Here is a 56687-nt window from a genome sequence, read left to right on the forward strand (position 1 = left end):
TTTCCGTCAACACCCTTTTTCAGGGAAATTTTCGGTCGCGGTGAACGCTCTTGCGAGCGACCGCTGCGATGTGCGGGCCGCGAATCTTACGCCCTCGGGCAGGGGATGGGAAGGGGTTCATGCAAACTTTTTCGCACGGCGGTCGCGCTACACTCGAAGCACGCCTTTCAGATCCGCACGGGAACACGCTTCACATGATTCGACGCTACCTACTACCTGCGCTGCTGGCGCTTCTGGCCGGCGCATGCGTCGCCGCACCGACCCAACCGGCGACGCATACGCTGACGCTGCACGGCCACGTCTTCCACGTGGAACTGGCGACCACCGACGCGCAACGCGACCTCGGCCTGATGCATCGCACGCACATGGCGACCGATCACGGCATGCTGTTCGCGTTCGCTTACAGCGGGGTACAGACCTTCTGGATGAAGAACACGCTGATCCCGCTAGACATGCTGTTTTTCGACAAGGATCGCAAGCTGGTGTCGATGCAGTTGAACGTGCCGCCCTGCACCGCGGACCCGTGTCCGCTGTATCCCAGCGGCAAGCCGGCGATGTACGTGCTCGAACTTGCCGCCGGGACAGCCGCTCAGCTGGACATCCAGACCGGCGACACCTTTTCGCTGGAAGGGCGCATCGGCCCGGTGCATTGAACGCGTGCTTCGTCGGCAGGGCCGCAAGGCAGACCAACCTGGTAGGGCACCAGCGGCCCGGGCATCATCTCGGGATGATCGAGCCAGGCGTCGTCAAAGGGAATGAACTGTTTCATGGGCTGCCTCCGTAAAGCGTTCGGCGGAATTGCAGCTTCATGAAAGCGCGGCGAACGGCCGCGCGGCGGGCCGATTCGGGCAATTGTCTGACCGGATCGGCGCATGCTGAGACGGATCAGTCGATCTCGATCATCTCGAAATCGTCCTTGGTCACGCCGCAGTCGGGACAGGTCCAGGTGTCGGGAATGTCTTCCCAGCGCGTGCCCGGCTCGATGCCCTCCTCGGGCAGGCCCTCGGCCTCGTCGTAGATGAAACCGCACACCACGCACATCCATTTACGGGCAGCTACTGCCTCGGAACCGGTGACACTCATCGCAGGAACCATGACCATGCAAGGAAAGAAGGAACCGCCATTGTCGCAGCTTCGCGCACCGCAGGTACAGCCGATGCCGTCGAGGCGCTGCGCATGAGCACGAAGCGCCTGCCCCACGGCGGCCTCTACGCCATCGCCAACGGAGCGCGCGCGGATCTCGTCGACCGCGCCGTCGCCGCCATGCAGGGCGGCGCACGCATGCTGCAATATCGCGACCTGCACTCGGACGAACGCACGCGCCTCGCCACGGCACGCGCCCTGGTCGCCGCGGCGCAGCCGTTCGGCGTGCCCGTGCTGGTCGATCACGACATCGCGCTGATGCACGCCAGCGGCGCCGCCGGCGTACATCTGGGATCGATGGACGACGATCCCGCCGCCGTGCGCGCCGCGCTCGGCGAACATGCCGTGATCGGCGTGTCCTGCTACGGCGATCTGGAGCGCGCCCGCGAAATGGCGCGCAAGGACGTCGACTATCTGTCCTTCGGCGCGTTTCATCCGTCGCCGAGCAAGCCGCAGGCGCGGCAGGTCCCGATCGACCTGCTGCGCGAGGCCGCGACGCTGGGGCCGGCCGTGGTGGCAATCGGCGGCATCACCCCGGACAATGGCGCTCCACTGATCGCCGCGGGCGCGGATTTCCTGGCCTCGATTTCCGGCGTGTTCGACGCCGACGACACACGCGCCGCCGCGCAGCGCTTCTCCACCCTGTTCGACGCAACACGAGCCGCATCTTCATGACCAGCAACCACGAACTGTTCCAACGCGCGCAACCGCTCATGCCCGGCGGCGTGAATTCGCCCGTGCGCGCCTTCAACTCCGTCGGCGGCGAGCCGTTCTTCACGCAGCGCGCCGAGGGCGCCTACCTGTGGGACGTGGAAGGCAAGCGCTACATCGATTATGTCGGCTCCTGGGGACCGATGATCGCCGGCCACAACCATCCGCATGTACGCGAGGCCGTGGAGCGCGCGGTGCGCGACGGCCTGTCCTTCGGCACGCCGTGCGCAGCGGAAGTGACGATGGCCGAGACGATCCAGGCCATGGTGCCGTCGATGGAAATGCTGCGCATGGTCAATTCGGGCACCGAGGCGACCATGTCGGCCATCCGCCTGGCGCGCGGCGCGACCGGACGCGGCAAGATCGTGAAATTCGAGGGCTGCTATCACGGCCACGGCGACAGCTTCCTGGTCAAGGCCGGCTCCGGCGCGCTGACCTTCGGCGTGCCGACTTCGCCGGGCGTACCCAAGGCCAGCGCCGATCTGACCCTGACCCTGCCCTACAACGACCCCGACGCCGCCAGGGCACTGTTCGCCGAGCAGGGCGCGGACATCGCCGGACTCATCATCGAGCCGGTGGCCGGCAACATGAACTGCGTGCCACCCGAAGCCGGCTACCTGGAAGGCCTGCGCGAGCTGTGCACGCAGCACGGCGCGGTGCTGATCTTCGACGAAGTGATGACCGGCTTCCGCGTCGCCGCCGGCGGTGCCCAGGCGTACTACGGCGTGACGCCGGACCTGAGCACCTTCGGCAAGGTCATCGGCGGCGGCATGCCGGTCGGCGCCTACGGCGGCAAGCGCGAGCTGATGCAGCAGATCGCGCCGACCGGACCGATCTACCAGGCCGGCACGCTGAGCGGCAATCCGGTGGCGATGGCGGCGGGTCTGGCGATGCTGGAACTGGTGCGCGAACCGGGCTTCCACCGCGCACTGGAGGACAAGGGCGCGATGCTGGTGAACGGCATGCAGCAGCTGGCCGACAAACACGGCATCGCGTTCAGCACGCATCTGGTGGGCGGCATGTTCGGCCTGTTCTTCGGTCCCGGCCCCGTGACCCGCTTCGAGCAGGTCACCGCCTGCGACATCGACGCCTTCAAGCGCTTCTTCCACGGCATGCTCGAACGCGGCGTGTACCTGGCGCCGAGCGCGTTCGAGGCCGGTTTCATGTCCTCGGCGCACAGCGACGCCGACATCGAACAGACGCTGGCCGCCGCCGACGAGGCGATGGCGGCACTGCACGCCTGAGGAAACCCGCCTTGTCCCGCCGCGCGCCACGCCAACACTTCGCACCGCACGCCCCGGCCGGCGGCGCGGCATGGCGCGCGCGCTGGTTCCACGTGATCTTCGGCCATCAGGATCGCGCCGGGCGCGGGTTCGACGTGATCCTGATCGTGGCGATCGTGGCCAGCATCCTGGTCACGATGCTGGACTCGGTGCAAAGCCTGCATGCGCGCTACGGCACCGAGTTCTATCTGGCCGAATGGGCCTTCACTCTGGCCTTCACCACGGAATACCTGGTACGACTGTGGGTGGTCGAACGGCCATGGCGCTACGCACGCAGCTTTTTCGGTGTGGTCGATCTGCTGTCGGTGCTGCCGACCTACATCAGCCTCGCGCTGGCTGGCAGCCAGTACCTGCTGGTGATCCGCGCACTGCGCATCCTGCGCATCTTCCGCGTGCTGAAGCTGACCCGCTACGTGGGCGAGGCCGACCTGCTGTGGACGGCGCTGATCCGCAGCCGGCGCAAGGTACTGGTGTTCGTCAGCACCTTCCTGACCCTGGTGCTGATCTTCGGTGCGCTGATGTACCTGATCGAAGGGCCGCGCCACGGCTTCACCTCGATCCCGCAGTCGATGTACTGGGCGGTCATCACCATGACCACGGTCGGTTTCGGCGACATCACCCCGTCGACGCCGCTGGGCCAGTTGCTGACCTCGTTCATCATCCTGATCGGCTACAGCATCATCGTGGTGCCGACCGGCATCTTCACCGCCGAACTGGCGTCCGGTCTGCGCACGGCGCAGGCGCAGCGGCGATGCGATCAGTGCGACCTCAACGGGCATGAAGTCGACGCGCGCTACTGCCGCCGCTGCGGTGCGCTGCTGACCGACAGCGACGCATCCGAAGCGGCTTCCTGAGCAGCGCGAAAAGTTGCTACGTGCCGGTTGTCGCGGCTTCGCCCGTACCTTCGGTCAAGCGTCCGCTGCCGCCAGAAAATCGTCCAGCGCGGCGGAGAGTCGTTGCAGACCCTCGGCCACGTCGGCATCGTCGATGTTGAGCGCGGGCACCAGCCGCAGCACATCGGGACCGGCCTGCAGGATCAGCAGACCATGCCGCGCGGCGTGGTCGAGTATCTCGCCCGCACGCCCCGCGAAGTCTTCCTTCAGCACCGCGCCCAGCATCAGCCCGCGGCCGCGGACTTCGCGGAACAGGCGTTGCCCGCCCATCCGCATCAGCGCCTCGCGCAGCACGGCGGACTGCCGCTCGACGTTGGCGCGCAGGGTGTCCGAATCCAGTTCGCGCAACGCTGCGCAGGCCACGGCCGCCGCCAGCGGATTGCCGCCGAAGGTGGTGCCGTGCGCGCCGAAGCCCATGACCTCGGCAACCTTGGGGCCGGCCAGCATCGCGCCGATCGGCACGCCGCAGCCCAGCGCCTTGGCCAGGGTGACGATGTCCGGCGTCACCCCGTCCTGCGCATGCGCGAACAGCGTGCCGGTGCGGCTCATGCCGCATTGGATCTCGTCCAGCACCAGCAAGGCGTCGTGCGCGTCGCACAGTTCGCGCAGACGCTTCAGGAATCCGGGCGCGGCCGGCACCACGCCGCCCTCGCCCTGTACCGGCTCGACCAGGATGGCGGCGACGTCGCCCGCCTGCATCGCCGTTTCCACCGCCGCCGCATCGTTGAACGGCAGATAGCGGAAGCCGCCCGGCAGCGGTTCGTAACCCGCCTGGTACTTCGGCTGCGCGGTGGCGGTGACGGTCGCCAGCGTGCGTCCGTGAAAAGAACCCTGGAACGTGAGGATCACGCGACGCTCGGGTCCGCGCCCCTGCGCGGCGGCCCACTTGCGCACCAGCTTGATCGCGGCCTCGTTGGCCTCGGCGCCGGAATTGCACAGGAACACGCGCTCGGCGAAGTCCGCCGCCTCGACCAGCGCCTCGGCCAACCGCAGCGGCGGCTCGGTGTAGAACACGTTGCTGACGTGCCACAGCTTCTGCGCCTGCTCGGTCAGCGCCGCGAGCAGCGCCGGATGGCGATGACCCAGCGCGTTGACCGCGATGCCGCCGCCAAAATCGATGTAGTCGCGCCCCTCGACGTCCCACACGCGCGATCCCTCGCCGCGGTCGAGCACCAATTCGCGCGGACGGTAGACCGGCAGGTAGTAACGCTGACCGAGGGCGGTCAGCGTCGCGGTGGACGCGTGTCCTTCTGGGGAGTCGTGCATGGGGACGTTCCGTTACGTGCGGCGCAAACGCTTAAATCAAAACGGCGTGCCTTGATGTATCCGCCTTGAGCGCAAGGCAAGATTACATGCCTCCGATAACCTCAACCAGCTTTCCCTTGGCATCAAAGGCATAAGAAGGTCCTCCGGAGGCGTTCATGTGCTTGCCATGAAAAAGTGCATAGGGAGCCACGGCTACATGCCACTTCCCATCGACGAAAAGAGCGTCGTAGTCGCAACCAGCGGAGACAGGCGGCTTGCACAAAGACGTAGACAAGCGCTTTGCCGCGTTGATGACAATCTGTTTCGCGACACGCTGTCCAGATCGGTTTGGCTTTGGCTGGTGTCGCAGTGGTTCCGACGCACCACCTGTAATGCACGCCAGAGTCATACATAGGACTGCGAAAGCATTGTGCATGTGATCCGTCTGCATGATGCATGTCTGCCGCAGGCGCTACGGTCACCAGCTGCCGGTGTTCTCCATCGACGCCCACGGCTCGGCCGGCGCCAGTGGCTCGCCCTTTTGCAGCAGTTCGATGGAAATCAGGTCCGGCGAACGCACGAAGGCCATGTGGCCGTCGCGCGGCGGGCGGTTGATGACCACGCCCATGTCCTGCAGGTGGGCGCACAGCGCGTAGATGTCGTCGACGGCGAACGCCAGGTGACCGAAGTTGCGCGCCGAGCCGTAGTCCTCGTTCGAGTCCCAGTTGTGGGTCAGCTCGACCTCGACCTCGGACTGCCCGGGCGCGGCCAGATAGACCAGCGTGAATTTGCCCTGCGGATAATCCTTGCGCCGTGTCTCGACCAGACCCAGGCCGTCGCGGAAGAAACGCAGCGAGGCGTCGAGATCGCGCACGCGCACCATGCTGTGCAGGAATTTCATCGGTTGCATCCTCTTCAAAGAAACCGTTTGCGTGAACCCACGCCGCTGTCCGGCAACACGCACGATGCGCGCACCCGCCGCCCGGACTAGACCGTCTGCAGGCGCGCCTCGGCCGCACGGCAGAGCCGCCTGGCTAACCGGCCGACCGACGCGGCTGTGACAGCTGTTGCATCAGCGTAACACCCGCCGCAAGCCGGGCCGCAGCCAACGTTTGCCGTCGATTCATCGCCCGCGGTCGCCGCCACAGGTGTTGCTCGCATGCAACAGGCTTGTTGTCACGGCAGCGTCACGATGGAGCGAAAGCGCGCTGCGCCAAGGGTTGTCGCCGGCTGGCACCGAACTTGCGAGTTGGGGGAGGTCACCAGCACGGAGCGCGACATGCACATTCGACCGCAGCGATTCTTCCCCCATCGCCCGCACTACGCGATGCGCGCATCGATGGCGGCGAGCCTGCTGTTCGCACTCGCATCGCCCATTCATGCCGGCGATGCGCACAAGGCGGTGAAGGCCCAGCACGGCGAGATGGTGCTGCTGCGCGACGTACCGGCGCGTCACGCCACGCGCTCGCAACCGCCCGGCATGGCGCTGATCGTCGACCCGCGTCCGAACCGCGAACTGGCGGGCGCACTGGGCACCGGTGGCGAGCTCGACGACAGCCAGATCGCCTCGCTGAGCGCCAGCCCCGCGGCCGCCGCCGGTCAAACGACCGGCGCCCGCATGACGCAACTGCTGAGCGTGTCCACCCGCAACAGCACGAGTTCCTCGCGGGTCTCGCACGACAACGCACCGCCCGGCACCAACCCGATGAGCACCGTCGGCAGCGCCACGCGCGGCATCGGTTCGCAAGTGCAACACGCGCTGAGCGCCCTGCCGCTGCCCACGCAACCGGGTCAGCGCTGAGGACGATGCCGATGCCTGCCCTCCGCCGCGTTCTCCTGCTGCTCACGCCGCTGACGCTGTTCGCCGCGCTCCCGGCGCACGCCGAGGACGACAGCTACCAGCAGATGCTGCAGTACCTGACGCACACGCGCATGGACGGCCAGACACTGAACAATGCCTCGGGCGTGGTCGGCGTGAACATGGCCTCCGGCGACTTCAACCAGCAGACCAACGTGCGCGCCCTGGCCGTGGGCGATCACGCGGCGATCCAGGTCCGCACGCGCCAGTCGCGCACGACCAACGTCGCCACCGACCCCGACGTCGCCAGCGCCAGCATCGGCGGCCAGGCCATGCAGGGCGCGCAGGGCGTCTTCTCGATCAACCAGGCCAGCGGCAACGGCAACGCGGAACGCAACGTGGTGACCGCGGCGCTGGCCAGACAGGGCATACGCGAAGCCGGCGACACATGGTTTGCCGCCGCTTCCGCGTCCGCAGGGGGAACCGTTTCCCCCGCTCCGTCGGCAGCCGCCGGCAAGGAGCGCGCCGTCGCCGTCGAATCGACTGCCATGCAGGAGGTTCGCGGCGTCGTGCAACTCAATCAGGTCGCCGGATCGGCCAATGCAGCGTCCAACCAGCTGCATCTGTCGATCTCGCAGCCCGTGCAATAGCAACAGCCATTCGCAGAACAACCATGGACCAGAGAGAGGGAAACACCATGAACAAGACCATGAAACGCACCGTGCTCGCCATCGCCGTCACCGCGCTGTTCGGCGGTTCCGCGTATGCGCAGAGCGTCGATCCGCACCAGGGCAACAACGACAGCGTCAGCTTCGAGAAGGACGTGTCGCTGAATTCGGACGTGACCCTGCGCGGCCGCGTGCAGGTGGACGGCATGATCAACGTCGATTCGGCCGCCATCTCCATCGTCAACAACCGTCAGACCAACGGCGCCAACTACGCCGAGAACCAGATGGTCACCAATGACGCGGACGTCGACGGCAACGCCGGTCGCGAGACCTCCGGCAACATCGGCGCCAACGTCGCCGCCGGCGACAACAACCAGCAGGACAACGCTGCCGCGCTGTCCGCGGCCGACGCCAGCTTCACCTTCGGTATGGCCGACTCGGAAGTCTTCGTCGATCAGCAGGGTTCGTTCAACCAGACGCTGAACATGGCCACCACCAACCAGGCCACGATCGGCAACAGCGCCTTCCGCGACGCGTCCGGCAACATCGGCGTCAACGTGACCTCGGGCAACAACAACCAGCAGAAGAATGCGATGGCCGCCTCGGTGGCGACCAGCAGCTTCGCGCAGGCGACGGTGTCCTCCGACCAGGCCTCCGGTCACAACGAGACCATCAACGCGCTGTACGAAGACGTCTACATGACGTCGGTGCAGGTCTCGCTGAGCGGCAGCGGCAGCGGCAGCTACAGCGGCAGCGGCCAGGGCAGCGCCGACCTCGGCCTGAGCGGTGCGGTCGACCAGATCGGCGACGTCTATCCGGACACCTGGACCGGCGACGCGCATCCGGCAGGTTCGCAGACCGGTCACATCGATCTCGACACGGCCACGCAGGGCGGTTCGGACCTGAACGGCGACGGCGGCGCGCTGGCCTTCGGCTTCACGGATGACTCGTCCGCGTCGGGCGGCCTGGGCTTCGAGGAGTCGGGTGACGTGGCGCTGGACAACATCAACCTGTCCGGCACGGTGAACTACCTGCAGATCTCGTATCTGCCGACCACCAACACCGCCTCGCTGGGCGGCAACGCCTTCCGCGGCGCGTCCGGCAACATCGGCATCAACGTCTCGGCCGGCACCGGCAATCAGCAGGCCAACAGCCTGGCGATGGCCGTCGCGCAGCCAAGCACCGGCGGCGGCAACGGCGGCGGTGGCGAATAACGCCTGAAGCTCTCCCATCGCACGCTCGCGTGCGATCCGTTCCCCGGCCGCTCCTCCCGCGGCCGGGGAACACCTTCTCCACCGAGGACAGGATTCCGATCATGCGTCTGCTCTGCGCCCTTCTCGCACTGCTCTGCGCCCTGACCGCGACCGCACCGGCCCGCGGCGGCGACGTCCAATTCGCCGGCGTGCTGCCCAACGGCGCACTGTACGCGCGCAACGTCGAAAGCATGCAGGAAGCGCGCTATCGCTACATCGTGCGCCAGCAGACCGATTACAGCTGCGGCGCGGCGGCGCTGGCCACCATCCTGCGCTACGGCTACGGCATGAACGTCGACGAGCGCCTGGTGATCCAGGGCCTGATGGGCGTGTCCGATCCGGAGCAAGTCGCCAAGCGCGGCTTCTCGCTGCTCGACATCAAGCGCTACGTGCAGGAACTGGGTCTGCGCGGGCGCGGCTACCGCGTGTCGGTCGAACGCCTGCACACGCTGCGCGTGCCAACCATCGTGCTGATGGACGTCAACGGCTTCAGCCATTTCGTGGTGCTCAAGCAGGTGCAAGGAGACACCGTCGAGATCGCCGACCCGATGCTCGGCAACCGCTCGCTGCCGCTCAAGGACTTCCTGCGCGAGTGGCCGTCGCGAGCGCTGTTCGTCGTCATCGGCAGCGGCTTCGATCGCCAGACCGCCCTGCTCAAACCCATGCAAAAACCCAGCGCACGCGCCCTCTACGCGCGGCGCGGCCCCATTTCCGACGCCGAACTGCTGGACTTCGGCTTCACCAACGCCGACCTGTTCTGACGGCCGGCGTGCAGGAGCACACCATGAAGACTTCGCTTTCCCTGATCACCGTCGCTCTCGGTCTCGTCGGCGTCTCGACGCAGGCGCAGGCCATCGAACACGCTGCACCGGCCGGCAATGGCCTCAGCGAGATCGGCGACGAGGAACTCTCGCAGATGCGCGGACGCTGGACACCCGGCGACGGCAGCGCCACCGTGGCCTACTTCGGCGTCACCATGAGCAGCAACTGGACCACCAGCGGCGGTCAGCAGCTGCAGAGCGCGATGACCGTCGGCATGCGCTTCGACGACCAGAACACGCCCACGGTGACCTTCCAGCCGACGGTGACCATCGTCAGCACCCAACCGATACCCGCTGCCGGCAGCGCGGCCGCCAGCGGCGCGACATCGACCCAGCGTTCGGTGGACAGCTCGGGCCTGAACAACGTGTCCGGCCTGGTGCAGGGCGTGCAATTGGCCGGCGACGGCAACCAGGCCGACAACGTCACCGCGATCACGGTGCGCAACGAAAACGACGCGGACGCGCCGGCCCTGGCGCAGCAAACGGGCACCGCCTTCAACGGTCAGCCGCAGCAGCAATCGGTGCAGAACGGCGACGCCTCGGCCAGCGCCAGCATCGACGGCAGCGGCGCGCGCGTGTCGCTGAGCGTTGCCGGCCAGGGTCAGGTGCAGCAGTGGATCCGCAGCGGCAGCCTCGGCCAGGTCATCGCACTGGGCGCCGACAGCCAGCTCGTCAGCAACCGCATGCAGATCAATCTGGTGCAGCGCTCGCTGGCCAGCAATGTCAGCCTCACCCGCGACTTCGCGCAATCGGTCAGTCAGGTACGCGGCATCGGCTTGAGCTACTGAACAGGGGATTTTTCATGCTTCGCGATCGCAACACGGATTGGCTCGGCCGCACGCTGCTGGGCGTCGCAATCTCGCTGGCCCTCGCGGCCGGCGCACAGGCGCAGAACACCGCGCCAGTCAACGGCATGTCGACATCGGAGAAGGACCAGGCCGAAGTGCGCACGCTGCTCGCGCAACTGCAGGCGCTGAAGACCGGCTACGCCGACCAGGTGCGCCGCCTGCGCGATCTGGATGCCCAGGTGCAGGCGCTCGAATCGCGCCTGGCCGGTCGCACGCTGGACAACCGCACGCTGCCGGCGCCGCCCGCGACCAGCCAGCCGCAGGTTGCGCAGAGCGGCGGCGAACCGGGCTCGCAGCCGATCCGCAATGCCCAGGGCAGCACCGGCGAGGACGCGCGGCCGTCGCGCAGCGTGGAAGACGTGCTGCAGCAGGAACACGCGCTGTTCGATCGCAAGTTCACCATCGAGAACGGCCTGACCTACGCCCGCTACGACCGCAAGCAGCTCACCCTCAACGGCTTCCTCGCGTTGGACGCGATCTTCCTCGGCAACATCGCGGTGGAGAACGTCGAGTCCGACACCCTGACCTACAACTTCGCCGCGCGCTACGGCCTCAGCCCGCGCTGGACGTTGAACCTCGACGTGCCCTACCTGGCCCGTCGCACCACATACCAGAAGGGCGGCGCCGGCGGCTCGGCCGCCGCCACGGCAGAGCAGATCGTGTCCGGCAGCCACATCGGCGACAGCACGCTGAGCGTCAACTACCGCATGCTGCCGGAAACCGCGACGCGCCCCGACACCGTACTCACCTTCGGCATCACCGCGCCGACCGGACGCCATCCCTACGGCATCGACTGGCGCGTGCTGGAACGCGACAACGACCAGTTCGTGCGCTTCGCCGTGCCCAGCCAGCAACCCACCGGCAACGGCATGTGGACGGCCAACCTGGGACTGTCGATGGTCAAGACGCTGGACCCGGCGATCCTGTTCGGCAACATCGGCGTCGCCCACAGCATGGCGCGCGACTTCAGCGACCTCGACAACAACCCGGACACCATGAATCCAGGCCGCGTGCAGCTCGGCAACGTCTACAGCTTCGGCGGCGGCGTGGCCTTCGCCTTCAACGAACGCACCAGTCTGAGCCTGTCGTTCAACGACCGCATCAACGCCAAAGCGCGCGTGCAGCCGCGCGGCGGCGAATGGGATTCGGTGATCGGCAGCGACGGCCATGCCGCGACCTTCAACATGGGCGTGACCTATGCGCTGAACCAGCACACCACGCTGGTCAGCCTGCTCGGCATCGGCCTGACCCCGGACGCGCCGGACGTCACGCTGAGCGTGAAGATCCCCTATACCTTCTGAAGTCCCGCACGCCGCTGACGGCGAGGTGCACGCACGCGCTCAATGCGTGGTGGTGTTGAGCCTGACGCTGTACTTCTTGCACAGGCGATACACCGTCACCCGCGAAACCTGCAGCCGCCGCGCGCATTCGCTAACGTTGAAGCGACTGGCGCGCAGACAGGCGATGATGGCTTCGCGCTCGGCATGCGCGCGGGCCAGATCCAGCGTCGGTGCGTGTGCGCCGACCGGCGCGGCCGCCGGCCGCGCCGCCAGATCGAGATCGGCCGCACCGATCAGCGGCGACTCCGCCACCACCGCCGCGCGGCGCACGCGGTTCATCAGTTCGCGCACGTTACCGGGCCACGCGAACGTGCACAGCGCGGTCTCGGCCTCCGGACCGAAGTCGCGCACGTGCGTGCCGGCCGCATGCTCGCGGCGGAAAGCGTCGAGGAAATGCCGCGCCAGACGCAGGATGTCCGCGCCGCGATCGCGCAGCGGCGGCACCGGCAGACGCAGCACGTTGAGCCGGTAGTACAGATCCTCGCGGAAACGGCCATCGGCGACCGCTTTCTCCAGATCCACGTGGGTCGCCGCGATCACGCGCACATCCAGGCGGATCGACACGCAGCTGCCGACGCGCTCGATGGTGCCTTCCTGCAGGAAGCGCAGCAGGTTGGTCTGCGCATCGAGCGGCAGGTCGCCGATCTCGTCGAGGAACACCACGCCGCCGTCGGCGGCCTCGATGCGGCCGATCTTGCGCGAACCGGCGCCGGTGAACGCGCCGCGCTCGTGACCGAACAGTTCCGACTGCACCAGATTGGCCGGCAAGGCGCCGCAGTTGATCGCCACGAACGGTCCATCGCGACGGACCGAGCGACGATGCAGCGCGCGCGCGGCGACTTCCTTGCCGGTGCCGGTCTCGCCGGTGATCAGCACAGGCACGTCGACCGGCGCGAACTTGGTGATGCGCGCCGCCAGCTTGCGCATCGGCGGACTGCAGCCGTACATGCCCTCGAACACGCAGTCGTTTTCGACCGTGCGATCGGCGGCGTTCAACCGCGCCATGCCCCAGGCGTGACCCAACGCGTCGAACAGACGATCCGCGTGCACCGGCGCCGTGACATAGTCGAAGCAAGCGGCGCGCACCAGCGTCGCCACGCGTCGATCCGCCAACGCCTGCGAACACACCAGCGCCACCCAGCGCTTCTCCGGATGCGCCGCCAACAGAGCCTCCAGACGCGTCAGGCGCCGATCGTCCCGTTCGCGCAGATCGATGACGCCGACCGTCGCCGCGCTGCGCGCCAGCAGGGCCTCGACGTCGCCTTGCAGCGGCAAGTCCAGCACGTCCCATCCCGCCTGGTCCAGCGCCGCGTCTTGTTCTGTTTCGATCTGGCCAAGCCAGACCACCTTGCGCCTGAATCGCGCCGGTTCAGTCATGGAATCCGTCCCCATCGATGGATGCGTGAAGCGCTGCAAGCCAAGTGCAGCGTGACGTCCCATCAGCTTCGCGCAGCCGCGCGCGGGCGGCCATTCCACGACCGTCGTATGCCTTTCAGTGGAACGCGCCGAATCAGCCCAGGAACAGGTCCGGCAGCAGCGGCTGACCGGGTTCGACGGCATAGCCGCTGAAATCGCTCACGCCCGCTTCGCGCAGCACGTCCTCGTCGATGGAGAATCGGCCGTTGCAGTCCCGCGCCGGCTTGCACAGCAGCGCATGCGCGGCATCGGCGACGATCTCCGGCGTGCGGCAAAAGCGCGGCTGCACCGTATCGCCGAGCATCGCCAGCGCCGCGGTCGCGATCACCGTGCGCGGCCACAGCGCGTGCACGCCGATGCCCTGGGAGCCGAGTTCGGCGGCCAGACCGAGCGTGACGAAGCTCATGCCCATCTTGGCCAGCGTGTAGCCGGTGTGCGGTCCCCACCACTTCGGATCCAGATTCGGCGGCGGCGCCAGGCTCAGGATGTGCGGATTGGCGGCCTTGCGCAGATACGGCAGCGCCGCCTGCGCGCACACGAAGCTGCCGCGCGCGTTGACCTGCTGCATCAGGTCGAAGCGCTTCATCGGCGTCTTCTCGATGCCGGCCAGCCAGATCGCGCTGGCGTTGTTGACCAGAATGTCGATGCCGCCGAAGCGCTCCGCCGCCTGCGCCATCGCTGCGGCGACCGCCTGCTCGTCGCGGATGTCGAGCTTGATCGGCAGCGCCGCGCCGCCCGCGGCTTCGACGGCCTCGGCCGCCGAGTGGATGGTGCCGGGCAGCTTGGGGTTGGGCACGCCGCTCTTGGCCGCGATCACCACGTTGGCGCCGTCGCGCGCGGCGCGCAGACCGATCGCCAGACCGATGCCGCGCGAGGCGCCGGTGATGAACAGGGTTTTCCCGGAAAGTCCGCTCATGCGCATGTCCTGCTGCGTGCCGAAAGCCGTCAGTGTACGCCCGCCATCGCGCTACTCGCGTTGGAAGCGCGGCAGCACGTCGCGCAGTTCGGCCAGACGCGCGACCGGATCGCGCAGTTCCAGCAGCATCTGCCGCTCGGCCACGTCCAGCGGCAGCAGTTCGGCCAGACGGTATCCGACCCACGACGCCTCGTCGTAGCTGGACTTCGGCGCGTCGCGCCAATGCGGCGCGGCCTGCTCGATCAGTCGCTGCAGCACCTCGCCCAGCAGCACGAATTCGGCGGGCAGCTCCTGTTCGGCCTCGGCTTCCCAGCAACGCACGTCACCGCGCAGTTGGCCGTTGTCGCGCATGTGCACGCGCTCGACGCGGAAGCGCTCTTGTCCCTGCGCGCGGATGCCGAGAATGCCGCCGGCATCGGTGAAGAAATCGGTGATCCGCGCCAGCGTGCCGACTGCGGCGGGAACCGCCGGCGCGCCGACTTCCTGGCCTTCCAGAATCAGGCACACGCCGAACGGTGCGTCGCTGCGCGTGCATTCGCGCACCATGTCCAGATAGCGCAGCTCGAACACGCGCAGGCGCAGCTGGCCGCCGGGGAACAGTACCGTGGACAGTGGAAACAGCGGCAGATCGGTGAGGGTCGAGACGGTCGAAGCCATGCCCCGAGTGTATCGACCGTCGCGCGTAACGTCAGGGATACGCTGAACACGCCTACGCAGAGGTCTCCGTTCTGCCTGCGCGCAGACGCGGTGCGGCGGCGCGGCGCGGCGGCGCGGCGCGGCGGTGAAGGCGGGACGGCCAGTGGCGGCGGCGCGGCGGGCGGAAGATCGCCCCGGGCGCTTGGCAACAACAGATCGGGAGGGATGTCCAGAAGACCGCGTCGGCCCTCATGCGCGACTTGTCCTGGCAATCAGCCTGCGTGGCACCACGTGCACCATCCGCCGAGCCTTCCGGACCTCATGCCGCCTGCGCAGGCGGCTTCAGAGCATCCCTAAGGGGCGTCGCCACCCATGGGCGGATGCGCGCGCAGCATCTGCGCGAAGCGACGCGGCGCGTTCTCGAAACCGCCGTTGGACATGAACACCACCCGGTCGCCGCGACGCACGCCGAAGCGCAGCGCCTCCAGCAGTGCATCGACGCTGGGCGCGACATGCCCGCGCCCCTGCAGGGCGGAGGTCACCTTGACCGCGTCCCACGGCAGGTTGGGCCTTTGCAGGAACACCACCTGGTCGGCGTCGGCCAGCGACGGCGCCAGCGCTTCGGCGTGCGCGCCCTGCCGCATCGAGTTCGAGCGCGGCTCCAGCGCGACCACGATGCGCGCATCGCCGACCTTGGCGCGCAGTCCGGCGAGCGTGGTGGCGATGGCCGTCGGGTGATGCGCAAAATCGTCGTAGACGTGCACGCCGTCGATCTCGGCAATCGTCTCCATGCGCCGCTTGACGTTGGCGAACGCGGAAAACGCCGGCAGCAGCGCGACCGGATCGCAGCCCTGCGCCGTGGCGGCGGCCAGCGCGGCCAGCGCGTTCATCACGTTGTGACGGCCCAGCAACGGCCAGTCGATCGCGCCCAGCACGGCGTCGCCGCGGCGGACCTCGAAGCGGCTGCCGTCGTCGGTCAGCAGGCGTGCGCGCCAGTGGCCGGCGTCGATGCCGAAGGTCTCCACCGGCGTCCAGCAGCCCATGTCCAGCACCTCGGCCAGCCGCGCGTCCTCGGCGTTGACGATCAGTCGTCCGTTGCCCGGCACGATGCGCACCAGATGATGGAACTGGCGCTGGATCGCGGCCACGTCGGGAAAGATGTCGGCGTGGTCGTATTCGAGATTGTTGAGGATCGCGATGCGCGGCCGGTAATGCACGAACTTCGAGCGCTTGTCGAAGAACGCGGTGTCGTACTCGTCGGCTTCGATCACGAACGGCGCCTCGGCGGCGCGCGCGGGTTCGGGGCCGCCCAGCCGCGCCGACCCCTCGAAATTGCCGGGCACGCCGCCGATCAGGAACCCCGGCTGCAGACCGGCCTGCTCCAGCAGATGCGCGAGCAGGCTCGAGGTGGTGGTCTTGCCGTGGGTGCCGGCGACGATCAGCGTGTCGCGCGCGGCCAGCACGTTCTCGCCCAGCCACTGCGGACCGGAGATGTACGGCAGCCGTTCGTCGAGCAGGTACTCGATGACGGGCAGCCCGCGCTTCATGGCGTTGCCGACGATGGTCAGGTCCGGCGCCGGCTGCAGATGCTCGGCGCGGTAGCCCTGACGCAAGGTGATGCCCAGCGCCTCGAGCTGATCGCTCATCGGCGGATAGACGTTGGCGTCGGACCCTTCCACGTCATGGCCCAACTCGCGCGCGAGCGCGGCGGCGCCGCCCATGAAGGTGCCGCAGATACCGAGAAGGTGCAGGCGCATCAGCCGTTGGCAGCGACGCGATCGCCGGGCAGCACGGCCAGGATGCGCTGGAACACCGTGTCCAGCTCGCCCACGCCGTCGACCACCTTCAGCATGCCGTGACGCTGGTACCAGTCGGCGACCGGCGCAGTCTGCTCGGCGTAGACGGTCAGGCGCTTGCGCACGACTTCGGGATTGTCGTCGGCGCGGCCTTCGGCCTTGAAGCGGATTTCGCAGCGACCGACGATCTCCTCGGCCGGCACGTCCAGCTTGACCACGGCGTCCAGCGGCTGCTTCAGGCGCTGCAGCAGGCCGTCCAGCGCCTCGACCTGGGCCAGGTTGCGCGGGTAGCCGTCGAGGATGAAGCCGTTGCGTGCATCGGACTGCGACAGGCGCTCTTCCAGCATGCCCAGCATGATGTCGTCGGACACCAGCTGACCGGCGTCCATCACCGCCTTGGCCTTGCGGCCCAGCGGCGTGCCGGCGGCCACCGCCGCGCGCAGCAGGTCGCCCGTGGAAATGTGCGGAACGTCCAGTTCCTTCTTCAACCGCGAGGCCTGGGTCCCCTTGCCCGAGCCGGGTGCACCGAGTAGCACGAGTCGCATGATCGCTCCAATGAAGTGCCTCGCGCGCCCTCTTCCGACGACGCGCTGGACTCTGGAAAAAATGGAGTTCAAGGTAGCCTTTGCGCCCAGGACAGTCAAACCCGCGGTCGGCGCGCCGCGCCCCGTCTCACCGCAGGAATCGGAACGCCATGACTCAGGGAAAACTGCTCTACGCCCAGTCCGGCGGCGTCACCGCCGTCATCAACGCCACCGCCGCCGCCGTCATCGAGACCGCGCGCAGCCACGGCGTGAAGGTCTACGCCGCGCGCAACGGCATTTTGGGCGTGCTGCGCGAGGACCTGATCGACACCTCGCGCGAGAGCACATCGGCCGTCGCCGCCCTGCACCACACGCCCGGCGGCGCGTTCGGTTCGTGCCGCTACAAGTTGAAGTCGCCGCAGACCGACGACGCCGAATACGTGCGTCTGATGGAGGTCATGAAGGCGCACGACATCCGCTGGTTCCTCTACAACGGCGGCAACGACTCGGCCGACACCGCGCTCAAGCTCTCGCGCCTGGGCCGCGCCTACGGCCACGAAATCCACTGCATCGGCGTGCCCAAGACCGTCGACAACGATCTGACGGTCACCGACTGCTGCCCCGGTTTCGGCTCGGTGGCGCGCTACACGGCGCTGTCGGTGCGCGAGGCCAGCCTCGACGTGGCCTCGATGAGCGAGACCTCGACCAAGGTGTTCATCCTCGAGGTGATGGGCCGCAATGCCGGCTGGATCGCCGCCTCGGCGGGCCTGGCCGGCGAGGATGCGGACGCGCCGCCGCACGTGATCCTGTTCCCCGAGCGCCACTTCGACGCCAAGGCCTTCCTGGCCAAGGTGAAAGCCACCGTCCAGCGCGTCGGCTACTGCACCGTGGTCGCCTCCGAGGGCATCCGCGATGCCGACGGCACGCTGCTGTCGGACACCGGCAGCCGGGATGCCTTCGGCCATGCCCAGCTCGGCGGCGTCGCGCCGCTGCTGGCGCAACTGGTCAACGAGAAGCTGGGCATGAAGGTGCACTGGGCGGTGCCGGACTACCTGCAGCGTTCGGCGCGGCACGCGGCTTCGGCCACCGACCTGATGCAGGCACAGGCCGTCGGCAAGGCCGCGGTCGAGTACGCGCTGGCGGGCATGAACGCGGTGATGCCGGTGATCCTGCGCGAACGCGACACGCCGTACCGCTGGAAGATCGCGCCGGCGCCGCTGGCGCGCATCGCCAACCGCGAGAAGAAGATGCCCAAGAGCTTCCTGACCCGCGATGGCTTCGGCATCACCGCCGCCGCACGGCGCTACCTGGCGCCGCTGATCCGCGGCGAGGCGGCCACGCCCTGCGGCAAGGATGGCCTGCCGCTGCACGCCACCCTCAAGCGCGTCGCCGTGGCGAAGAAACTCGTTCCCTGGAAGGAGCGCTAGGCCGCGCGCGCTCAGGGCGCGAGCAAGCCGTCCTTGCGCAGGGCGGTCGTCAGCCCCTCGCGGTCGAAACCGCGCACTTCGTGACTCGGCGTGAAGATCACCGGCACACCGCGCTCGTGCAATTGCTTGAAGGCCTGCAAGGCCGCATCCGACTTGTCGATCTCGCGATCGACGTAGGCAATGCCGTGTGCCTTGAAATAGGCGCGCGCATCGCGGCAATGCGGACAGGTCGACAGCGAGTACATCACCACGCGCGGCCCGTCCGCCGGCAACTGATGGCGAAAATCGCCGACCTGGACGCGCGGTTTCTCCGGATGCATCCAGCGCGCGACCATCGGTCCGCCGTACCAGCCGGCGCCCAGCCCCAACACCAGAAACGCCACCACGATGGCCATGCTTTTGATATTCACGTCACGAACTCCCGTGCAACGTGCCCTCGCCTAGCGCGAAGACACCGACTGCGCGGCGCGGGCCAGGCCCGCGCCGCGATTCATCCCTGTCGACGCAGGCTCAGCGGCACTGCACCTGGCAATACAGGTACTGCTGTTCCGAGCACAGACCGCCCGGACAGGTCGCCTGCATGCAGGCGGTCACGCATTCGTCGTAACCCGGCGGCGAGACCGGCCCGCTGGCGATGGCCGCGGAGGCCAGTCCCAGCCCGAACACGAAGGCGCACGCACACGCCCATGACAGTTTGATCTTCATCGTTTCCTCCTTGATGCATGAATAGCCCTTGGCGGGCTCGCTCTTTATGCCACCCGGCCGGCACGGCACCCGGGATGTCCATCATGGTTTCGCAAGATGCCGCGCCGCGGCGGCAACCTAGTTGCAGGCTTCGGTCGTGCAGTATTCGGACTGCTCGGCGGAGCAGCCGCTGGGGCCATACGAGCAGGCCTGCAGACAGGCTTGCACGCACTGCATGTAGCCCGGCGGCAGCACGGAAGCGCCCGCGGACGTCACCGAAGCCATGCCGACGCCGAAGGCGAAGGCACACAGACACGCCATCTTGATGCTCACGTTCATTCGATCACTCCTTAATCGGTTTTCCTGACAAGCCCCGAAGGGCACCTGCATGTATGCCACGAACCGGCTGCCGCAGGAACTGCCAACGCGAGAAATCGATTTATTGCATTGCACAAAGGGTCCGCGCCGAACTGCCCCCTATACTCGCGGGACCGTCATGTGACGGCAACGTTCTGGGGAGGTCTAGATGTTGCACGACTACGGTTTATGGATCGCGCTGGCATGCGCCATCGTCGCGATCCTGTACGGCGCCTTCTCTGTGCGCTGGGTCCTGGCCCAATCGGCCGGCAACGAACGCATGCAGGAGATCGCGGGGGCGATTCAGGAAGGGGCACGCGCCTATCTCAATCGACAATACGGCACCATTGCCATCGCTGGCGTGGTGCTTTTTTTATTGATCGGATTCTTTCTCAACTGGCCCACGGCCGTCGGCTTCGCGATCGGCGCGGTGTTGTCGGGCGCAACCGGCTACATCGGCATGAATGTCTCGGTGCGGGCCAACGTGCGCACCGCCGAGGCCGCGCGCAACGGCATCAGCCCGGCCATGAACGTCGCCTTCCGCGGCGGCGCGATCACCGGCATGCTGGTGGTCGGTCTGGCGCTGCTGGGCGTGGCGGGCTATTTCTTCCTGCTGCCGCACTTCGGCCTGACCGGCGAACGCGCCCTGCATGCCCTGGTCGGCCTGGCCTTCGGCAGTTCGCTGATCTCGATCTTCGCGCGACTGGGCGGCGGCATCTTCACCAAGGGCGCGGACGTCGGCGCGGATCTGGTCGGCAAGGTCGAAGCCGGCATTCCCGAGGACGACCCGCGCAACCCGGCGGTGATTGCCGACAACGTGGGCGACAACGTCGGCGACTGCGCCGGCATGGCCGCCGACCTGTTCGAGACCTACGCCGTCACCGTGATCGCCACCATGCTGCTCGGCGGCCTGGCCTTCGCCGGCAACGCCGACGCGGTGCTGTACCCGCTGGTGCTTGGCGCGGCCTCGATCCTGGCCTCGATCATCGGCACCTTCTTCGTGCGGGTGAAGGAAGGCGGCTCGATCATGGGTGCGCTGTACAAGGGCGTGATCGTCTCAGCCGTGCTGTCGGCCATCGCCTTCTGGTTCATCACCCACAGCCTGTTCCCGAGCGGCCTGACCCCGAGCGACGGCGGCGCGACGATCTCGTCGACGAGCATCTTCTACTGCTCCGTCATCGGCCTAGTGCTGACCGGCCTGATCGTGTGGATCACCGAGTACTACACCGGCACCGACTACAAACCGGTGCGCCACATCGCGCAGGCCTCGACCACCGGCCACGGCACCAACATCATCGCCGGCCTCGGCGTGTCGATGAAGGCCACCGCGTGGCCGGTGCTCGCCGTGTGTCTGGCGATCTGGGGCGCGTTCCACTTCGGCGGCCTGTACGGCATCGCCATCGCCGCGACGGCCATGCTGTCGATGGCCGGCATGGTGGTGGCGCTGGACGCCTACGGCCCGATCACCGACAACGCCGGCGGCATCGCCGAGATGGCCGAACTGCCGGCCGAAGTGCGCGGCGTGACCGACCCGCTGGACGCGGTCGGCAACACCACCAAGGCGGTGACCAAGGGCTACGCCATCGGCTCGGCCGCGCTGGCCGCACTGGTGCTGTTCGCCGATTACACGCACAACCTCACGGCCGAGACCGGCCACGCCTTCACCTTCGATCTGTCCGATCACATGGTGATCATCGGTCTGCTGATCGGCGGCCTGATCCCGTACCTGTTCGGCGCTCTGGCCATGGAAGCCGTGGGTCGCGCAGCCGGCGCGGTGGTCGAGGAAGTGCGCCGCCAATTCCGCGAGATCCCCGGCATCATGGACGGCACCGGCAAGCCCAAGTACGACCGCGCGGTGGACATGCTGACCAAGTCGGCGATCAAGGAAATGATCGTGCCCTCGCTGCTGCCCGTGGTGGTGCCGGTGCTGGTCGGTCTGCTGCTGGGACCGAAGGCGCTCGGCGGCGTGCTGATCGGCACCATCGTCACCGGCCTGTTCGTGGCCATCTCGATGACCACCGGCGGCGGCGCCTGGGACAACGCCAAGAAGTACATCGAGGACGGCAACTGCGGCGGCAAGGGTTCCGAGGCGCACAAGGCCGCGGTCACCGGCGACACCGTCGGCGATCCGTACAAGGACACGGCCGGCCCGGCCATCAACCCGCTGATCAAGATCATCAACATCGTCGCGCTGCTGCTGATTCCGCTGCTGTCCATGCACTGAGCGACGCGATCGATTCGATCCCTTCACAGCCCCCGCCGCGCGCGGGGGCTTTTTTGTCCGCAGGTACATGGCTTTGGTCACGTGCAGGCGCATGCCGGCCCGCTCATACTGGTCGGCGACACCACCCAAGGAGGCGACACATGAGGAAGCTCGGTCTGATTCTGCCGCTCGGCATGCTGCTCGGCGGCGCACAGGCGGCGCATGCCACACCACCCGCGCAAGGCAAGTCTGCTGCGGACCCCTACCTCTGGCTGGAACAGACCCACGGCGAACGCGCGACGCAGTGGGTGCAGCGGGAGAACGCCCGCACCGAGAAGCGCTTCGCCGAAGGCGCGCAGTTCGCACGCACGCGCGATCAGATCCTGCAGGTGCTCGACTCGGACGCACGCATCCCCTACGTCTACCGCATGGGCGATTACCTGTACAACTTCTGGAAGGATAAGCAGCATCCGCGCGGCGTGTGGCGCCGCACCACGCTGGCCGAATACCGCAAGGCCGATCCGGCATGGCAGACGATTCTCGACGTCGATGCACTCGGCAAGGCCGAGGGCCATGCGCGGGTCTTCAAGGGCGCGGATTGCCTGAAGCCCGACTACACGCGTTGCCTCATCGCACTGTCGCCGGACGGCGGCGACGCGGTGGAAACGCGCGAATTCGACATCCCCAGCCGCAGCTTCGTGAAGCACGGCTTCCGCCTGCCGGTCGCCAAGACCCAGGTCGACTGGATCGATCGCGACCACATCTACGTCGGCACCGACTTCGGTCCCGGCTCGATGACCCGTTCCAGCTATCCGCGCATCGCCAAGGTGTGGACGCGCGGCACGCCGCTGAAGGACGCCAGGACCGTCTACGCCGGCAAGCCCAATGACCTGGCCGTGTCCGCCTCGCACCATCGCACGCCCGGCTTCGAGCGCGACTTCGTCACCGTTGCCCACGACTTCTTCCACAGCACCACCTACCAGCTCAAGCACGGCAAGCTGATCCGCATCGACGTGCCCGGCGACGCCGACGTGCACGTCCATCGCCAGTGGCTGCTGGTGGAGACCAAATCGGCCTGGACCGTCGGCGGCACGACCTGGCCGGCCGGCGCGCTGCTGGCCATCCACTACGACGAGTTCATGGCCGGCAAGCGCGACTTCACGGCCTTGTTCACGCCGGACGAGCACACCGCGCTGTCGTCCTTCGACTGGACCCGTCACCACCTGATCCTGGACACCCTCAAGGACGTGCAGAGTCGACTGGAGGTGCTGACGCCGCAGGCCGACGGCTCGTGGACGCGCAAGCCGCTGGCCGGCGCGCCTGCGCTGAGCACGGTGAGCGTGGTGGACACCGACCCCGACCGGGACGACGCCTACTGGCTCGACGTCACCGGCTTCCTGACGCCCGCCACGCTCGAGCGCGGCGTGATCGGCGAGACCCAGGCCGAGAAGATCAAGCAGGCCCCGGCCTTCTTCGACGCCTCGAAGTTCACCGTCAGCCAGCACTTCGCGACCTCCAAGGACGGCACCCGCGTGCCCTACTTCGAGATCGACCCGAAGGACATGAAGCTGGACGGCTCCCACCGCACCCTGCTGTACGGCTACGGCGGCTTCGAGGTCTCGCTGCTGCCGCGCTACAACGGCGCCATCGGCCGCGCCTGGCTTGAACGCGGCGGCGTGTATGTGATCGCCAACATCCGCGGCGGCGGCGAATACGGGCCGCGCTGGCACAAGGCCGCGCTGAAGGCCAACCGGCCCAAGGCCTACCAGGACTTCGCGGCGGTTGCGCAGGATCTGATCCGTCGCGGCGTCACCTCGCCGGCCCATCTCGGCGCGGAAGGCGGCAGCAACGGCGGTCTGCTGATGGGCAACATGCTGGTCGGTTACCCGCAGCTGTTCGGCGCCATCGCCTGCGAAGTGCCGCTGCTCGACATGAAGCGCTACATCCACCTGGACGCCGGCGCATCGTGGATCGGCGAGTACGGCAATCCCGACGATCCCAAGCAGTGGGCGTACATCAAGATGTTCTCGCCCTACCAGTTGGTGAAGAAGGGCATGCACTACCCGCCGGTGCTGTTCTACACCACCACCAGCGACGACCGCGTCGGTCCTGCCCAGGCGCGCAAGATGGCCGCGAAAATGCTGGGCATGGGCTACGACAACGTGTGGTTCTACGAGAACACCGAAGGCGGTCACGGCGCCGGCGCGGACAACAAGCAGTCCGCGCACATGCACGCGATGGCCTGGGACTTCCTCTGGGACCAGCTGCAGTAATCGGACGCGATGTCCGCGAACGGCGTCGCATTGCGGCGCCGTTCGTCATTACAATCGGCGGTCATGAGCAAACACGACGAAAGCCTCCGCGACTGGATTCTGACTTCCTCGCGCGCGGGTCACGACATCGAAACCATTCTGCTGATGATGCTGCGGGCCGGCTACGAGTCGCGCCAGGCGCGGCAGATCCTGGCCAAGACGCTCAAGCGCCCGGCCCTGGCCCTGGACGTGGAAGTCAAACGCCCTCCTGGAAAGCGGACCCGGCACCCCGAGCCGCCGGAACAGGTGGCGGAAGGCCACGCCATCGCCATTTCCATGTGCATCGACAAGCCGCCGATCCGCATCCTCGAACATCTGCTGCGGGACGACGAGTGCGACGAACTGATCGAACTGGCCAAGCCGCGTCTGGACCGCTCGCTCACCGTGAGCCAGGACGGCGGCAACCAGGTCGACGAGGCGCGCACCAGCAGCGGCATGTTCTTCAAGCCCGGCGAGACGCCCCTGATCGAGCGCATCGACGCGCGCATCGCCGCGCTCACCGGCCTGCCGACCGATCACGGAGAAGCCCTGCAGGTGCTGCACTATCTGCCCGGCCAGAAGTACGAACCGCACTTCGACTGGTTCGACTCCACCAAGGAAGGCTTCCGGCTGGTCACGCACAAGGGCGGCCAGCGCGTGGCCACCATCATCATGTACCTGAACACGCCGACCGGCGGCGGCGGCACGCATTTCCCCAATGTCGGCGTAACCGTGACCGCGCGACGCGGCTCGGCGCTCTACTTCGCCTATGAGCAGGACGACAAGGAGTCGCTGCACGCTGGGCTGCCGGTCACCGAAGGCGAAAAGTGGATCGCCACCAAATGGATCCGCGAACACCCGTTCAAATGATGCCGCGTGCGCGCTTAGCTAGCTGAAGCAACAAGCCGTTTTTGCGGCGCATAACGGTTTGCCCTATGCTTTCGCGCCCCCGCATTGCATGCACCCAAGGAACTATCTCTCATGAGTCTGGACCTCGTGAACGCCGGCGACGAAGCCTCTGGCGCGTACAACGTCATCATCGAAATTCCCAAGGACGCCGAGCCGGTCAAGTACGAAGTCGACAAGGAAAGCGGCGCGATCTTCGTCGATCGCGTGCTGACCACGCCGATGCGCTATCCGTGCAACTACGGCTACGTGCCGCAGACCCTCGGCGGCGACGGCGATCCGCTCGACGCGCTGGTGATCCTGCCGCTGCCGCTGGTTCCCGGCTCGGTCATCCGCTGCCATCCGGTCGGCATGCTGCAGATGACCGACGAGGCCGGCAGCGACGAGAAGCTGGTGATGGTGCCGACCGCGAAAATCTTCAGCGGCTATGCCCACATCGACAACATCGACAAGGTGTCCGGTCACTGGCTGGAGCGCATCGGTCACTTCTTCGAGCACTACAAGGACCTGGAGAAAGGCAAGTGGGTCAAGCTCGACGGCTGGTCCGACGCCGAGGCGGCGCGCAAGGAACTGGCCGCCGGCATCGAGCGCTACCGCGAAGCCAGCGCTTCCTGATCGTCCGTACGATTCGTGCGGGGGCCGGTCAGCGCCGGTCCTCGCGCACCTCGCGCCGCAGGCCGTCGTCCTGCTTCAGCCACGGCAGCGTGTGCTGCACATAGATGTGATAGCGCGGCGCCACGGCCTCAGGATGCTCCAGACTGGCGATCGTCACGCAGACCTCGCCGTCGTCCTCCAGCGTGCACATCGTGCTGCCGCAGCGCGCGCAGAAGCCGCGCCGCATGCCCGGCGACGACGCGAACCAGGTCGGTTCGTCGCCCTGCCATGAAAAATCGCTTTCGGCGAAATTGACCCAGGCCACCACCGGCGCGCCCGCACTGCGGCGACACGCATCGCAGTGGCAATAGTGCGGATTCACCGGCTCGCCGCGCGCAACGTAGGTCACGGCGCCGCATAGGCAACGGCCGCGGTATTCGCTCACCGACGCACCACGCTCATGGCGACGCCATGCGGATCAGCGCGGCTCATAGGCGCGCAGGAACATATCCACCGCGGCTTCGGCGTTCGCGTCCATCTCCTCGCGGAACTGCGGACAGCGGTCGTCCACGCAGCCCAGCAGCCGACGGAAATGCAGATCGCCCTTGAGCAGGGTCAGGAACTGGCCGGCGGCGCGATCCACGTCATCGATCACCAGTTCGCCGTGATCGACACGCTCCTGCAGCAGCGTCGTCATCAGTTGCCGCGAACGCATCGGCCCTTCTTCCCACAACATCTGGCCCAGGCGCGGCCCGCCGCTGGCGCAGTCGCTGGTGATCGCGCGCCACACACCGATGGTTTCCGGGCTGCTCATCAGCTTGGCGTGATGCCGAGCGATGCGCAGCAGCGCCTCGCGCAGCGTGTCGCCGTCCTGCATGCCGTAGAGCTGTTCGGGCACCATCGCCTGACAACGCGCACGCACGGCTTCCCGAAACAGCGTGGCCTTGTCGCCGAAGTGGCTGTAGACCGTGAGTTTCGAGACACCGGCCCGTGAGGCCACCGCATCCATGCTGGTGTGCTCGAAACCCTGATCGGTGAACAGGTCCTGGGCCGCGTCGAGAATCGCTGCGCGTTTCTCCATGTCCTTCGGACGGCCCGGACGCTGACATTTGACGATCGTGTTCATAAGCAGGGGGTTTCGCAACACAAACAATTGATTTTATTATACGGTTCGGTTCATTTATTTCCAGCACCGCGATGTGTCCGCTCGCGGACACGTCCGACCGTCCGCGGACACGGTGACTTCCGGCACTTCGGCGACTTGCGCCCAGCCCCCACGATGCGCAGACGTGGTGCGGTGTACGGCCGCATGCATGGCTCGGGAAACCCGACGACCCTATAATTCCACGCTCGTTTCCAGCGCGTACGCAAAATGACCATGAATCTCGAACTGGCCCGCCAGAACATGATCGAAAACCAGGTACGTTCCTGGGAAGTGCTCGATCCCCGCGTCCTCGACGTCATGGGCCGCGTGCGACGCGAGGACTTCGTGCCCGACGCCTATCGCAACCTCGCGTTCGCCGATCTCGCCCTGCCCCTGGGGCACGGCGAAAGCATGATGAAGCCGGTGCTCGAAGGCCGCATGCTGCAGGCGCTGAACCTGACCGGCACGGAAGATGTGCTGGAAATCGGCACCGGCTCGGGCTTCGTGACCGCCTGCCTGGCGACACTCTCGCGCCGCGTGGCCAGCGTGGAGATGCACGCCGAGTTCACCGCGCGCGCCGGCGAGCGCCTGCGCGCCGCGTCCATCGAGAATGTCGAACTGATCCACGCCGAGGCTGTCAACGAATACCAGCCCGGGGGCGTTTTCGATGTGATCGTGGTGACCGGCGCGGTGGTCGAGGTTCCCGCTCGCTTCAGTCGTTGGCTGAAGCCGGGCGGCCGCATGTTCGCGGTGCGCGGTCATGCGCCGATCATGGAAGCCGTGCTGCTGCACCACGAGGGCGACGGTCGGTATCGCGAAGAAAGCCTGTTCGAGACCGACCTGCCGTATCTGAAGAATGCACAACCGGAATCGCGGTTCACGCTTTGACGTGCCGCGCAGTCACGAGGACGATGCCCCGATGAGACATTCCATGCGCTTGAAACCCGTGTTGCTGGCCCTGGCCATCACCGCCGCCATGCCCGGCATGGCCCACGCCGAGGATCTGATGCAGGCCTACCAGCAGGCGCGCCAGAACGATCCGCAGCTGGCCCTGGCCGAGGCCAACGCACGCAGCACGCACGAGGGCATCAACCAGGCGCGCGCCGCCCTGTTCCCGCAGATCGACGCCAGCCTCGGACTGACCCAGGACAATCGCGGTCGTTCGTCCGGCACCTACATCGACCAGAGCACCGGTCAGCTGTATATGACCCCGGCCACCGGTTATCTGCGCAGCCGCAATCTGTCGCTGACGTTGAGCCAGAGCGTATTCGACCTCAGCCGTTACGAGGACCTGAAGTCCGCGCACTCCCAGGCCGACAGCCAGAACGCCCAGCTGACGGCCGAGCAGCAGAACCTGATCGTGCGCGTGGCTACGGCGTATTTCAACGTGCTGACCGCGAAGGACGAAGTCGACTTCAGCAAAGCGCAGGAGAAATCGCTGGCTCGTGAGCTGGACCAGGCACAGCAGCGCTTCAAGGTCGGACTTTCCGCGATCACCGACGTGCAGGACGCCAAGGCGCAGCACGATTCGGCCACCGCACAATTGATCAGCGCGCAGAACACCCTCGACGATGCACGCGAGGCCCTGACGCAGATCACCGGCGAACCCGCCAACAATCTCAAAGTACTGCGCGACCAGGTGCCCCTGCAGCCACCGGTACCCAACGACGTGTCGGACTGGGTGCACACGGCGCTACAGAACAATCCGAGCATCATGGCGCAGCAGTACAACGTCGACGCAGCCGATTATCAGATCAGCTCGGCTCGTGCCGGCCACCTGCCGACCGTCAGCGCCAATGTGTCCTACGGCAAGAGTTCGACCTGGAGCGAGAACGGCACGCTGAACACCTCGACGCCCAGCGACACCACCTTCGGACTCACGCTGCGCGTACCGATCTTCTCCGGCGGACTGGTGCAATCGCAGGTTCGTCAGGCCATCGCCCAGCGCGACGCCTCGAAGGATGGACTGGAATCGCAACGCCGCCAGACCATCCGCAATACCCGCAACTATTTCCGCTCGGTGATCGCCGGCATCAGCGAAGTGGAAGCCACGCGCCAGGCCGTGCAATCGTCGCAAAGCGCGCTTGAGGCCACCGAAGCCGGCTTCAAGGTCGGCACACGCACCATCGTCGATGTGTTGATCGGTCAACAGAACCTGACCAACGCCCAGCAGAGCTACTCGCGCGCACGTCACCAGTTCGTGCTCAATCAACTGCTGCTGAAACAGGCTGCGGGCACGATCACCGTCAAGGATCTGCAAGCGGTCAACGCCTTGCTCGAAACACCGGACGGAACCTGAAGCGTTCCTCGAAACACAAAAAAGACCGGCGCACAACGCCGGTCTTTTTTTGTGCCGGAACACACCGCAGAGATCACTCCAGCAGCGGCTCGATGCGCGCCATGATGCGGCCCACCGCGCCACTCTCATGCTCAAACACCTCGCGCGCCGCGCGCCCCATACGCTCGCGCACGTCGGCCTGCTCGAACAGCTCGCGCACGCTGGCGCCCAGGTTCTGCGCGGTGACGCGCCGCGCGCCGTCCACGCGCAGCAACCCGCGCGTGATGCCCTGGAAGTTGAACGTGTGCGGCCCGACCAGCACCGGCTTGGCCAGCGAGGCCGGTTCCAGCAGGTTGTGGCCGCCGATCGGCTCCAGGCTGCCACCGACGAACGCCACGTCCGCCGCCGCGTAGAAACGCATCAGCTCACCCATCGCATCGACCAGGAAGCACTGCGTGGCCGCATCCGGCAGACGATCCCCGCTGCGCGAAGCCATACGGAACCCGAGACCGCGGATGCTGTGCTCGACCGCACGAAACCGCTCGGGGTGCCGCGGCACCAGCAGCAACAGCGCGTCCGGGAAACGCTGCAGGATCTCCAGATGCGCTTCCAGCGCCAGCATTTCCTCGCCCTCGTGCGTGCTGGCGGCGATCCACACCGGACGCTGCTCGCCCCAGGCTTCGCGCATGGCCTGCGCCTCGCTGACGAGGTTGTCGGGCAGCGGCATGTCGAACTTCAGGTTACCGGCCACGCTGATCGACTCGCGCCGCGTGCCGAGCAGGCGATACCGCGCCGCATCGGTCAGCGACTGCGCAGCCACGTGATACACGCAATGCAGCGCCTGCCGCGCCAGCGAGCGCAACGGCATGTAGCCGCGCAGCGAGCGGCGCGACAGACGCGCGTTGACGATCAGCAGAGGGATGTCCCGCTTGTGGCAGGCCGCGTAGAGGTTCGGCCAGATCTCGGTCTCGACGATCACTGCAAGACGCGGTTGCACACGCTTGAGAAAACGCTGGACCGAGAATGGAAGATCGTACGGCAGGTAGACGTGGAACACCTTGTCGCCGAACAGCTGCTGCACGCGCTCGGAACCGGTCGGCGTGACGGTCGTCACCACCATCGGCCAGTCCGGGTAGCGCGCCATCAGTGCCTTGATCAGCGGCTCGGCGGCATTCACCTCGCCCAGCGAGACCGCGTGCACCCACAGACTGCGCCCCTTGAACGCCGGACTCGCGAACAGGCCGAAGCGCTCGCGCCAGCGCTGATGATAATCGCCGTAGCGCATGCCGCGCGCCCACAGCCGCAGCATCAGCAGCGGCGTGGCGATGAACATGGCGAGGGTGTACAGCAGGCGCAAGCGCGGCTCCGGAGCGGTTCGACGCGCCAGTATAGCGATTGCCTGCCGCGCCATCCCCGCAAGCGGCGCGCATTGACTACAATCGACGGTCCATGCCCGGCGCCCCCCGTCCATTCTTCCAGCCCGCCCTGCTCCGCCCGACCCAATGGCCGGCGTGGATCGGACTCGGCTGCACGTGGCTGCTGGCACGCCTGCCGTATCGCTGGCTGCTGGGCATGGGACGGCTGCTGGGCGCACTCATCAACCGCGTGCCGAACGCCCGCCGGCCGATCGCCGAACGCAATATCGCGCTGTGCTTTCCGGAACGCGACGCGGCCGCGCAGAAGGCGCTCGTCGATGCGCACATGCGCGATCTCGGCATGATGCTGGCCGAGTTCGCCGTCGGCTGGATGGGCAGCGACGCGGCCGTGGCGCGCATCCCCGTGCACATCGAAGGCCTGGAGCATCTCGAAGCGGCCAAGGCGCAATCACGCGGCGTGCTACTGGTCGGCGGCCATTTCTCGCACCTGGAACTGTGCGCGCGACTGGTATCCAGCCGCATCCGCATCGCCGGCATGTACCGGCGCATGGATTCGGACGTGTTCGAGTGGGCCGTATTGCGCGCGCGCCTGGACTACGCCGAAGCCATGTTCGACAAGGACGACCTGCGCGGCACCGTACGCTACCTGCGCAGCGGCGGCACGCTGTGGTACGCGCCGGACCAGGACATGCGCAGCAAGGACAACGTATTCGTTCCTTTCTTCGGCGTGCCGGCGGCCACCATCACCGCCACGCACCACCTGGCGCGACTCTCGGGCGCCTGCGTGCTGCCCTTCTTCCATCGTCGGCTGGACCACGGCCGCGGCTACGCGATCCGCATCGGCGCACCGCTCGAACCGTTCCCGAGCGACGACATCGTCGACGACACCGCGCGCGTGAACGCCGCCATCGAACAGATGGTGCGCGAAGCGCCCGAGCAGTACCTATGGGTGCACAAGCGCTTCAAGACACGACCGCCAGGCGAACCGCCGATCTACACGCGCGGCTGATCGTCGCCGCCATGCGCACTGCGCCTCGCTTCGTACAACTTGGCGTATTTCAGAAAGACGTAGAACGCACCGGTTGCGCTGGCCACGAACCCGGCCCAACCGCTTAGAAAATAGCGCTTGAACAGGTACTGCCGCAGAAAGAACACCGGCGGATAGAGCACCATGCGCACGCCAGTGAAACGCTGGCGTCGACGCAGCTTGTTCGCAACCAGACCGCTGGAGTAGCGATTGATCTTTTCCACGCGCGCGGCGATGTCGGCATCCCCATCATTGATGAAATCCGCCGCATGCAGCGTCCGTACCGGCCCGTCGACTTCGACCGCAGCATGCACTTCCACGTGGTTCATGCCACCGCGACGGCGATCGAACAAACGCAGATGTCCGTTGCGATGACTGTTGCGATGCTGCACGCCCCAGAACATGCGCTCGCGCCGCGGTAGTCGATAGCCGGCCACCGTTGGAGCGACCAGTGCCTGTTCGATCACTCCGCGCGTTCCCGGCGAGAGAATTTCATCGGCATCGAGGTTCAACACCCAATCGTGCAACGCCATATCGATGGCGCGCTGTTTCTGCGGACCATAGTCGTCGAACGGATGCGTCGCCACGCGCGCACCGTGCCGGCGCGCGATCGCCACGGTCTCGTCGCTGGAACCGGAGTCGAGCACCATCAGGTCGTCGGCCCAGTCGACCTCCCGCAGGCAACGCTCCAGCGTATCGGCATTGTTGTAGGTGATGATCACCACGGACAGCGGCTCACGCGCGGGCATGCGTCCCCTCCGGTACGTCCTCGACCACGAACAACGCTGCGCACCACAACGCCAGCAGCCACCAGAACAGCAAACCCCACCAGGCCGAATAAAAGGCCAGATGCGTGTTCAGCGGGAACAGCGTGACCCCAAGCGCGACAGTGGCGGGAAAGGCCCTCCGCCGCGCCGCAGGACCCACGCGCCGCCAGGCGCGAACAGCCACGACGACGGCCGCCAACCACAACAGCAACCCGAGAGTCCCCGTTTCGCTGGCAATCTCCAACAGTAGCTGGTGCGCATGGCAAGCCCCGGCGCCCGGGCCGCAGGCTTCATTGCTGACGACGAAATGATCGTGCTTCGGCGCGTAGTCCGGATAGGCGTAGCGGAAGCCACGTACGCCGACGCCGTTGATCGAATGCCCCGCATACATGTGCGCGGCGACGTCCCAGATATCGAGCCGTCCGCTCAGCGCCGCATTGACTTGCGACTCGCGATCGCTGAACACCTGCATGCTGCGCGTCATGCGCGCCTCGAAGCGCGGCGAGAACTGCCAGGCCAGACCGACCACCAGCGCCAGCGCCGCGAGTCCGCCGCCGCACAGCAACGCGAAGCGCCTTGGCGTGCGTGCTTCGAGAGCGGCAAAGGCCAGCGTGACCAGGGCGAACGTCAGCCACGCAGCACGCGAACCGGCGAGCAGGATCGGCCCCAGCAGCAGCAGCCAGGCAAGCCCCAGCCCGAGCCCCTTCCAGCGCTCGCGCGCCGCCCACAGCACGAAAGGCGACAGGCTCGCCAGCACCGGCCCGAGCTTCAGGTCGTGCGCGCCGAAGATGCCGGACAGACGCTGCGGCGCGGCATGGCCCCCCAGACTCCAGCCCGTCAGCATCTGCACCCAGGCATCCAGCGCCCAGAGCGCCACGACGACCGCGCAGGCCGCGTACATGACCTGCAGACGCGGCAGACGGCGGATCGCGAAACAGGCGTAGATGCCCAGCGGGGCATAGCGCAGGATGCCGGCCACCGTGATCCAGCTGCGACCCGGCGCGACACTGTCGAGCGCCGACAGCAAGGCGGCCAGAAAATACGCCGCGAACAGCAGCAGCAACAGACGCGCGCCGGCGTGATCGGAAAGCGCATCCGGTTCGCGCAGGAACAGCATCACGCTGCCGAACAGGCACAACAGCGTACCGAGTTCGCTGGCACGGCCGAACGGCAGCAAGGCCACCACCAGCCAGAACGGCAGCAACGGCGAACGCAGTGCGGCTTTCAGGGGCGAGGAGTCGGACATGCGCGTCGCATCGCGGGAGAAAGGACGATTGTAGGCCAGCCGTCCCCCGCGCAGCCATGCGCAAGCATGCCGGACTTTCAGTCCACGTGTTCGCGCAGTTCGCCGTACAGGCGCAGCACGTCGTGCTGCATGTCCTGCAGGCGATAGCGGTCCAGCGGCGCGATCGACGGCGCCAGGCGCAACAGCTCGGCGGCGCGTTCGACCAGCCGCTCCTTGTCGCCCAGCGGCACGCGGCCGGCGGGGTACAGCTCGGCCAGCAGTTCGCCGACGCCGCCATGCGCGTAGCCCAGTACGGGCCGGCACAGCGAGACCGCTTCGATCACCGTGCGACCGAACGATTCGGGTTTGTTCGACAGCTGCAGGATCAACGACGAGACCGCGAAGATGTCGCGCACGTCGTCCCGCGGCGGCGTCATCACCACCTTGCCGTCCATGCCACGCACCGAGATGCGCTGGCGCAGCTCGGCGACGTAGGCCTCGCGGCCCGGCTCGATCACGCCCAGCAGCAGCAGGCGCGCCTCGATGCCGCGACTGTGCAGGCCGGCCAGCAGTTCGATCGCATCGTCGTGGCCCTTCAGGCGCGTACCGCGTCCGGGCAGGGTCAGCAGCGGGAACGCATCCAGTTCGGGGTATTCGCTGAAGAAGCGCTCGCGCCATTCGTCCTCGGGCCGGTAGCCGTAGGGGAACGCTGCGCTGTCGACGCCGCGCGGAATCACTTCCAGGCGCGAACGGTCGAAATCCGGATAGTGCTTGATGACGAAATCGCGCACGCTCTGCGAAACCGCGATCACGCGGTCGCCACGCAGCATGATGCCGCTGTAGAACCCCGGCGAATTCAGGCCGTGCACGGTGGTGACGAAGCGTGGACGCGGATGCAGACCGCGCAGGGCCAGATAGCCGATCCAGGCCGGCAGGCGCGAGCGCGCGTGCACGACATCGGGCTTGATCTCGCGCAGCAGACGACGCAGGGCGCGCACCTTGCCGAACACGCCCAGCGACTTGCGGCCGATGTCCAGCGTGATGTGGCGGCTGCCACCCTGCTCCAGCGCCTCCACCAGGCGTCCGCCCGCCGAGATCACCACCGAGCGATGCCCGGCGGCGACCAGCGCGCTGGCGATTTCCAGGGTCGAACGCTCGGCCCCGCCCGAATGCATGGCAGGCATCAGCTGGACCACGGTCATCGGCGTGGACGACCGGGTGGCGTCGAGTTCCCGGTTTGGCATGTTGAAGGGACTCTGTGGCCCGGTGTTGTACATGGCGTCAATGCCTATGTCCCAAGCATCCCTACGAAGTCAAGCAAGAAACATGCCGAATTGCAGGCAATTTTTGTGACTCAAAGCGCAGATTTCAGTCAGCCAGCACATATTGCGCGGCGCAATAGGGACATACGGCGGTCCCGCCTTCGTCCTCGATCGGCAGATACACCCGCGGGTGCGAATTCCACAGGTACATCCCGGGCATCGGACACGACAACGGCAGGTCGCTGCGCGTCACTTTGTAACGATGTTCGGCATTGGCCGGCACCAGTTTTTCCGCGGCCGGATCTGGACGCTGCATGGGGACACTCCACGGTGGAAAAGTCAGACCGCCATGGTACCGCAGGCCGGCGCGCTGCGGCACGGCCCAGCTAGTGCATACGGCCGAATCGAAGCCGCGCGCGATGCCCTAGAATGCAGGCAACGCGCAGCAGGGGGCGAAGGCGCGTCGCGCGGCCGTTGACGTGGCCGCAGACACACCTCAGGGAGAACACCATGGATTTCGACAGACTACTGTCCCGCGTCAAGGGGATTCTGCTGCAACCGAACCGCGAGTGGCCGGTGATCGCCGGCGAAGCCGAATCGGTCGCCTCGTTGTACAAGCGCTACATCCTCATCCTCGCCGCCGTGCCGGTGGTGTTCCAGTTCATCAAGTCCAGCCTGATCGGCTACCACGTGTTCGGGGTGTTCGCCCGCGCGCCGATCGGCGGCGGACTGGCGCGGCTGGTGCTGGGCTACCTGCTCAGCCTGGTGCTGGTCTACGTCATCGCCAGCATCATCGATGCGTTGGCGCCGACCTTCGAGGGACGCAAGGACCGCATCCAAGCGCTGAAGGTGACTGCCTACGCCTGGACCGCCTCCTGGGTCGCGGGCATCGCCGTCGTGATTCCCTGGCTGGGCTGGCTGATCATGCTGGCGGGCGGTCTCTACGCGATCTACCTGCTCTACCTCGGCCTGCCGCACACCATGCAGTGCCCGCGCGAGAAAAGCCTCGGCTACACCGCGCTCAGCGTGGTCATCGCCTTCGTACTGAGCTGGATTCTCGGCGTCCTCCTCGCCGCGCTGACCGGCGCCGGCGCGATGATGCACCACCTGCACCAGCGCGCGGATCGGGACGCACGCACGGAAGCCGCCGCGACGGCGAGTGCGAACGACCGCAGCAGCGGCATGACCGACGACACCACCCGCGCCGAGCACATCCAGTCGCTGGCGCCCGATCGCATGCGCACGATGCTGCCCGAGTCCCTGGACGATCTGAAGCGCAGCAACGCCCGCGCCAGTCGCCAGGACGTGATGAACATGCAGATCAGTCAGGCCGAAGCCACCTACAGTGGCGATGACGACCAGCGCGTCGACCTGACCCTCACCGATACCGGCGGCGCGCGCTCGCTGCTGGCGCTGAGCGGCATGATCACGCGGGACATGGAAACGGTCACCGACGACGGCTTCGAGAAGGTGCGCCACGATGGCGACCGCATCGTGCACGAGCGCTGGAACGACAAGACCCACCGCGGCGAATACGCGGTGCTGATCGCCGGTCGCTACGCGGTGCGCGCACGTGGCCATGTGAAGAATTTCGACGTTCTGAAGGACGCCGTGGACGCGGTGGACCTGGACGCCCTGGAAAAACTGCGCGACAGCGGCGCCGACGCGCACTGAACGCGAACGCGCCCGCCGCCCATCACGGCGGCGGGCGCGGGCGAACTCACTCGCCCTTCATCATCTTCTGCATCTTGGCGTAGGCCTCGGCGCCCAGCGCCTCGACCGTGATGTGCACCTTGATCTCGTCGCTGACCATCGGCGCATAGGCGCCCACGCCGAAATCGCTGCGCTTGAGCGTGGTGGTGGCGTCGAAGCCGGCCGCCGGCGCCTTCAGCATCGGCTGCATGCCGACCTTGTTGACGGTCACGTGCAGCGTCACCGGCTTGGTGATGCCGTGCACGCTGAGATTGCCTTCGACGGTCAGCTTGCCCTCGCCCGCCGGCGTTACCTTGGTGCTGACGAAGTGCGCGGTCGGGAATTTCGCGATGTCGAAGAAATCGGCACCCTTCAGATGCTCGTCGAGCTTGGCGACGTGCGTGTCCAGACCGGACATCGGGATGTCGACCTTCACCGACGACTTGGCCGGGTCGGCGGCGTCGTACACCAGCGTGCCGGTGATATGAGTGAAGTTGGCACTGGGGTTGGAGAACCCGAAGTGGTTCCAGACCACGCGGATCTGGGTGTGGCCGGAATCGAGCTTGTAGGTGACCGGCTTGGCCATCGCCGGAGCGGCGACCAGCAGAGCGACGAGCAGAGTGGCGAACAGGCTACGCATGGAATCAGACTCCTTGATGTGGACATACGTCGGGCACGGCAGACCGCGTCACGACGTTGGCGTTTCCCAGTGTACGGTCCGCGTGCGACCCTTCCACCCTCTGAGCCGAGAACAGACTGTGCTCGAAAACGATACAAAACCCGTTGCCGACGTGCCAAACGACTGCTGGGTGATCACCGACGGCGCCGCCGGCAACGAACGTCAGGCCCTAGCGCTGGCACAGGCGCTGGGACTGTCCGCGCGCAATCTGGTGCTGCCGCTGCGCGCGCCGTGGTCGTGGCTGGCGCCGCGGCGCCTGCCCGGCGGACGTCTCGCCGTGGCCGCGGCACATCGCCACCTGCTGATGCCGCCGTGGCCGACGCTGGCAATCGGTTGCGGTCGCGCCGCCGCGCTGCTCACACGGCTGCTTCCGGACATCTCCTCTGGCGCGACGCGCAGCGTGCAGATCCTCGACCCACGCATCGACCCGCGTCACTGGGACGTCGTGATCGCCCCCGAGCACGACGACCTGACCGGACCCAACGTGCTGACGCCGCTCGGTTCGCTGCATCCCATCGACGACGCCTGGCTGGCCGCCGGCCGCGCCGCCTTCGCGCACCTCGGCGAACGGCCCGGCCCGCGTCTGGGCGTGCTGCTGGGCGGCCCGCGCCGCGGCGCGACGCTCGACGACGCGCAAATCGACCGACTGATCGATTCCCTGCGGACACGGCAAGCCCGCGATGGCGGCAGCGTGCTGCTGCTGGCTTCGCGGCGCACGCCCGACGCGTGGTTCGGGCGCATGCGCGCGGCGCTGGGCGCGCTGCCCGGCTTGTTCTGGCGCAACGCCGACGATGGCCCCAACCCCTATCCCGGCGTGCTCGGCTGGGCCGACCGTCTGATCGTCACGCCCGACTCGGTGAACATGCTGTCCGAAGCGGCCGCCACCGGCGTCCCCGTGCACACGCCTGCGCTGGACACGCTGCCGCCCAAGCTCGCGCACTTCCACGCGGCGCTGCGCCGGCGCGGACTGCTGCACGACCTCGACGACGACGCCGACGCGCCCGCCGCACCGCTGCGCGAAACCGCCGCCATCGCCGCCGAACTGCGGCGAAGACTGGGCTTCTGAGCGTCGAAAATGCGCGCGCCCGGCGGCGCGCCGTGGCATCCTAGCGGTCCCATGCGCGGCCTGATTCCCGAAAGCTTCATCGACGACCTGCTCACCCGCATCGACATCGTCGACGTGGTGGAGCGGCGCGTGCCGCTGAAGAAGGCCGGGCGCGAATGGACCGCCTGCTGCCCGTTCCACGACGAACGCACGCCGTCGTTCTACGTCAGCCCGCAGAAGCAGTTCTACCACTGCTTCGGCTGCGGCGCGCACGGCAGCGCGATCAAATTTCTGATGGACTACGAGCGCCTGGAATTTCCCGATGCAGTCGAGGAACTGGCGCAGTCGGTCGGTCTCGACGTGCCGCGCGAAGGCGGCGACCATCGCCCGCGCGAAGACCGCAGCGGCTGGTACGAACTGCTCGACCAAGCCGCCACGTTCTACCAGAAGTCGCTGCGCGAGAACGCCCAGGCCAAAGCCTACTGCGAGCAACGCGGTCTGGACGCCGAAACCATCGAGCGCTTCCGCATCGGCTGGGCGCCCGGCGGCGGCACCCTGCTGAGCCGCCTCGGCACCACGCCCGAACGCGCGAAGTGGCTGGAACAGGCCGGCATGGTCTCGACCGGCGACCGCGGCAAGTACGACCGCTTCCGCGCGCGCCTGATGTTCCCGATCATGGATCGCCGCGGACGCGTCATCGCCTTCGGCGGACGCATCCTCGACGGCGACGGCCCGAAGTACCTGAACTCGCCCGAGACGCCGCTGTTCCACAAGGGCCGCGAGCTGTTCGGCCTGTGGCAGTGCAAGCAGGCCAACGCCTCGCTGACGCGGCTGCTGGTGGTCGAGGGCTACATGGACGCCATCGCCCTGCATCAGGCCGGTTTGCCCATCGCCGTGGCCACGCTGGGCACCGCCACCACGCCCGAGCACACCGAGCGGCTGTTCCGCAGCGCGCCCGACGTGGTGTTTTGCTTCGACGGCGACCGCGCCGGCCGCGCGGCCGCCTGGAAGGCGCTGGAGGCCGCGCTGCCGCGCCTGCGCGACGGCCGCCAGGCGTTCTTCCTGTTCCTGCCCGACGGCGAGGACCCCGACTCGCTGATCCGCGCCGAAGGCAAGGACGGCTTCGAGCGCCGCCTGGCCGACGCCACGCCGCTGTCGACCTACTTCTTCGACCACCTCGGCGAGGACATCGACCTGCGCTCCATCGACGGTCGCGCACGCCTGGCCGAGCGCGCCCGCCCGCTGATCGCGCGCCTGCCCGATGGCGCCTTCCGCGACCTGATGGCGCAGGAACTGACCGCGCGCACCGGCGCCAACGCCCGCTTCGAGACCGAGGCGCCGCCGCGCGCCGAACGCCCCCTGCCCTCGCGCAGCGTGCGCCGCACCCTGGTGCGCAGCGCCATCGCTCTGCTGCTGGCGCAACCCGAACTGGCCGAGGAGCTGGAGCCGCCGCACGCCTTCGCACGGCTGGACAAGCCCGGCGTGTCGCTGCTGATCGAGTTGATCGAGCTGATCCGCGCCCGTCCCGGCATCCGCACCGGCGTGCTGCTGGAGCACTTCGCCGAGCGCGAGGAAGCCGCCGCCCTGCAGAAACTGGCGATGGCCGAAGTCGTCGGCGACACCGGCATGCAGCGCAGCGAATTCCTCGACGCGCTCAAGCAGATGGAACGCCAGGCCGACCTGCAACGCATCGATGCGCTGCAGACCGCACTCGCCCAGGGACAGCTCGACGCGGCGGGCAAGGACGAACTGCGCGCCCGCCTTGCCGCCAAGTCGAAAAAGGCCTCCTGAGCGTGCCCGCGATGCATGAAGTTCGGCCTGTGATCGCGTCGCGATCCATGGGAAGATCGTCGATTCACGCACCGGACGGCCCCTGACGCCACGAATGGACCTGCTCACCCGCCTGATCACCTTCTTCGCCGAGAACGGCTACCTGGCCGTGTTCATGGCCCTGCTGGTCTGCGGCATCGGTGCGCCGATCCCCGAAGACGTCACCCTGGTCGCCGGCGGCGTCATCGCCGGACTGGGCTACGCCAACGTGCACGTGATGTTCGCCGTGACCATGCTCGGCGTGCTGGTCGGCGACGCAGGCATGTTCCTGGCCGGGCACCACTACGGCGTGCGCCTGCTGCACAAACGACCGCTGAAGTGGGTGCTCACGCCCAAGCGCTACTGCGCCGTGCAGAAGCAGTTCGAGCAGTACGGCAACCGCATGCTGTTCACCGCGCGCTTCCTGCCGGGCATGCGCACCGCGGTATTCGTCAGCGCCGGCCTCACCCACCGCGTCTCGTTCACCCGTTTTCTGCTGTTGGACGGCCTGGCCGCGCTGATCAGCGTGCCGGTGTGGGTCTACCTGGGCTACTTCGGCGCCGACAACCACCAGTGGCTGCTGACCTGGATCCACCGCGGCCAGACCGGCCTGTGGATCGTCCTCGGCGTGCTCGTGATCGGCATCGGCTTCTACTTCTGGCGTCGGCACAAGAAGCGCGCCGAACGTTCCAGCAACGCGTCGAATTCGCCGGACTGAAACGACTCGAACCGCTTCGAACGGGTCTTCGTCCGCTTCGCGCCTACGCCTGAGCCGTTCCTGAGGCCGCACACGACACGGTGTATCCGCGCAAAAGACGCTCACCGCGCCGTACCGAAATGTCGACGTCGTTCTCCGCGAAGGACTCCGACAACCGCAATTGATGCGTGCACTCGACCGACTCCCCGGCTAGCGCCGCACGCAATGCCAGGCAGCGCGGTCCCAGATGCGGCGACATCCAGGTTTCGCGCGCCACCTCATGCTCTTCCGGCAAATAATCGGGATCGCGCGCGGACATCGCTTCGCTGAAGGCAATCTCGATGGACAGCGTCTGCAAGAGTTCCCGCAAGGCTTCTCTCTGCGCCGGCTCGTACGCAGCCTGCATCTGCTCGAACTGCTCACGCAGGGATGCCACCGACGACCACGCAGCGCGTATCTGCGCCGCCTTGACGCGATACCACAGTGCCACAAACGGCATCGGAGCGGGCTGCTCTTCCAGCGCGTTCAGATCCCGCTCCGGAAGCTGATCCGCCGTCGCACCGAACAAGGAATGCTCGATCAATCGCGTGTACGGCGTCGACTCGGCGCTCCTGCGCATTGCCAGAAGCTGGATGAGCCTGTACCCGTCCGAGACCATTCGACCCTTGGAAGGAACCAGGTTTTGCAGCCCAATCGACGCATTCGCCAGAGCAAATGCGAACAGCCACGCCGAGACCGAACCTTCCGGCAATCCTGCCCCAACCGCAGCCAGGAGAGCCGCACAGAACAGATTGATTCCAGGTCCGCCCGCGGTCATCACGATTCGGGCCGGACACCTCGGCAGCGAAGGGTCGCAGAAGGCCATCACGAACCCGCTGTACCCCAAACCTTTCGGCATGCGACGCCAGCGCATACGCACGCCGCGCCGCCTCGGCAACACCTGAAGACAGAGCACCTGAACATGCAATACGCACATGCCCTTCCACTTCGCCGCCAGATAATGACCCGCTTCATGGATGGCAATGCCTGGTATGAGCAGAAGCATCCAGAGCCAAAGAGCCATCGGCGCCAACCCAGGACTCAAGACGTAGCGATCCAGGAAACTAGCCCCATAGATGCCTAAACCGACGAAAATCAGGAACTGCAGCGCCATCGCTACAACACGGCCAAGCCGACCGAGCCATCGCGAAATCCATCCACGAGATGGGGTTGCGGAACCTACCGCCACCCCATGGCCTGCTGCGCTGCGCACACTTTGCTTCAGGCCGCTGTCAGTGTCTTCCCGAGGATGCTCCGCCTCCCCTGCGAAACGCTCCATAGCGCCCCCGATGTACCCGCATGGTGATGCAGCTTACCGGACGAGCGACCGCATCATCCACGCCACCTGCACCCGCAGTTCACTGCAAGAAGCCACGGATCGAGTAAGCGACGCACTCGACCCGCGCTCAGCCCATCGGGATGCGGTGTCGCAGGTTGTCGCCGTCGTAGGGCCCGGGCGCGGCGATCAGTTCGGCCGCCGCGTCGGTCTGGCCCCACACGTTCCACAACAGCACGCCGCGCACGCGGCCACCATCCATGTAATACGTGACACCGCGCCGGTAGGGTTCGGCCCAGTGTTCGACCACTTCCAGACGCCGCGCGTCGAGCTCGCCCACGGCCTCGTAGCCGAGATCGAACAGGTCGGAATAGAAGAACGGCTGCGTGGTGTAGGCGCGATCCTCGCCGGCCATGCCGCAGCCGGCGTGATGGCCCATGCTGATGGCGGCGTTTTCGTGCTCGACGCGGCGGCGATGACCCAACGCCAGCGACGGGAAGCAGGCCACGTCGCCGGCGGCCCAGATCGCCGGATCGGCGGTGCGCAGGCGCGCGTCGACCACGATGCCGTTGTCCACCATCAGACCGGCCTGCTCGGCCAGCGCGGTCTCCGGCTCCACGCCCAGCCCCGCGGCGGCGACGTCGGCCGTCAGCGTGCTGCCGTCGGAAAGCGTCAGGCTCACGCCGTCGTCCGAAGCCTTGCCGTCCTCGACCTTCACGCCGGGGCGCAGGTCCACGCCGCGCTGACGGTAGTAGTCGTTGAGGAAGTCGGCCAGACCGTCGGAGAAGCGCCCGGCACCGATGGCGTCACCGGGGAACACCATGCTGACCTTGCAGCCGGCGTCGGTCAGCGAGGCCGCCAGCTCGGCGCCGATGAAACCGCCGCCGACCACGGCCACGTGCGCGCCCTCGACGGCGAAGCGGCGCAGGCGCAGGTAGTCGTCCTGGGTGCGGAAGGCGATCACGCGCTCGCCCTCGAACGGCAACGTGCGCGCCCGTGCGCCAGTGGCCAGCAGCAGCTTGTCGTAGCGGTAGGTGTCGCCCTGGTCGTCGCGCACGGTCTTGTCGGCGCGATGCAGGGCGGTCGCACGGCGACCCAGATGCATGTCGACCCGATGCCGGCGCGTGTCGAGGTCGATAGACGCGACCTCTTTGTCGCCCTTCCACAGGGCCTTGCTCAGCGGCGGGCGTTCGTAGGGCGGTTCGCGCTCGGCGCCGATCAGGCCGATGCGTCCTTCCGGATCGCGTTCGCGGATGGCGCCGACCGCGGCATCCGCCGTCATGCCGCCGCCGATGATGAGGTACTCGTAGCTGTGTTCCATGATGCCTCCGCAGCTCGAAATGGGATGATTCGGTCGACCCCGCCATGGTGACACGAGCCTTGCGCGGGCAGCTGAACCCGACTTGGCTGGCATGCCATCAGGCTGATGCGACGCAGCATCTGAGACGAGGCGTCGTACACTGGTGGCATCGATTTCCACCGCATGGATTCGCCTGCACCCATGACCGAACTGCTGATGCCCGTCCTGAGCGCCCTGGTACTGGGCCTGGCCCTCGGTGCCGCGATCGTCTACCTCGGGCTCCGACGCACCGCTGCGCGTGAAGCGCGCGAGGCGCGCGAACAACGCGAAGCGACGGACAAGCGCCTGGCCCAGGCCGAGGCGGCCGCCGAGCGTCTGCCCGTGCTGGAAGAAGAGCTGCGCCAGGCCCGCGACGCATGGGCCGAAAAGCGCGAACAGGCGGCACGCCTGGAGCAGCAAGTCGCCTCGGCTCGGCAGCGCGAGCAGGACACGGAAAAACTCCTCGGCGAAACCCGCGAGGCGATGACCAAGGAATTCAAGCTGCTGGCCGGCTCGCTGCTCGAGGAAAAGGGCGCGCTGCTGGGCAAGCAGCAGAAGGAGACCCTGGCTTCGCTGCTGACCCCCTTCAGCGAGACCCTGCGCGACTTCAAGACCAAGGTGGAGCGCTCGCGCGAGGACGACCTCAAGGCCCGCGAGGGCCTGATCGCGCAGATTCGCCACCTGACTGAGCTGAACCAGGATATCGGCGCCAAGGCGCAGTCGCTGACCAACGCACTGCGCGGCGAGAGCAAGACCCGCGGCATCTGGGGCGAACAGGTGCTGCTGAAGCTGCTCGAACTGGCCGGCCTGCACGAGGGCGTGAATTTCCGCACCCAGGCCAGCCATACCGAAGACGACAGCCGCGCGCGCCTGGTGCCCGACGTGGTGCTGGACCTGCCGCAGGAACGCGCCATCATCATCGATTCCAAAGTCTCGCTGGTGGCCTACGAGCGGCATGTCGAGGCCCGCGACGACGAGCCGGCGCGCGAGCAAGCGCTGAAAGAGCACTGCGCGTCCATCCGTCGGCACATCAAGGACCTTTCGGAGAAGAACTACCCCAAGCTCTACGGCCTCAAGAGCGTGGATTTCACGCTGCTGTTCGTGCCCATCGAAAGCGCCCTGATGGCCGCCAGCGAAGCCGACAAGACGCTGGCCCAGTACGCGCTGGAACGCCATATCGCACTGGTTTCGCCGAATACGCTGTTCACGGTCCTGCGCACGGTCGACTACATCTGGCGCGTGGAAAAGACCACGCGCAACATGGACAAGATCGTCAAGCGCGGCGAGCTCATGTACGAGGCGGCGCGCAAATTCGGCGAGCACATCGTGACCATCAACGACACCCTCGCCAAGGCCACCGAAGCCGCCCGCGATGCGGAAAAGGCGCTGACCGATCCCAGTCGCGGTCTGGTCCGCCAGGCCGAGCGCCTGCGCGCCTTCGGCGTCAAGCCGCGCAAGGACATGCCCGAACGGCTGGCGCTGGACGATTCGCCCGAGGCCGAACCGGACGCGGACACGCCCTGAATCCGGCACGAATCCATCCACGCATCGTCGACGTATAAAGCCCCGTACGCCCCGCTGCCCGCGGCGATTCGGGCACTTCACGCTACACTACACGTCTGCATGCAAAGGATTTCCCATGAGCGATCCGTCCAACACCGACGTCACCCGCGAACAGGCCGAGGAAGCCGTCCGCGTGCTGCTGCGCTGGGCCGGCGAGGACCCCTCGCGCGAAGGCCTGCTGGATACGCCCAAGCGCGTGGTCAAGGCCTACGGCGACTGGTTCTCCGGCTATACGGAAGATCCGGGCGAGTACCTGCGCCGCACCTTCGAGGAAGTCGAGGGCTACGACGAGCTGGTGGTGCTGCGCGGCATCGAGTTCGAGAGCCACTGCGAACACCACATGGCGCCGATCATCGGCCGCGCCCACGTCGGCTATCTGCCGGACAAGAAGGTCGTCGGCATCAGCAAGCTGGCGCGCGTGGTGGACGGCTACGCCCGCCGTTTCCAGGTGCAGGAAAAGCTCACGGCGCAGATCGCCAACTGCATCCAGGAAACCCTGCAGCCGCGCGGCGTCGGCGTCGTCATCGACGCCAGCCACGAGTGCATGACCACGCGCGGCGTGCACAAGCGCGGCGTGTCGATGGTGACCAGCCAGATGCTCGGCACCTTCCGCGAGGACGCGCGCACCCGCGCCGAATTCCTGCGTTTCATCGACATCGACGGCCACTGATGCGCGGCCTGCGCCTGCTGCTGACGGCGTCCCTGTTGACGCCGGCGCTGGCGTCGGCCACCCCGCCCGTCACGCTCGACGCCTACCTGCGCATCATGGACCGCAACGGCGACGGCCGCGTCAGTCTGGCCGAATACCAGGCGCACATGAGCCAGGGCTTCCGCAGCATGGACCGCAACCACGACGGCGTGATCGAAGTCGGCGAGCAGCCGCCCGGTCCACGCCGCCACGGCGCCATCACGCTGACGCAGTACCTGCGCAACCTCGCCGCGACCTTCCATCGCCAGGACGCCAACCACGACGGCTTCCTCGACGCCCGCGAGCTGGCCGCGCCGCCGCGATGAATCCCGACGTCATCGTCATCGGCGGCGGCGCCGCGGGCCTGATGTGCGCGTTGATCGCCGGCCAGCGCGGACGTCGCGTGACCGTGCTCGACCACGCCAACCGCGTCGGCAAGAAGATCCTGATGTCCGGCGGCGGGCGCTGCAATTTCACCAATCTCGGCACCACGCCGGACAACTACCTCAGCGCCAACCCGCACTTCGCCAAGTCCGCGCTGGCGCGCTACACGCCGCACGACTTCATCGCGCTGGTCGAGAAGCACGGCATCGCCTACCACGAGAAAGAACGCGGCCAGCTGTTCTGCGACGTCTCCTCGAAACTGATCGTGCGCATGCTGTTGGACGAATGTGCGCAGGCCGGCGTCGACATCCGCACCAGTTGCACCATCGAAGACGTGCAACGCGACGGCGACGGCTTCGCGCTGCGCACCACGCACGGACCGATGGCCTGCGCATCGCTGGTGATCGCCAGCGGCGGCCTGTCGATCCCGAGCATGGGCGCGAGCGGCTTCGGCTACGACCTCGCCCGGCGTTTCGGCCACGCCGTCCTGCCCACGCGCGCCGGCCTGGTGCCGCTGACGCTCAGCGGCAAGCACCTGGATCGCTACAGCGACCTCAGCGGCGTCGCCGTACCCGAAGTCGAAGCGCGCAGCGCGCGCAAGGCCTTTCGCGCCGGCCTGCTGTTCACCCATCGCGGCATCAGCGGGCCGTCGATCCTGCAGGTGTCCTCGTACTGGCAGCCGGGCGAGACGGTGCACATCGACTTCCTGCCCGACACCGATGCATCGGCCTGGCTCGGCGCGCAACGCGAAGCGCACCCGGATCGCGAACTGAAGACCTTGCTGTCCGAAGCGCTGCCCAAACGCCTGGCGCAGCGTCTGTGCGAACTCGAATTCGGCCAGCGCCCGCTGCGGCAGTATGCCGTCGCGGCTCTGGACGACATCGGCCGACGCCTGAAAGCCTGGCCCATCGTCGCCAGCGGCAGCGAGGGCTACCGCACCGCCGAAGTCACGCTCGGCGGCGTCGACACCGACGGCCTGTCCTCGAAAACCATGGCATCCAGGCATGTCCCCGGCCTGTACTTCATCGGCGAGGTCGTCGACGTCACCGGCTGGCTGGGCGGCTACAACTTCCAATGGGCCTGGGCCTCCGGCCATGCCGCAGGCCTGGCCGTCTAGTCCAGGCGCGCCCGAAACCCAGACTGCCGCATACGCATGGGGCCGACGCCGGTCCGGCGGCCTCGATCCTTGTCGACCACGGCTTCACGGCGATGAGCTGCGGTCACGATGCCGCCGGATCACAGATCGGGCAGCCGCACCGCCGCGTCCTCGTGCTCGTCGGGATCGGAACCACCCGTATGGTGGTGCCACAGCTCGTGCGCATCGACCTGGACGCGAGCCACGGCCTCGATCGCATCGACCGCGGCGCGACGTTCGGCCAGGGTCGCCTCCAAGGCCACGCGACGTGCGGCCAGCAATTCCGCCAGGCCGCTTTCGCCCAACGCATAGGCGCGCTCCTCCCGGGCCGCACTGTCGTCGGCCGCCCGCAACGCCTGCGCGCGGCTGCGCCAGACAGCCTGCAAGGCGCGCGCCCGCGCCACGGCCTCGCGTGCATCGCGCACGACATCGCGCTGGACCATCGCGACCTCCGCCTGCGCCGCCCACGCGCCGGCCTCCGCCGCCGCCGCGCGCGCACCGCGCTGTCGCACGCCGATCGGCACACTCAGCACCAGCCCGACCGCGCGCTCACGGCCGCCAAGATCATTGAGCACACGCACGCCCACGGTCGGGTCCGCCATGCGGTCGGCCCGGGCGCGCTGCGATTCGGCCTCGAGCATCCGCGCTCGCGCCTGCGCCGCGCCGATTTCGTGACTGCGCTCGACGATCCACGCACTCCATTGCGCATCACTCCCTTTCAGGGCCGCAGGTTCAGCCTGCAAACGAACACGCGCGGGCAAGGGCAGATCGGGGAAAGCGCTTTCCAGCATGCGCCGCGCGCTTGCGGCATCCGCATCCGCCTGCAGGGCGGCGGCGCGCGCCTGGGCCAGCGCCGCATCGGCAGCGACGCGATCGCGCTGTGCCGCGTCGCCCAGCTCCACGCGACGCGCGATGGCGTTGCGGTCGCGCGTCCACAATGCAACCTGCGCATGTTGCTGCTGCGCCACCACTTCGGCGCGCTGCCACATCGACCACAACCCCAGCAGGCGACGCGCACCGGCATGATGAGCATCGGCCAGGCTGAGCCGCGCGGCCTGCACGCCGCTGGCGCCGATCTCCCGATCCAGCCGCGCCTTGCGCGGCCAACGCACGGCGCGGCTGACTTGCGCTTCCCACTCGTTGAACGTCGGGCCGCCCTCCACGCGGCGTCGCTGCGGCGTGACGCTGAGCTGGAACTCGTGCGGACCGACCGCGCGTAGACGCGCATCGGCCTCGGCCCGCGCCAGTTCCGCCGCGGCTGCCTGCACCTCCGGCATGCGCTCGATCGCACGCAGCGCCAGCGAGGCCGGCGGCAGCGGCGAGGCCTCCGCCGCAGGTACCGCCGGCTGCGACCCGACGGTCATCGGCGCCAGCGCGGCCCCGAGCAGCATCGAATACAGCATCCGGCGATTCATGCCAGCCTCCCCATCGCGTCCACGGGCTCCACCCACCAGAGGATGCCGGGATGCGGCATGCGTCGACGCAACTGCGTCAGCGTGCGCTCGACATCGTCCTCGGGCAGTACCAGCCAGACCATGCTGCGGTCGATGCGGCCGCGGACCTGCTCCTGCACGCCCGCGCCCTCGAAATCCTCGCCATGACCGGACACCGCGAGCGCGGTGAAACCGGGCAAGGCCGGCTGCATGTCCAGCAGCGTTTCCAGCACCGCATCCTCGAGATCGCGCGGCGCCAGGATGGTCAATCGTTTCAGTCGGGGACTCATGCGTCACTCCTCTACCCGGCGCGACTCGCCGAATCGACGGAACAGGGTCGGCAGCAGCAGAAGGGTCAGGGCCGTGCAGGTCACCAGGCCACCGATCACCACGACCGCGAGCGGCTTCTGCACCTCCGAACCCGGCCCGCTGGCGAACAGCAGCGGCACCAGGCCAAGCGCGGCAATGGAGGCCGTCATCATCACCGGGCGCAGGCGCCGTATCGCACCCTCGCGGACCACCTCGTCCATACTCATGCCGGCAGCGCGAAGCTGGTTGAAATAGGAGACCAGCACCAGTCCGTTCAGCACGGCGATGCCGAGCAGCGCGATGAAACCGACCGAGGCCGGCACCGACAGGTACTGCCCCGAAAGCCACAGCGCGACGATGCCGCCGACCAGCGCGAACGGCACGTTGCACAGAATCAGCACGGCCTGGCGGATCGAACCGAACGTGGAGAACAGCACCAGGAAAATCAGCGCCAGCGACACCGGCACCACCAGCGCCAGACGCGCCGCGGCGCGTTGCTGGTTCTCGAACTGGCCGCCCCAGGTGACGCGATAGCCGGTCGGCAGGTGGATGTCACGCTCGACCGCGGCCCGCACCTCGTCGACGAAACCGACCAGATCGCGCCCGGCGACATTGGATTGCACCAGCGCGAAGCGCGAACCGTTCTCGCGGCGGATCTGCATCGGACCGGTCGTCGCTTCGAGCGCGGCGATGCGCTCCAACGGCACCTGCATGCCGTCGGTCGTGGCCAGGTTCATGCGCTCGAACAGCTCCTGCGTATCGGCCATGCGCGCTTCGCCTCGCACCAGGATCGGCACGCGGCGCTGCTGTTCCAGCACGTTGCCCGCACGCATGCCCTCGAGCTGGCCGCGCAGTTCGTCTTGCACCGCCGCCACGTCCAGGCCGTACCGACCGGCGGCCTGACGGTCGATGCGCACGCCGAGATAACGCACGCCCTCCTGGGTCTGCGCGATCACGTCCTGGCTGCCCGGGGTCTTTTCTAGCATCGCGGCAATGCGGTTGGCGATCTGGTTGAGCGTGGCCAGATCCGGCCCGAACACCTTCACCGCGATGTCGCCACGGCTGCCGGTCAGCATCTCCGACACGCGCATCTGGATCGGCTGGGTGAAACCGTACTCGATGCCCGGGAAGTCCTTCATCACGGCGCGCAGCTGATCCTCCAGCCAGTTCTTGTCCGGCACGCGCCAGCGATCCTTCGGCTTGAGCTGCAGGAACATGTCGGTCTCGTTGAGACTCATCGGGTCCAGGCCCAACTCGTCCGAGCCCAGCCGCGCGACCACGTGCTCGACCTCGGGCACCCGCTGCTTGATGGCGCGCTCGATGGCCAGATCCTGGTCGCGCGAAGCTTCCAGGCTGATCGACGGCGGCTTGGTCAACTGCATCAGCACATCGCCCTCATCCATGGTCGGCATGAAGGTCTTGCCGGTGGCCATGTAGGCGACGACGCCGACCGCCAGGGCGACGCCCGCGATCACGCCCATCCAGCGCGCATGCGCCAGCGACCATTCCAGCAGCGGCCGGTAGCCGCGCTCGATCTGGCGCATCAGCCACGGCTCCTTGTGCGGGCGCTCGCGCAGCAGCATCGAGCACAGCACCGGCACCACGGTCATCGACAACAGCAGCGAGGCCGCCAGGGCGAAGATGATGGTCAGGGCCACCGGCCCGAACAGCTTGCCTTCCAATCCCTGCAACGTGAGCAGCGGCATGAACACCAGGCAGATGATGGCGATGCCCGAGACCACCGGCCGTGCCACCTCGGCCACCGAACGGTAGACGCGATGCAGCTTCGGCAACTCGCTGGCGTTGCGACCGGGCACCAGGTGACTGACGGTGTTCTCCACCACCACCACCGCCGCGTCGACCAGCAGGCCGATGGCGATGGCCAGACCGCCCAGACTCATCAGATTCGCGCTGAGCCCGAACACATGCATCATCAGGAACGCGATCAGCACCGCCAGCGGCAAGGTCAGCGACACCACCACCGCGGCGCGCACGTCGCCGAGGAACAGCAGCAGCAGGATCACCACCAGCACGGTGGCCTCGATCAGCGCGCTGCGCACCGTGTCCACGGCGCGCTCGATCAGCGCCCCGCGGTCATAGAAGACTTCGATGCGCGCGCCCTCGGGCAGGGCCGACTGCAAGGAATCCAGCCGTGCGCGCACGGCATCGACCACTTTCGACGCATCGGCGCCGCGCAGGCCGACCACCAGACCCTCGACGGCTTCGCCGGCGCCATCGCGCGTGACCGCGCCGTAGCGCGTCAGACTGCCGTAGCGGACCTGGGCCAGATCGTCCACGCGCAACAGCGTGCCATCGCGCGTGGCCACCACCACACGACGCAGATCGTCCAGCGTGCGCACGGCCCCCTCGGCGCGCACGATCAGCGTTTCGTCGCCATCGCGCAGACGGCCCGAGCCGTCGTTGCGGTTGTTGCGCATCACCGCATCGGCCACGTCGCGGAAATGCAATCCGGCCGCCGACAGCCGTGCACGATCGGGCGTGACCAGGAACGTGCGCACCTTGCCGCCCAACGCGTTGAGATCGGCCACGCCGGGGATCGTCCGCAACGCCGGACGGATGGTCCAGTCCAGCAGCGTGCGCCGCTCGGCCAGACTCAGACCGCCGCCCTCGATGGTGAACATGAACATGTCCGACAACGGCGTGGCGATCGGCGCCAGCCCGCCGCTGACATCGCCCGGCAGTTCGCCGGCCGCTGCCGCGAAACGCTCCGAGACCTGCTGGCGCGCCCAGTAGATGTCGGTGCCCTCGTCGAAATCGAGGGTGATGTCGGCGATTGCGTACTTGGACATCGAACGCAGCATCTGTGCATGCGGAATGCCCAGCAGTTCCATTTCCAGCGGCACCACCACGCGCGTCTCGACCTCTTCCGGCGTCATGCCGGGGGCCTTCAGGATCAGCTTGACCTGCGTGGGGGCGATGTTCGGATAGGCATCGATGGGCAGCTTCAGATAGGCCCAGACGCCCGCACCGACGATCGCCAGCGCGCCCAGCAGCACCAGCAGGCGTTGCGACAGGGAGAATCCGATCAGGCGGCGCAGCATGTCATTCCCCCGCCACCAGCATGGCCTTCAGCGCACCGGTCCCCGACACCACCACGCGCAGCTTCGCGGCCAGCGCGCCCGTGACCACGCTGAGACCCTCGCCGGTCTGCGCCTGCGGCGTCACCGGCACCACCTCGAAACCGCCGTTGCGTTCGACGAAGACGATCTTGCGACCCTCGAACTCGGCCAGCGCGCCGGACGGCAGCGTCCAGGCATGCGCGGGAGCCGGCAGCAGCAGCGTGGCGCTGGTCTGCTGCCCCGGCAGCAGCATCTCGCCGCGCATGCTCGCGCGCACCAGCACTGTCTGGCTGTGGCGGTCGACGGCCGCGCCGATCTCGCTCAGGGCGCCGGTCGCGCCGTCGACGGTGCGCACCGGCAGACCTGTGCGCAGACGCGCCGCATAGCGTGCCGGCACCTGCATCTCCAGCATGCCGCGACCCGCCTCGGCAACCATGAACGCCTTGTCCAGTGCAGCCACCGGCTCGCCCAGACGCAGGCTGCGCTCGAGGACGCGACCGGCTAATGGCGCGCGCAATTCATAGGTGCCCGGCGGCGCACCGGCCGCTACCGGCGCCATCGCGCGGGCGGCCTGCAAGGCCTGCAGATGCGCCGCGGCAGCATCGCGTCGCGCCACCGCCGCCTGTACGCGGCTGGAAGGAATGATGCCCTCGGCCAGCAACTGACGGTCGCGCTCGGCCTGCGCCCGGGCGACCCGGTAGTCGCCCCGTGCCGCAGCCAGGTCGGCGCCCAGCTGCATGGCCTCGCGGCTCTGGATGCGGGCCAGCGGCTGACCGCGCTCGACCTGCGTCCCCTCGCGCGCGAGCACGGCGACCGTGATGCCGGCATACGGCGCAGTGACCACGGCGCTTTCCTGCAACGGCGCACGCACCGTGGCCGGCAAGCCATCCACCGGCACGTGGGCCGCGGCCTTGACCTCAGCGGTACGGATGCCCATGGCCTGGCGCTGCGAAGCGGACACCTTCAGCAGCGTCCCGGCCATCGCGGGACTTGCGGATACCGCCAGCAGGATGCCGGCCAGCAATACTCGACGCATGACGGACCTCGATGTACCCATTCGTACGATCGAGCATCCGCAGATCGGCTTTGAACAAGCTTAAAACGTCGGCTCGTCCGTCACTCGGCGAGATCGAGGCGGAGCAGCCCGCCGAGTTCGGCCCAGAGCCAGCCCCCGTCCAGATGAAAATCCAGACGCAGATTCAGTATTTCAGCCAGGCTCTGCGCCAGTGCCAACCCAAGCCCACCGTGACGGCTGGCCTCACGCGCGGGCGACTTGCGCCAGAAGCGCTCGCCGAAACGCTGCAAATCACCGGATTTCAGATCCGGCGCCGGATTGCCGAAGCGCAGCCCGACGTGCTCCTGCGCACACCGCAGGCACACGGCGACCTGGCTGCCTTCCGGTGCATGTTCGGCGGCGTTCAGCAGCAGATTGTCGATCACGCGTTCGAGCAGGGCCGCGTCGGTCTGCGTCCAGCATTCGGACGGGGCATCCAGGTCCATCCGCACATTCCTGCGCTGCGCCGAACCCGTGGCCAACTGCAGGGAGTGCCGCAACAGGGCCGACAGGTCGACCGGCTCCAGTTGCGCCTTCTGCATGCCCGATTCGTAGCGCGACAGGGCCAGCAGACCGTCGATGCAGCGGCTCATGCGCTCGGTGGCATCCAGCGCGCCTTCCAGCGCTGGCGACGCCTGCGCATCCCGACGCGCCAGCTCCACCGCGGTGCGAATCTCGGCCAGCGGCGTACGCAGTTCGTGTGCCACGTCGCGCGCGAAACGGCGTTCCCGCTGCAGGGCGCGGCGCAGACCGCCGAAGGCATCGTTCAGCGCGTGAGCCAGCGGGCGCAATTCGCGTGGCAGCGTGTCCGGCCGCAGATCCGCCGACTCGGCGCCTTCACGCACCGTACCGCCGAACGCGAGCAAGGGGCGCAGGCCGCCACGCACCGCCAGGAAGGCAAGCAGCACGGCGATCAGCGACGTCAGCATCACGCCGCTGACCAGGGCCACGTGCACCTGTCGTTCCAGCGCATCGACCTGCTCGCGTTCCTCGGCCACGGCCAGCGTGGCTTCGCTACCATCGCCGAGCAGCCTCACGCGCACGGCGATCGCACGGCCGTGATGGCCGTCCGGAAGCGTCAGGTCGTAAAAATACGGCGCATTGGCCGGCACCGCATGCGGCAGAGTCAGCTTGGCGTCGCGGTTGCTGCCCGAGGTCAGCAGCGTGTGCCCCGCCGCATCCCACAGCTGCAGGAAATCCTTGTGCCCGCCACCGGCGTACTCCGGACTCATCGCCTGCAACTGCGCCAGCGCTTCCTGGGTCGGACGCGACTCCAGCAAGACCGAGATGGCGTGCGCGCGAGCATGCAGCCTCTGATCGAGCCGGCCGTAGATCTGCCGGTCCAGACCGCGATCCAGCAGCAGGAACAGACCGAGCATCAGGATGCCCAGCCCGGCGAAGAGAAACAGCAGCAAGCGCAGGCGGATCGACAGCGGCCGCCGCTCACTCGACCACATAGCCGTACCCCCGACGCGTCTGCACCAGGTCCTTCACGCCGGCCCGGGCCAACTTTCCTCGCAGTGTGCTGACCAGCACCTCGATGACCTTGTCCGAAGATTCACTGCGCGCGTCGTAAAGCCGCTCGAACAGCGCCGTCCGGGTCATGACCCGCCCGCGTTCGGCGCTGAGGGTCTCCAGCAGGGCGTACTCCTTGGGCGTGAGCGCCAGGGCCTCGCCGTCGACGCGCACCTGACGCGCGCGCGGATGAATCTCCACCGCGCCCAGTTGCAGCACCGGATCCGACTGTACGCTGCGTCGCGCCAGCGCCTGCAGGCGGGCGGAAAGCTCGTCGTAGGAAAACGGCTTGACCATGTAGTCGTCGGCGCCGAGGTGCAGCGCCTCGACGCGATCCTCGACCTGATCGCGCGCCGAAAGCACCAGAACCCGCGGCCGCGAGTCGTGCCCGTTCAGTTTCCGCAGCACCGTCCAGCCATCCACGCGCGGCATCATCAGATCCAGCACCACGGCGTCGTAGGCATAACTGGCCAGGAACCGCAGCGCCTCGGCGCCGTCGGCGGCGAGATCCACGGCATGCCCGTCCCGCGCCAGCGATTCACGCAGGTCGCGTCCCAGGTTCGGCGAATCCTCGACCACCAGCAGACGCATGCCCGGTCTCCCTCGTTCAGATCATCCTAACCGGCCATCGTGCCCAGATGCACCATCGGGTCGACCAGCCAATGATCGAACAGCAGGAAGGCGAACAGTGCCATGAGGTAGGTGATCGAGTAGCGGAACACCTTCATCGGATAGAACTCGTCGGGCGGCTTCATCAGACGCACGGCGTAGTAGAGGAAGCCGCCGCCCAGCACCACCGCGCCGCCGAGATACAGCACGCCGCTCATGCCGGTCAGCACCGGCAGCAGCGTCACCACGAACAGCAGGATCGTGTAGAACAGCACGTGCCAGCGCGTGTACTCCACGCCGTGCGTGACCGGCAGCATCGGCACCTGCGCGCGCGAATAATCCTCGCGGCGGAAGATCGCCAGCGCCCAGAAATGCGGCGGCGTCCAGACGAAAATGATCAGCACCAGCAGCAGCGCATAGGCCCAGTCGCGCTCGCCGGTCATGCCGGTGACAGCCGACCATCCCAGCAGCGGCGGAGCCGCGCCAGCGATGCCGCCGATGACGATGTTCTGCGGCGTGGCGCGCTTGAGGAAGGCGGTGTAGATCACCGCGTAGCCGATCAGCGAGGCGAAGGTCAGCGCCGCGGTCATCCAGTTGACCAGCACCGTCAGCACCAGCATCGAGACGATGCCGAGCACGAAGGCGAACGCGAACACCTGCCTGGCGCTGAGCTGGCCGGTCGCCAGCGGCCGGTGCGCGGTGCGCGTCATCAGCTTGTCGATGCGCTCGTCGATTAGGTGGTTGAAGGCGGCCGCCGAGGCCGAGGCCATCCAGATGCCCAGCGAGCCGAACACGAACGGCTTCAGCGGCGGCAGACCGGGCACGGCCAGGAACATGCCGATCACGGCGCAGAACACCAGCAGCGCGACGACGCGCGGCTTGGTCAGCTCCCAGTATTCGGCGAAGGGCATCTTCACGGCGACTCCAGTCGGTCCTCGGCGCGCGGCCATCGACGACCGCCGCACGCGAACCGCACAGTTTACACGGCTTCGAGCCGCTTCTGGGTCCGCGCCAGGGTCGCCAGCAGGCTGAACAGCAGCAGCGCCGCCATGCCGTTGTGCGCGGTGGCCACCGGCAGCGGCAGGCCGAAGTGCACGTTGCTGATGCCCAGCAGCACTTGCGCGACCAGGGTCACGGCGATGCCGATGCCGAACGCGCGCAGCCCGGCGCGCGCCACCCTGTGCGACAGCCAGCCCAGGTACACGAACACCACCAGCGCGCCGATGCGGTGCGCCATCTGGATCGCGGTGCGCGCCGGACCGTCGAGGATGCCGCCCTCGTAGTTCACGCCGATGCCGCGCCACAGCACGAAGCCCTGATGGAAATCGGTCGCCGGCCACCACTGCCCGAGGCAGTGCGGGAAGGCGCTGTCGCCCACGCCGCAGGCCAGCGCGGCGTAGTTGGTGCTGGTCCAGCCGCCGAGGAAGATCTGCGCCGCCAGCAGCACGATGCCGAACGCCACGAACCGGCGCAGCCGCGCATGCTCCTCGCCGTCGGCGCCGACCGGCG

Annotated in this window: 55 protein-coding genes (1 of these 55 running past the window's edge); 26 read left to right on the forward strand and 29 right to left on the reverse strand. The window is 67.5% G+C overall.

Features of this window, described 5'->3' with window-relative positions; all coding sequences use genetic code 11:
- Window positions 1–194: 194 nt before the first annotated feature.
- On the forward strand, window positions 195–653 hold the full coding sequence (locus LF63_RS13765) for a DUF192 domain-containing protein (RefSeq protein WP_184655089.1): 459 nt from the start codon (window positions 195–197) through the stop codon (window positions 651–653).
- 232 nt (window positions 654–885) lie between these two features.
- Here LF63_RS13765 and LF63_RS13770 read toward each other — a convergent pair whose 3' ends face one another.
- Window positions 886–1083, reverse strand: a complete 198-nt coding sequence (locus LF63_RS13770; protein WP_081945301.1) for a rubredoxin — start codon at window positions 1081–1083, stop codon at window positions 886–888.
- Window positions 1084–1176: 93 nt separating this feature from the next.
- Between LF63_RS13770 and LF63_RS13775 the strand changes: the two genes are divergently transcribed.
- The 3 genes from LF63_RS13775 to LF63_RS13785 are packed head-to-tail and all read left to right on the forward strand — an operon-like array spanning window position 1177 to window position 3991.
- Window positions 1177–1818, forward strand: coding sequence for a thiamine phosphate synthase (locus tag LF63_RS13775; RefSeq protein WP_043104069.1), 642 nt, complete (start codon window positions 1177–1179; stop codon window positions 1816–1818).
- Window positions 1815–3098, forward strand: a complete 1284-nt coding sequence (gene hemL, locus LF63_RS13780) for a glutamate-1-semialdehyde 2,1-aminomutase (RefSeq protein ID WP_043104071.1) — start codon at window positions 1815–1817, stop codon at window positions 3096–3098. The genes LF63_RS13775 and hemL overlap by 4 nt, the downstream gene beginning before the upstream one ends.
- A gap of 11 nt (window positions 3099–3109) precedes the next feature.
- Window positions 3110–3991, forward strand: coding sequence for an ion transporter (locus LF63_RS13785; protein WP_043104073.1), 882 nt, complete (start codon window positions 3110–3112; stop codon window positions 3989–3991).
- 54 nt (window positions 3992–4045) lie between these two features.
- Here LF63_RS13785 and LF63_RS13790 read toward each other — a convergent pair whose 3' ends face one another.
- On the reverse strand, window positions 4046–5296 hold the full coding sequence (locus tag LF63_RS13790; RefSeq protein WP_043104074.1) for an acetylornithine/succinylornithine family transaminase: 1251 nt from the start codon (window positions 5294–5296) through the stop codon (window positions 4046–4048).
- A gap of 457 nt (window positions 5297–5753) precedes the next feature.
- Window positions 5754–6176 (reverse strand): VOC family protein, encoded by a 423-nt coding sequence (locus LF63_RS13795; protein WP_043104076.1) that lies wholly within the window; start codon window positions 6174–6176, stop codon window positions 5754–5756.
- Between the two features lie 378 nt (window positions 6177–6554).
- Here LF63_RS13795 and LF63_RS13800 point away from each other — a divergent pair, with 378 nt between their 5' ends.
- The 6 genes from LF63_RS13800 (at window position 6555) to LF63_RS13825 (ending at window position 11964) form a co-directional block, all read left to right on the forward strand.
- On the forward strand, window positions 6555–7076 hold the full coding sequence (locus LF63_RS13800; RefSeq protein ID WP_152569380.1) for a hypothetical protein: 522 nt from the start codon (window positions 6555–6557) through the stop codon (window positions 7074–7076).
- An 11-nt stretch (window positions 7077–7087) separates the two neighbouring features.
- On the forward strand, window positions 7088–7723 hold the full coding sequence (locus tag LF63_RS13805; RefSeq protein ID WP_043104078.1) for a hypothetical protein: 636 nt from the start codon (window positions 7088–7090) through the stop codon (window positions 7721–7723).
- A 47-nt stretch (window positions 7724–7770) separates the two neighbouring features.
- Window positions 7771–8955: a hypothetical protein gene (locus tag LF63_RS13810; RefSeq protein WP_052395273.1), complete on the forward strand. Its 1185-nt coding sequence runs from the start codon at window positions 7771–7773 to the stop codon at window positions 8953–8955.
- 101 nt (window positions 8956–9056) lie between these two features.
- Window positions 9057–9755, forward strand: a complete 699-nt coding sequence (locus LF63_RS13815; RefSeq protein WP_043104079.1) for a C39 family peptidase — start codon at window positions 9057–9059, stop codon at window positions 9753–9755.
- A 23-nt stretch (window positions 9756–9778) separates the two neighbouring features.
- Window positions 9779–10603, forward strand: coding sequence for a hypothetical protein (locus LF63_RS13820; RefSeq protein ID WP_043104081.1), 825 nt, complete (start codon window positions 9779–9781; stop codon window positions 10601–10603).
- Window positions 10604–10617: 14 nt separating this feature from the next.
- A complete protein-coding gene (locus LF63_RS13825; protein ID WP_052395277.1) occupies window positions 10618–11964 on the forward strand; it encodes a hypothetical protein in 1347 nt (448 codons plus the stop codon).
- A 39-nt stretch (window positions 11965–12003) separates the two neighbouring features.
- On the opposite strand, the gene LF63_RS13830 is transcribed toward LF63_RS13825, so the two are convergent.
- From LF63_RS13830 to LF63_RS13850, 5 genes are all read right to left on the reverse strand, one after another.
- Complete coding sequence (locus LF63_RS13830; RefSeq protein WP_043104479.1) at window positions 12004–13380, reverse strand: sigma-54 dependent transcriptional regulator; 1377 nt, start codon at window positions 13378–13380, stop codon at window positions 12004–12006.
- 133 nt (window positions 13381–13513) lie between these two features.
- On the reverse strand, window positions 13514–14335 hold the full coding sequence (locus LF63_RS13835; protein ID WP_043104482.1) for an SDR family oxidoreductase: 822 nt from the start codon (window positions 14333–14335) through the stop codon (window positions 13514–13516).
- Between the two features lie 51 nt (window positions 14336–14386).
- Entirely contained in the window at window positions 14387–14992 is a 606-nt protein-coding gene (locus LF63_RS13840; protein ID WP_043104082.1) for an LON peptidase substrate-binding domain-containing protein, read from the reverse strand.
- Window positions 14993–15324: 332 nt separating this feature from the next.
- The gene (mpl, locus tag LF63_RS13845; protein WP_043104083.1) at window positions 15325–16728 is read right to left on the reverse strand and encodes a UDP-N-acetylmuramate:L-alanyl-gamma-D-glutamyl-meso-diaminopimelate ligase; all 1404 of its coding nucleotides are present in this window, start codon (window positions 16726–16728) and stop codon (window positions 15325–15327) included.
- A complete protein-coding gene (locus LF63_RS13850; RefSeq protein WP_043104085.1) occupies window positions 16728–17312 on the reverse strand; it encodes an adenylate kinase in 585 nt (194 codons plus the stop codon). Before LF63_RS13850 ends, mpl begins: the two co-directional genes overlap by 1 nt.
- A gap of 149 nt (window positions 17313–17461) precedes the next feature.
- Between LF63_RS13850 and LF63_RS13855 the strand changes: the two genes are divergently transcribed.
- The gene (locus LF63_RS13855; protein WP_043104087.1) at window positions 17462–18718 is read left to right on the forward strand and encodes a 6-phosphofructokinase; all 1257 of its coding nucleotides are present in this window, start codon (window positions 17462–17464) and stop codon (window positions 18716–18718) included.
- Between the two features lie 11 nt (window positions 18719–18729).
- Here the strand turns inward: LF63_RS13855 and LF63_RS13860 are convergent, their stop codons facing one another.
- From LF63_RS13860 to LF63_RS13870, 3 genes are all read right to left on the reverse strand, one after another.
- A complete protein-coding gene (locus tag LF63_RS13860; protein WP_152569381.1) occupies window positions 18730–19128 on the reverse strand; it encodes a glutaredoxin family protein in 399 nt (132 codons plus the stop codon).
- A gap of 100 nt (window positions 19129–19228) precedes the next feature.
- A complete protein-coding gene (locus LF63_RS13865; RefSeq protein ID WP_043104090.1) occupies window positions 19229–19423 on the reverse strand; it encodes a hypothetical protein in 195 nt (64 codons plus the stop codon).
- A 117-nt stretch (window positions 19424–19540) separates the two neighbouring features.
- Window positions 19541–19741 carry a hypothetical protein gene (locus LF63_RS13870; protein WP_043104091.1) on the reverse strand — a complete coding sequence of 67 codons (201 nt, stop codon included), beginning with the start codon at window positions 19739–19741 and terminating at the stop codon, window positions 19541–19543.
- A 187-nt stretch (window positions 19742–19928) separates the two neighbouring features.
- Between LF63_RS13870 and LF63_RS13875 the strand changes: the two genes are divergently transcribed.
- The 4 genes from LF63_RS13875 to ppa all read left to right on the forward strand — a co-directional run bounded on the left by LF63_RS13875 (window position 19929) and on the right by ppa (window position 25774).
- Window positions 19929–21983, forward strand: a complete 2055-nt coding sequence (locus tag LF63_RS13875) for a sodium-translocating pyrophosphatase (RefSeq protein ID WP_043104093.1) — start codon at window positions 19929–19931, stop codon at window positions 21981–21983.
- A gap of 140 nt (window positions 21984–22123) precedes the next feature.
- Complete coding sequence (locus LF63_RS13880) at window positions 22124–24235, forward strand: prolyl oligopeptidase family serine peptidase (protein ID WP_043104095.1); 2112 nt, start codon at window positions 22124–22126, stop codon at window positions 24233–24235.
- A gap of 63 nt (window positions 24236–24298) precedes the next feature.
- Window positions 24299–25123: a 2OG-Fe(II) oxygenase gene (locus tag LF63_RS13885; protein WP_043104097.1), complete on the forward strand. Its 825-nt coding sequence runs from the start codon at window positions 24299–24301 to the stop codon at window positions 25121–25123.
- 111 nt (window positions 25124–25234) lie between these two features.
- A complete protein-coding gene (gene ppa / locus LF63_RS13890; protein ID WP_043104099.1) occupies window positions 25235–25774 on the forward strand; it encodes an inorganic diphosphatase in 540 nt (179 codons plus the stop codon).
- A gap of 28 nt (window positions 25775–25802) precedes the next feature.
- Here ppa and LF63_RS13895 read toward each other — a convergent pair whose 3' ends face one another.
- Together LF63_RS13895 and LF63_RS13900 are read right to left on the reverse strand one after the other, a co-directional pair.
- Window positions 25803–26198 (reverse strand): GFA family protein, encoded by a 396-nt coding sequence (locus tag LF63_RS13895; protein WP_043104100.1) that lies wholly within the window; start codon window positions 26196–26198, stop codon window positions 25803–25805.
- Between the two features lie 33 nt (window positions 26199–26231).
- The gene (locus LF63_RS13900) at window positions 26232–26834 is read right to left on the reverse strand and encodes a TetR/AcrR family transcriptional regulator (RefSeq protein WP_235205380.1); all 603 of its coding nucleotides are present in this window, start codon (window positions 26832–26834) and stop codon (window positions 26232–26234) included.
- 291 nt (window positions 26835–27125) lie between these two features.
- On the opposite strand from LF63_RS13900, the gene LF63_RS13905 reads away from it, so the two are divergent.
- Together LF63_RS13905 and LF63_RS13910 are read left to right on the forward strand one after the other, a co-directional pair.
- A complete protein-coding gene (locus LF63_RS13905) occupies window positions 27126–27785 on the forward strand; it encodes a protein-L-isoaspartate O-methyltransferase family protein (protein WP_043104105.1) in 660 nt (219 codons plus the stop codon).
- 43 nt (window positions 27786–27828) lie between these two features.
- Window positions 27829–29196, forward strand: a complete 1368-nt coding sequence (locus LF63_RS13910) for a TolC family outer membrane protein (RefSeq protein ID WP_043104483.1) — start codon at window positions 27829–27831, stop codon at window positions 29194–29196.
- Window positions 29197–29269: 73 nt separating this feature from the next.
- Here the strand turns inward: LF63_RS13910 and waaA are convergent, their stop codons facing one another.
- A complete protein-coding gene (gene waaA, locus LF63_RS13915) occupies window positions 29270–30532 on the reverse strand; it encodes a lipid IV(A) 3-deoxy-D-manno-octulosonic acid transferase (RefSeq protein ID WP_043104107.1) in 1263 nt (420 codons plus the stop codon).
- Between the two features lie 92 nt (window positions 30533–30624).
- On the opposite strand from waaA, the gene lpxL reads away from it, so the two are divergent.
- The gene (lpxL, locus tag LF63_RS13920) at window positions 30625–31560 is read left to right on the forward strand and encodes an LpxL/LpxP family Kdo(2)-lipid IV(A) lauroyl/palmitoleoyl acyltransferase (RefSeq protein WP_043104109.1); all 936 of its coding nucleotides are present in this window, start codon (window positions 30625–30627) and stop codon (window positions 31558–31560) included.
- On the opposite strand, the gene LF63_RS13925 is transcribed toward lpxL, so the two are convergent.
- The 4 genes from LF63_RS13925 to LF63_RS13940 form a co-directional block, all read right to left on the reverse strand.
- Window positions 31545–32327 (reverse strand): glycosyltransferase family 2 protein, encoded by a 783-nt coding sequence (locus tag LF63_RS13925; RefSeq protein WP_043104112.1) that lies wholly within the window; start codon window positions 32325–32327, stop codon window positions 31545–31547. The genes lpxL and LF63_RS13925 overlap by 16 nt on opposite strands.
- A complete protein-coding gene (locus tag LF63_RS13930; RefSeq protein ID WP_043104113.1) occupies window positions 32314–33591 on the reverse strand; it encodes an O-antigen ligase family protein in 1278 nt (425 codons plus the stop codon). Before LF63_RS13930 ends, LF63_RS13925 begins: the two co-directional genes overlap by 14 nt.
- Before the next feature lie 77 nt (window positions 33592–33668).
- The gene (locus tag LF63_RS13935) at window positions 33669–34814 is read right to left on the reverse strand and encodes a glycosyltransferase (protein WP_184655085.1); all 1146 of its coding nucleotides are present in this window, start codon (window positions 34812–34814) and stop codon (window positions 33669–33671) included.
- Between the two features lie 124 nt (window positions 34815–34938).
- The gene (locus tag LF63_RS13940) at window positions 34939–35148 is read right to left on the reverse strand and encodes a zinc-finger domain-containing protein (RefSeq protein ID WP_052395284.1); all 210 of its coding nucleotides are present in this window, start codon (window positions 35146–35148) and stop codon (window positions 34939–34941) included.
- Window positions 35149–35342: 194 nt separating this feature from the next.
- Here LF63_RS13940 and LF63_RS13945 point away from each other — a divergent pair, with 194 nt between their 5' ends.
- Window positions 35343–36506, forward strand: a complete 1164-nt coding sequence (locus LF63_RS13945) for a Yip1 family protein (protein ID WP_043104119.1) — start codon at window positions 35343–35345, stop codon at window positions 36504–36506.
- Window positions 36507–36552: 46 nt separating this feature from the next.
- Here LF63_RS13945 and LF63_RS13950 read toward each other — a convergent pair whose 3' ends face one another.
- On the reverse strand, window positions 36553–37110 hold the full coding sequence (locus tag LF63_RS13950) for a YceI family protein (RefSeq protein ID WP_338047266.1): 558 nt from the start codon (window positions 37108–37110) through the stop codon (window positions 36553–36555).
- 205 nt (window positions 37111–37315) lie between these two features.
- On the opposite strand from LF63_RS13950, the gene LF63_RS13955 reads away from it, so the two are divergent.
- The 3 genes from LF63_RS13955 (at window position 37316) to LF63_RS13965 (ending at window position 40775) form a co-directional block, all read left to right on the forward strand.
- Window positions 37316–38269 carry a mitochondrial fission ELM1 family protein gene (locus tag LF63_RS13955; RefSeq protein WP_043104123.1) on the forward strand — a complete coding sequence of 318 codons (954 nt, stop codon included), beginning with the start codon at window positions 37316–37318 and terminating at the stop codon, window positions 38267–38269.
- Between the two features lie 51 nt (window positions 38270–38320).
- The gene (dnaG, locus tag LF63_RS13960; protein ID WP_043104486.1) at window positions 38321–40039 is read left to right on the forward strand and encodes a DNA primase; all 1719 of its coding nucleotides are present in this window, start codon (window positions 38321–38323) and stop codon (window positions 40037–40039) included.
- Between the two features lie 94 nt (window positions 40040–40133).
- Window positions 40134–40775, forward strand: a complete 642-nt coding sequence (locus LF63_RS13965) for a DedA family protein (RefSeq protein WP_043104125.1) — start codon at window positions 40134–40136, stop codon at window positions 40773–40775.
- Window positions 40776–40818: 43 nt separating this feature from the next.
- On the opposite strand, the gene LF63_RS13970 is transcribed toward LF63_RS13965, so the two are convergent.
- Both LF63_RS13970 and LF63_RS13975 read right to left on the reverse strand, forming a co-directional pair.
- Window positions 40819–41907, reverse strand: coding sequence for a site-2 protease family protein (locus tag LF63_RS13970; RefSeq protein WP_043104126.1), 1089 nt, complete (start codon window positions 41905–41907; stop codon window positions 40819–40821).
- A 292-nt stretch (window positions 41908–42199) separates the two neighbouring features.
- Window positions 42200–43390, reverse strand: coding sequence for an NAD(P)/FAD-dependent oxidoreductase (locus tag LF63_RS13975; protein ID WP_043104127.1), 1191 nt, complete (start codon window positions 43388–43390; stop codon window positions 42200–42202).
- 180 nt (window positions 43391–43570) lie between these two features.
- On the opposite strand from LF63_RS13975, the gene LF63_RS13980 reads away from it, so the two are divergent.
- From LF63_RS13980 to LF63_RS13995, 4 genes are all read left to right on the forward strand, one after another.
- Window positions 43571–44932: a DNA recombination protein RmuC gene (locus LF63_RS13980; protein WP_052395288.1), complete on the forward strand. Its 1362-nt coding sequence runs from the start codon at window positions 43571–43573 to the stop codon at window positions 44930–44932.
- A 115-nt stretch (window positions 44933–45047) separates the two neighbouring features.
- Window positions 45048–45641: a GTP cyclohydrolase I FolE gene (gene folE, locus LF63_RS13985; protein ID WP_043104129.1), complete on the forward strand. Its 594-nt coding sequence runs from the start codon at window positions 45048–45050 to the stop codon at window positions 45639–45641.
- Complete coding sequence (locus LF63_RS13990) at window positions 45641–45985, forward strand: EF-hand domain-containing protein (protein WP_184655084.1); 345 nt, start codon at window positions 45641–45643, stop codon at window positions 45983–45985. The genes folE and LF63_RS13990 overlap by 1 nt, the downstream gene beginning before the upstream one ends.
- Window positions 45982–47160 (forward strand): BaiN/RdsA family NAD(P)/FAD-dependent oxidoreductase, encoded by a 1179-nt coding sequence (locus LF63_RS13995; protein ID WP_043104131.1) that lies wholly within the window; start codon window positions 45982–45984, stop codon window positions 47158–47160. Before LF63_RS13990 ends, LF63_RS13995 begins: the two co-directional genes overlap by 4 nt.
- A 119-nt stretch (window positions 47161–47279) precedes the next feature.
- Here the strand turns inward: LF63_RS13995 and LF63_RS14000 are convergent, their stop codons facing one another.
- From LF63_RS14000 to LF63_RS14035, 8 genes are all read right to left on the reverse strand, one after another.
- A complete protein-coding gene (locus tag LF63_RS14000) occupies window positions 47280–48593 on the reverse strand; it encodes a TolC family protein (RefSeq protein WP_081945285.1) in 1314 nt (437 codons plus the stop codon).
- Window positions 48590–48901, reverse strand: coding sequence for a DUF3240 family protein (locus LF63_RS14005; protein ID WP_043104133.1), 312 nt, complete (start codon window positions 48899–48901; stop codon window positions 48590–48592). The genes LF63_RS14000 and LF63_RS14005 overlap by 4 nt, the downstream gene beginning before the upstream one ends.
- A 3-nt stretch (window positions 48902–48904) precedes the next feature.
- Window positions 48905–51982, reverse strand: a complete 3078-nt coding sequence (locus LF63_RS14010) for an efflux RND transporter permease subunit (protein ID WP_043104135.1) — start codon at window positions 51980–51982, stop codon at window positions 48905–48907.
- Between the two features lies 1 nt (window position 51983).
- Window positions 51984–53036: an efflux RND transporter periplasmic adaptor subunit gene (locus LF63_RS14015; protein ID WP_161782354.1), complete on the reverse strand. Its 1053-nt coding sequence runs from the start codon at window positions 53034–53036 to the stop codon at window positions 51984–51986.
- An 80-nt stretch (window positions 53037–53116) separates the two neighbouring features.
- The gene (locus LF63_RS14020; protein ID WP_161782355.1) at window positions 53117–54469 is read right to left on the reverse strand and encodes a sensor histidine kinase; all 1353 of its coding nucleotides are present in this window, start codon (window positions 54467–54469) and stop codon (window positions 53117–53119) included.
- 28 nt (window positions 54470–54497) lie between these two features.
- Window positions 54498–55160: a response regulator transcription factor gene (locus LF63_RS14025; protein WP_043104141.1), complete on the reverse strand. Its 663-nt coding sequence runs from the start codon at window positions 55158–55160 to the stop codon at window positions 54498–54500.
- 26 nt (window positions 55161–55186) lie between these two features.
- Window positions 55187–56089, reverse strand: coding sequence for a heme o synthase (locus LF63_RS14030; protein ID WP_043104491.1), 903 nt, complete (start codon window positions 56087–56089; stop codon window positions 55187–55189).
- Window positions 56090–56157: 68 nt separating this feature from the next.
- Window positions 56158–56687: the 3' portion of a COX15/CtaA family protein gene (locus tag LF63_RS14035; RefSeq protein WP_052395299.1), read on the reverse strand. Its footprint extends 628 nt past the window's final position; the window shows 530 of its 1158 coding nt (coding positions 629–1158); the start codon falls outside the window, past its right edge; it ends in the stop codon at window positions 56158–56160.

This window comes from Oleiagrimonas soli (assembly GCF_000761445.1).
In the GTDB taxonomy this organism is placed as follows: domain Bacteria; phylum Pseudomonadota; class Gammaproteobacteria; order Xanthomonadales; family Rhodanobacteraceae; genus Oleiagrimonas; species Oleiagrimonas soli.

Coding starts and splice junctions, on each gene's coding strand:
- LF63_RS13765 (WP_184655089.1), top strand. CDS start 195: ATGATTCGACGCTACCTACTACCTGCGCTGCTGGCGCTTCTGGCCGGC.
- LF63_RS13770 (WP_081945301.1), bottom strand. CDS start 1,083: ATGAGTGTCACCGGTTCCGAGGCAGTAGCTGCCCGTAAATGGATGTGC.
- LF63_RS13775 (WP_043104069.1), top strand. CDS start 1,177: ATGAGCACGAAGCGCCTGCCCCACGGCGGCCTCTACGCCATCGCCAAC.
- hemL (WP_043104071.1), top strand. CDS start 1,815: ATGACCAGCAACCACGAACTGTTCCAACGCGCGCAACCGCTCATGCCC.
- LF63_RS13790 (WP_043104074.1), bottom strand. CDS start 5,296: ATGCACGACTCCCCAGAAGGACACGCGTCCACCGCGACGCTGACCGCC.
- LF63_RS13795 (WP_043104076.1), bottom strand. CDS start 6,176: ATGAAATTCCTGCACAGCATGGTGCGCGTGCGCGATCTCGACGCCTCG.
- LF63_RS13800 (WP_152569380.1), top strand. CDS start 6,555: ATGCACATTCGACCGCAGCGATTCTTCCCCCATCGCCCGCACTACGCG.
- LF63_RS13805 (WP_043104078.1), top strand. CDS start 7,088: ATGCCTGCCCTCCGCCGCGTTCTCCTGCTGCTCACGCCGCTGACGCTG.
- LF63_RS13810 (WP_052395273.1), top strand. CDS start 7,771: ATGAACAAGACCATGAAACGCACCGTGCTCGCCATCGCCGTCACCGCG.
- LF63_RS13815 (WP_043104079.1), top strand. CDS start 9,057: ATGCGTCTGCTCTGCGCCCTTCTCGCACTGCTCTGCGCCCTGACCGCG.
- LF63_RS13820 (WP_043104081.1), top strand. CDS start 9,779: ATGAAGACTTCGCTTTCCCTGATCACCGTCGCTCTCGGTCTCGTCGGC.
- LF63_RS13825 (WP_052395277.1), top strand. CDS start 10,618: ATGCTTCGCGATCGCAACACGGATTGGCTCGGCCGCACGCTGCTGGGC.
- LF63_RS13830 (WP_043104479.1), bottom strand. CDS start 13,380: ATGACTGAACCGGCGCGATTCAGGCGCAAGGTGGTCTGGCTTGGCCAG.
- LF63_RS13835 (WP_043104482.1), bottom strand. CDS start 14,335: ATGAGCGGACTTTCCGGGAAAACCCTGTTCATCACCGGCGCCTCGCGC.
- LF63_RS13840 (WP_043104082.1), bottom strand. CDS start 14,992: ATGGCTTCGACCGTCTCGACCCTCACCGATCTGCCGCTGTTTCCACTG.
- mpl (WP_043104083.1), bottom strand. CDS start 16,728: ATGCGCCTGCACCTTCTCGGTATCTGCGGCACCTTCATGGGCGGCGCC.
- LF63_RS13850 (WP_043104085.1), bottom strand. CDS start 17,312: ATGCGACTCGTGCTACTCGGTGCACCCGGCTCGGGCAAGGGGACCCAG.
- LF63_RS13855 (WP_043104087.1), top strand. CDS start 17,462: ATGACTCAGGGAAAACTGCTCTACGCCCAGTCCGGCGGCGTCACCGCC.
- LF63_RS13865 (WP_043104090.1), bottom strand. CDS start 19,423: ATGAAGATCAAACTGTCATGGGCGTGTGCGTGCGCCTTCGTGTTCGGG.
- LF63_RS13870 (WP_043104091.1), bottom strand. CDS start 19,741: ATGAACGTGAGCATCAAGATGGCGTGTCTGTGTGCCTTCGCCTTCGGC.
- LF63_RS13875 (WP_043104093.1), top strand. CDS start 19,929: ATGTTGCACGACTACGGTTTATGGATCGCGCTGGCATGCGCCATCGTC.
- LF63_RS13880 (WP_043104095.1), top strand. CDS start 22,124: ATGAGGAAGCTCGGTCTGATTCTGCCGCTCGGCATGCTGCTCGGCGGC.
- LF63_RS13885 (WP_043104097.1), top strand. CDS start 24,299: ATGAGCAAACACGACGAAAGCCTCCGCGACTGGATTCTGACTTCCTCG.
- ppa (WP_043104099.1), top strand. CDS start 25,235: ATGAGTCTGGACCTCGTGAACGCCGGCGACGAAGCCTCTGGCGCGTAC.
- LF63_RS13900 (WP_235205380.1), bottom strand. CDS start 26,834: ATGGAGAAACGCGCAGCGATTCTCGACGCGGCCCAGGACCTGTTCACC.
- LF63_RS13905 (WP_043104105.1), top strand. CDS start 27,126: ATGACCATGAATCTCGAACTGGCCCGCCAGAACATGATCGAAAACCAG.
- LF63_RS13910 (WP_043104483.1), top strand. CDS start 27,829: ATGCGCTTGAAACCCGTGTTGCTGGCCCTGGCCATCACCGCCGCCATG.
- lpxL (WP_043104109.1), top strand. CDS start 30,625: ATGCCCGGCGCCCCCCGTCCATTCTTCCAGCCCGCCCTGCTCCGCCCG.
- LF63_RS13925 (WP_043104112.1), bottom strand. CDS start 32,327: ATGCCCGCGCGTGAGCCGCTGTCCGTGGTGATCATCACCTACAACAAT.
- LF63_RS13930 (WP_043104113.1), bottom strand. CDS start 33,591: ATGTCCGACTCCTCGCCCCTGAAAGCCGCACTGCGTTCGCCGTTGCTG.
- LF63_RS13935 (WP_184655085.1), bottom strand. CDS start 34,814: ATGCCAAACCGGGAACTCGACGCCACCCGGTCGTCCACGCCGATGACC.
- LF63_RS13940 (WP_052395284.1), bottom strand. CDS start 35,148: ATGCAGCGTCCAGATCCGGCCGCGGAAAAACTGGTGCCGGCCAATGCC.
- LF63_RS13945 (WP_043104119.1), top strand. CDS start 35,343: ATGGATTTCGACAGACTACTGTCCCGCGTCAAGGGGATTCTGCTGCAA.
- LF63_RS13950 (WP_338047266.1), bottom strand. CDS start 37,110: ATGGCCAAGCCGGTCACCTACAAGCTCGATTCCGGCCACACCCAGATC.
- dnaG (WP_043104486.1), top strand. CDS start 38,321: ATGCGCGGCCTGATTCCCGAAAGCTTCATCGACGACCTGCTCACCCGC.
- LF63_RS13965 (WP_043104125.1), top strand. CDS start 40,134: ATGGACCTGCTCACCCGCCTGATCACCTTCTTCGCCGAGAACGGCTAC.
- LF63_RS13970 (WP_043104126.1), bottom strand. CDS start 41,907: ATGGCGCTGCAGTTCCTGATTTTCGTCGGTTTAGGCATCTATGGGGCT.
- LF63_RS13975 (WP_043104127.1), bottom strand. CDS start 43,390: ATGGAACACAGCTACGAGTACCTCATCATCGGCGGCGGCATGACGGCG.
- LF63_RS13980 (WP_052395288.1), top strand. CDS start 43,571: ATGACCGAACTGCTGATGCCCGTCCTGAGCGCCCTGGTACTGGGCCTG.
- folE (WP_043104129.1), top strand. CDS start 45,048: ATGAGCGATCCGTCCAACACCGACGTCACCCGCGAACAGGCCGAGGAA.
- LF63_RS13990 (WP_184655084.1), top strand. CDS start 45,641: ATGCGCGGCCTGCGCCTGCTGCTGACGGCGTCCCTGTTGACGCCGGCG.
- LF63_RS13995 (WP_043104131.1), top strand. CDS start 45,982: ATGAATCCCGACGTCATCGTCATCGGCGGCGGCGCCGCGGGCCTGATG.
- LF63_RS14000 (WP_081945285.1), bottom strand. CDS start 48,593: ATGAATCGCCGGATGCTGTATTCGATGCTGCTCGGGGCCGCGCTGGCG.
- LF63_RS14005 (WP_043104133.1), bottom strand. CDS start 48,901: ATGAGTCCCCGACTGAAACGATTGACCATCCTGGCGCCGCGCGATCTC.
- LF63_RS14010 (WP_043104135.1), bottom strand. CDS start 51,982: ATGCTGCGCCGCCTGATCGGATTCTCCCTGTCGCAACGCCTGCTGGTG.
- LF63_RS14015 (WP_161782354.1), bottom strand. CDS start 53,036: ATGCGTCGAGTATTGCTGGCCGGCATCCTGCTGGCGGTATCCGCAAGT.
- LF63_RS14025 (WP_043104141.1), bottom strand. CDS start 55,160: ATGCGTCTGCTGGTGGTCGAGGATTCGCCGAACCTGGGACGCGACCTG.
- LF63_RS14030 (WP_043104491.1), bottom strand. CDS start 56,089: ATGCCCTTCGCCGAATACTGGGAGCTGACCAAGCCGCGCGTCGTCGCG.